Here is a 57,671-nt window from a genome sequence, read left to right on the forward strand (position 1 = left end):
AAGCAATAGCTTCCGGCAAGGGGTATTTTACAGGAAAATGATAAGTCATTGAAAGTAAACACATTATTCTTTCAGTGAGAAATACAAGAAAAAAGAGATTTGTTTTTCTCAAATAAGATTCCCAATTTTGCAATCGTAGAAGTTTTGCTTAATTAATAAATGTATTACAGCCGCTATGAGTGAATCGAGTCATGTCGGCCTATGGAACCGCTGTCTTGAAATTATAAGAGACAATGTTCCTGAGTCGACATACAAAACATGGTTTGTTCCCATTGTTCCTTTAAAATATGAGGACAAAACGTTAATCGTACAAGTTCCCAGCCAGTTTTTCTATGAATTTCTGGAAGATAAATTTGTGGACTTGCTACGTAAGACGTTATATAAGGTTATAGGAGACGGCACTAAGTTGATGTACAATGTGCTGGTAGACAAAAGTTCAGGGACAACCGTGAACCAGGAGTCTACTACCCGCTCTACGGCTATCCCTCAGTCCGGACTCCCCCGGGTTGACGAAAGGAAAGCTCCGGGGTTATTGCGTGCTCCGGCTGTCCAAGACCTTGACCCACATCTAAATCCGAACTATAATTTCGAAACCTTTATTGAAGGTTATAGTAATAAACTTTCAAGAAGCGTTGCCGAGGCCGTTGCCGAAAATCCGGCCAAGACGGTCTTTAATCCGTTGTTTCTTCATGGAGCATCGGGAGTAGGAAAAACCCATTTGGCCAACGCCATCGGAACTCGCATAAAAGAGTTGTATCCGGACAAAAGAGTGCTTTACGTTTCAGCACATTTATTTCAGGTACAGTACACCGATTCTGTGCGCAATAATACAACGAATGATTTTATCAACTTCTACCAGACAATCGATGTACTGATCATTGATGATATTCAAGAATTTGCCGGTGTCACCAAAACACAAAATACTTTCTTCCATATCTTCAATCACCTACACCAAAACGGCAAACAGTTGATATTGACTTCCGACCGTGCTCCCGTATTACTGCAAGGCATGGAAGAGCGTCTGTTAACCCGCTTCAAATGGGGTATGGTAGCCGAACTGGAAAAACCGACTGTAGAACTCAGAAAGAACATTTTAAGAAATAAGATTCATAGGGATGGGTTACAGTTCCCTTCTGAAGTAATAGACTACATTGCCGAGAATGTAAACGAAAGCGTGCGTGATTTGGAAGGCATTGTTATTTCTATCATGGCCCACTCGACTATTTACAATAAAGAAATCGATTTGGATCTGGCACAACGCATTGTCCGCAAAGTAGTCCGCAGTGAAACGAAAGCTGTGACCATCGATGATATTATTAATGTGGTCTGCAAACATTTCGACTTGGAATCATCAGCCATCCACACCAAATCAAGAAAAAGAGAAGTGGTACAGGCACGTCAGGTTGCCATGTATTTGGCCAAGACACATACAGACTTCTCTACTTCCAAAATCGGAAAATTCATAGGCAATAAAGATCATGCCACCGTATTACATGCATGCAAAACAGTAAAAGGCCAGTGCGAAGTTGATAAAAGCTTCCGGTCCGATCTGGAAAACATAGAAACTTTACTAAAGAAAAGAAATATAAACAGTGAACGATAAACAGTGAACGATGAACATTTGCAACCAATCATGCAAGCTGTTCATCGTTCGCTGTTTATTAATCACCGCCAGTTATTGCCCATCATTCATAAAGCCTTGTTGGCGAAGTACTTTCAACAGATTTTCAGACATAAATTCATTATCCTTCTTTGTATAACGAACATCTGTAAACACTTGAGCCAAAGTCTCCTTATGATTCTCCTCTATAAACTGCTTATTCTCAGGTAAGGACTCCTTATAAGCATACAGCCGGTTTATATCTTCGGCTGTATAATCGTGATAACTCTCTTCATGTATGATACCTTCTATAGGCAGACGATCTACTTGTTTAGGAGATTCCGCCGGATATCCCACTGTTACAGTAGTAATGGGAAATACCAGTTCCGGCAAGTGTAAAGCATCAATTATCATTTGAGGATTGTAAGTAGTAGTACCCAAATAACAAATACCCAATCCGGCCTCTTCGGCAAGCGTACAAAAGGTTTGTGCAACCAATAAAGTATCCATAGCCGCATTCAAAAAAGACATTAAATTATCATATCCCGGTTTCGCATTCCTTTCCTGACAATATTTGCAGAAACGGCGGAAATCTGCGCAAAATGTCAACACCACCGGCGCAGATTTTATCATCGGCTGATTAAAATGTGCCGGAGAAAGTATTTCTTTTTTCTCGGCATCACGAGTGACAACTACACTATAAAGCTGCATTCCGCCCATCGTAGAAGCACGAAATGAAGTTTCAAGCAAATCATTTAACAAATCCGACGTAATATCTTTTTGCTGATATTTGCGGATAGTTCTTCTGTTCTTAACTGTATCCATCATATCTTTTTTCTGCAAAGATATAAAAAGAATAATCATTCTATCTCATTTCCAATTTAGATTAATTTTCTTTTTGGAAAACTTCAGGCGCTGAACAAAACCATCATTCATTTGTTTATCAATTGCTTATCATTTATAAACGGATAACTTAGTACCGGTTAATAAATTATCTCGTTTTTATTTTGATATACCAAAAAACATTCATAGCTTTGCAGGCACGTTTGTTAATGATAAGTAAGCTTCTACATATTTACTTATTAATAATGATATCTAAGACACATTGCATCGTGGAAAAGCAAATTTACTCTTACGAGGAAGCCTACGAAGAATCTTTACGATATTTTCAGGGCGATGAACTTGCTGCGCGAGTTTGGGTAAACAAATACGCAGTAAAAGACTCTTTCGGAAATATTTACGAGAAATCACCGAAGGACATGCATTGGAGACTTGCTAACGAAGTGGCCCGCATCGAGGCAAAGTACCCAAACGCACTAAGCTCCGAACAGCTGTTTGAGCTTTTTGACCATTTTAAGTATATCGTGCCGCAAGGCAGTCCGATGACAGGTATCGGTAACGATTATCAAGTTGCTTCACTTTCCAATTGCTTTGTGATTGGTATTGATGGTTCTGCCGATTCATACGGAGCTATCATCAAAATAGATGAAGAGCAGGTGCAACTAATGAAAAGACGCGGAGGTGTAGGTCATGACCTCTCCCATATCCGTCCCAAAGGTTCTCCTGTGAAAAACTCAGCCCTGACTTCTACCGGGCTGGTCCCATTCATGGAACGTTATTCTAATTCTACACGTGAAGTTGCCCAAGACGGACGCCGCGGTGCGTTGATGCTCAGTGTATCGATCAAGCATCCGGATTCCGAAGCATTCATTGATGCAAAAATGACAGAAGGCAAGGTAACAGGCGCCAATGTTTCAGTAAAGCTGGATGATGCATTCATGGCAGCAGCTGTAGAAGGCAGAAAGTATACCCAACAATACCCCATTGACTCTGACCATCCCACTACGGTGAAAGAGATCGATGCTTCCAACTTGTGGAAGAAGATTGTGCATAATGCATGGAAATCGGCTGAACCGGGCGTATTGTTCTGGGATACCATTATCCGTGAATCAGTGCCCGACTGTTATGCAGATTTGGGATATAAAACAGTTTCGACAAACCCTTGTGGAGAAATTCCTTTGTGCCCTTATGATTCTTGCCGCCTGTTGGCCATCAATCTGTATTCATATGTAGTCAACCCATTCACTAAAGATGCCTACTTTGACTTTGAGCTCTTCCATAAACATGTAGCACTGGCTCAGCGCATCATGGATGATATCATCGACCTGGAATTGGAAAAGATAGAACGCATCATGGAGAAGATAGATCTGGATCCGGAAAACGAAGAAGTGAAACACACTGAACGCGGCTTGTGGGAAAAGATTTATAAGAAGAGCGGTCAGGGAAGACGTACCGGTGTCGGTATCACTGCCGAAGGCGATATGCTCGCCGCACTCGGAATGCGTTATGGAACAGAAGAAGCGACTGACTTCTCTGAGAAAGTACACAAAGCCGTAGCACTGGGTGCTTACCGTTCATCGGTGGATATGGCCAAAGAGCGTGGTGCATTCGATGTATACGATACGGAAAGAGAAAAGAACAACCCGTTCATCAACCGTTTGCGCGAAGCTGATCCGGCATTGTACGAAGACATGAAGAAATATGGTCGCCGTAACATTGCGTGTCTGACCATCGCTCCTACCGGAACAACCAGTCTGATGACTCAGACAACCTCAGGTATCGAGCCTGTATTCCTCCCGGTATATAAACGCAGAAGAAAAGTGAACCCGAATGACACCAACGTACGCGTTGACTTTGTAGACGAGACCGGAGACGCTTTTGAAGAATACATCGTGTTCCACCACAAATTCGTGACCTGGATGGAAGCGAACGGTTACGATCCCGCCAAACGATATACTCAGGAAGAGGTGGACGAACTGGTAGCCAAGTCACCTTATTATAAAGCAACTTCAAACGACGTAGACTGGTTGATGAAAGTCCGTATGCAAGGCAAAATCCAGAAATGGGTAGACCACTCCATCAGTGTGACCATTAACCTGCCGAACGATGTAGACGAAGAACTGGTGAACCGCCTGTATGTCGAAGCATGGAAGTCCGGTTGTAAAGGCTGTACGGTTTACCGTGACGGTTCCCGTTCAGGAGTGCTTATCTCTGCGAAGTCCGACAAAGACAAGAAAGAAGAGCTTCCTCCTTGCAAGCCGCCAACGGTAGTTGAAGTACGTCCGCCGGTACTTGAAGCTGATGTTGTGCGTTTCCAGAACAATAAAGAGAAATGGGTAGCTTTGGTCGGCCTGCTCGACGGCAGACCTTACGAAATATTCACCGGTCTGCAAGACGATGACGAAGGAATCATTATTCCGAAAAGTGTAAATACCGGACGCATCATCAAGAATGTCGATGAGAACGGAAACAAACGTTACGACTTCCAGTTTGAAAACAAACGCGGATACAAAATGACAATCGAAGGTCTGTCCGAGAAGTTCAACAAAGAATATTGGAACTATGCCAAACTGATCTCAGGTGTGCTCCGCTGGAGAATGCCGATCGAACAAGTCATCAAACTGGTAGGTTCGCTACAATTGGACAGCGAAAACATCAATACCTGGAAGAATGGTGTAGAACGTGCGCTGAAGAAATATGTGCAGGACGGAACGGAAGCTAAAGGCAAAAAATGTCCGAACTGCGGAAATGAGACATTGGTTTATCAGGAAGGTTGCCTCATCTGTACCACTTGCGGTGCATCCAGGTGCGGATAAAAAACAAACCTGTAAATGATTAATATATAAGCAAAAGCGTTGAAAGGAGCCTCTTGGCTCCTTTCAATGTTTAATAACATAAACAACACAAACGTTTGCATACTATTTTAAAGTAGTTCGATGAAAGTAAAGATACGACATACGTAGAATATTTCTATACTTGCAAAATCATTAGTCAAAAATTAAATCTAATATATATGATAGTATCATTTCATATTGAGTATCGCACAAGTTGGGGAGAAGAAGTCAGAATATTAGGTTCTGTACCCGAACTTGGAAACAATGATCCGGATAAAGCTATCTCCCTCACCACAGTAGACGGTATCCATTGGAGCAGTGAAATAGCTCTTCAATCACCGGCAGAAGGAGTTATAGAATACAGTTATCACATTTATCGCGACAATAAGAACATCCGTACTGAATGGAACTCTTTCCCCCGGCGTGCCTACCTGCCTGCGGATGACAAAAAAAGTCTGCGCATCAATGATTGCTGGAAGAACCTTCCGGAGCAGCAGTATTTCTACAGTTCGGCATTCACCGAATCGCTTCTGGCACACCGTGACCGGAGTGTAACCCCCAAAAGTTACAAAAAAGGATTGATGATCAAGGCTTATGCTCCACGCATCAACGGCAACTACTGTTTGGCCATCTGTGGCAATCAGAAAGTCCTTGGCAACTGGAATCCGGACAAAGCATGGCCTATGAGCGACATCAACTTTCCGGAATGGCAAGCCGAATTGGATGCATCTAAACTGGAATTTCCATTAGAGTACAAATTTGTATTATATAATAAGGAAGAGAAGAAAGCTGAAGCTTGGGAAAACAATCCTAACCGTTACATGGCTGCCCCCGAGATCAAAGCAAACGAAACACTGGTTATTTCCGACCGATATGTCTACTTTGACGTTCCGGCCTGGAAAGGTGCAGGAGTGGCCGTCCCCGTATTTTCACTCAAATCGGAGAAAAGCTTCGGTGTAGGAGACTTCGGAGACCTGAAACGAATGGTAGACTGGGCAGTCAGTACCAACCAGAAAGTGGTACAGATCCTACCGATCAATGACACCACCATGACCCATACATGGACAGATTCCTACCCTTACAATAGTATTTCCATCTATGCTTTCCACCCGATGTATGCCGACCTTAAACAGATGGGTACCCTGAAAGATAAAGAAGTCGCTACCGCTTTCAACCAAAAACAGAAAGAGTTGAATTCACTTTCTGCCATCGACTACGAAGCAGTGAACCGGGGAAAATGGGAATATTTCCATCAGCTATTCAAGCAAGAAGGAGAAAAAATATTGGCTTCGAAAGCCTTCCGTGATTTCTTTGAGGCCAACAAAGAATGGCTGCAACCCTATGCTGCCTTCAGTTATCTGCGTGACGTATACCGGACACCAAACTTCCGCGAATGGCCTAAATATTCGGAATATAATGCACAAGAGATTGAAGAGCTTTGCCGTCCCGGTACGAAAGTCTACCCCAATATCGCCATCTATTTCTATATACAGTTCAACCTCCACTTACAACTGCTGGAAGCAACCACTTATGCCCGCGAGCACGGAGTGGTACTAAAGGGAGATATCCCTATCGGCATCAGCCGCAACAGTGTGGAAGCCTGGACAGAGCCCTATTATTTCAATCTCAACGGACAGGCCGGTGCCCCACCCGATGATTTTTCTGTCAACGGGCAGAACTGGGGTTTCCCCACCTACAATTGGGACGTAATGGAAAAGGATGGCTATAAATGGTGGATGAAACGTTTCCAAAAGATGGCCGAGTATTTCGACGCTTACCGCATCGACCATATTCTGGGATTTTTCCGCATTTGGGAAATCCCGATGAATGCCGTGCATGGATTACTGGGACAGTTTGTTCCCGCACTGCCCATGAGCCGTGAAGAAATAGAAAGCTACGGATTACCTTTCCGCGAAGAATTCCTGACGCCTTATATCCACGAGTACTTCCTCGGACAGGTGTTTGGTCCCCACACCGACTACGTCAAACAAACCTTTATTGAGCCGACCGACACGTACGAAGTGTACCGCATGCGTCCAGAGTTCGACACTCAACGCAAAGTGGAAGCTTTCTTTGCCGGCAAGAACGATGAAGACAGCATATGGATCAGAGACGGATTGTACGCCTTGATAAGTGACGTACTGTTTGTGCCCGACCGTAAGGACACGAACCTCTTTCATCCGCGTATCGGAGTACAGCACGACTTCATCTACCGTGCCCTGAACGATTGGGAGAAAGCAGCATTCAACCGGCTTTACGATCAGTATTATTATCATCGCCATAATGACTTCTGGCAACAACAAGCCATGAAGAAACTGCCACAACTGACTCAGTCGACCCGCATGCTGGTATGTGGTGAAGATTTGGGAATGATACCGGATTGCGTGGCATGGGTGATGAACGACCTACGCATTCTGAGTCTCGAAATCCAGCGGATGCCCAAGAACCCGGCTGAAGAGTTCGGTCGCCTGAACGAATACCCGTATCGCTCGGTTTGCACATTCTCTACCCATGACATGTCGACTTTACGCGGATGGTGGGAAGAGGATTATCAACAGACTCAACGTTACTACAATCAGATGCTGGGGCATTATGGTGCCGCCCCTGCCGTAGCAACACCGGAACTGTGTGAAGAAGTGGTCCGCAACCACCTCTACAGTAACTCCATCCTTTGCATTCTGTCACTACAAGATTGGTTGTCGATGGACGGAAGATGGCGCAACCCGAACGTGCAGGAAGAACGGATCAATGTCCCTGCCAATCCCCGTCACTACTGGCGTTACCGGATGCATCTGACACTGGAACAGCTCATGAAAGCCGAAAGCCTGAATGAGAAAATCAGAGAACTGGTTAAGCAAACCGGCAGAAATCCGGAAAAATAATATCCGTCAGTTTCCCAAGAAAGAAAAAGAACAAAGAGAGAAGAGCGAACCGGTGTGTTTTTCGCTCTTCTCTCTTGCTTTTCAGTAATATTCAGTATCTTTGCTGCACCAATGCACAAACAGTCAGAATGGGAGACGACAAAAACAAACGAATTGATTTTGTAGACTTGACGAAAGGAGTCTGCATCATCCTGGTGGTGATGGCACACATAGGTGGAGCTTTCGAAAAGCTCGATTACCATTCGATGATCGCCAGTTTTCGTATGCCCCTTTATTTCTTTATCTCAGGTATCTTCTTCAAGTCGTACGAGGGGCTTTTCGGATTCTTCATCCGGAAGATAAACAAATTGATCGTCCCCTTCCTCTTTTTCTATCTCAGCGCATTCCTCCTGAAGTATATTGTATGGAAAATTGCTCCGGGTGTATTTCAACTCCCGGTCAGTTGGACAGAGCTTTTAGTTGTGTTTCATGATCATGCCCTGATCAAGTTCAACCCTCCTATCTGGTTTTTGCTGGCACTTTTCAATTGCAATATCCTGTTCTATCTGGTCCACAGCCTGCGCGACCGGAAGTTAGGTTTGATGTTTGCCCTCACCCTCCTGATCGGAATCGCCGGATTCTATATGGGTAAACACCAGATCGAACTGCCCTTGTACATAGACATAGCCATGACCGCCCTGCCCTTCTATGTGGCCGGATTCTGGATTCGCCGTTACAACTTTTTCCTCTTTCCCCACCGTTTCGACAAACTGATTCCGCTATGTATCCTGGCAGCCTTGGTTGTGATGTACTTCACCGCCACGTTTGTCGGTATGCGTACCAACAATTATGCAGGCAACATTTTCCAGTTCTGGGCCTCAGCGTTTGCCGGCATCTTTATGATTATGCTTTTCTGCAAAAAGTTTAAAAAGCTCCCTGTCATCTCTTATCTGGGACGTTACTCGGTCATTACATTGGGAATACATGCCCCCCTTTTACATTTCGAATATCCGGTTGTCAGCCGGTTTATCCATAATGAATGGGGACAAGCCATTGTCTTGCTATTGCTCACCCTGACAATCTGCATTGCCGCAACTCCCATATTTCTGAAACTGATTCCGCAGGCTGTGGCGCAAAAAGACTTTATCAAAACCAAGCAATCGCAACAACAGGAATCATAATTGCATTTATTATCTTATCTTTGCCAGAAGACAATATCAATCTTTATATTTATGACTACCCACTATTATATCTTTTTGGAAAACGTCCGTTTCTACAGTTATCATGGAGTAGCTCCACAAGAGACTGCGATTGGCAACGAGTTCATCATCAACCTGAGGTTGAAAACCGACTTTGGCAAAGCCACCGAAACGGATGAAGTAGAAGATACCGTCAGCTATGCAGACATACACGCCGCGCTGAAAGAAGAAATGGATATTCCCTCTAAACTGCTGGAACACGCCTGCGGACGAATCGTGAAAAGGCTCTTCCGGGACTTCCCGAAAATCAGTGAGATAGAAATCAAACTGTCGAAAAGGAATCCGCCCATGGGAGCAGACATCGACTCTGCCGGAGTAGAGATGCATTGCACGAGAGACTGAATCAACATTAATATACTAATACGATGAAAAACCTTTTATTGATCCTCCTGTTGTTGCTAACGGGAGAAATCAGCGCACAACAAACTGTGACAATTGTAGTCAAGACCACCCCGGACAACGAAATCGCTTACTGGCCTACAGGAAAAGATCACCTGTTCTTCATTACCTTGGGCACTAAGGCACAAGCTGACCCTCAGGGGCAGTTCGTTCATGAATTCAGCGTGAGCCGTCCCACTACGATTCATGTATGGGCCAAAGGGAATAATTCTTTCACGCTCTACCTGACACCGGGAAGCAAAGATACTATCGCTGTGGCCAAAGACACGATCAACTTCAGTGGCACCAACCGGGTCTACAACCGATGTCTGAAAGCGGTGGACGACTATCAGCAATATAGCGACAATCTGATATACATGCAGCCTCACGAACTCGAAGGGGTGACTTCATTGGAACAATATCATCAGTTGGCAGATGCCAGGATGAAACAGGCACTCGACTCTGTAAATGCCTCCGGACTTGATAAAGAGTTTCTCGCAGAGCAGCGTGCACACATTGATTACACCTATCGGTCTATCTTTCTGCACGTCGCAATGTATCTGGTGAAAAATGAGAACTTTACTGAAAATTGGCGCAAAGAACTTGCAGAAATCATCAATCAACCCGTAGACAGTGATTATCTGCGTTCCTACCGCGGAATCGGACTCTTTATAAACGACTTGATCGGCGCACAATTCATAAAACTGGAAAACGGCAAACCCGAAGAGATAAAGGACTATTGCTCCTTTCGCTTCGACCGTTACCGGAAATTCTTCAAAGGCGACAATCTGCAATATGCACAAGCGCTACTTATCTACGAAGACGAATTTCAAACAAGAAACACTCCCTCAATCCCCCAACTATACGAAAGATATAAGGCCGAATTCCCCAACAGCCCCTTTCTATCTGTTCTTGAACCGGGCGTTAATAAAAACCTCCGCTTCCAAAACAGCCGCATCGACGACAAGGACTATCACATTCTGCCTTGCGACTCCACAGTTGAAAATCTGGAAGATGCGGTAAAACCTTTCAAAGGCAAAGTGGTCTATATCGACGTATGGGCTACCTGGTGCGGCCCATGCATCAAAAAGTTCCAATACCTGCCCGCCCTCAAAGAAAAAACACATAACATGGACATTGTGTACCTATACATCTCGATAGACCGCCCTCAGGACAAGGAGAAATGGGAGAAAACCATCGGATATCACCAACTGAAAGGCTATCACTTATTGGTAAACGAAAAGTTAGGAAAATCGTTGTATGCCGAACTTGGAAACGAACGGCAAATACTGAGTATCCCCTGCTTTGTAGTTATTGATAAAACAGGAAAAATAGCTATCCGACACGCAGCCGCCCCGGACGAACCGGAAAAGGTAATAGAACAGTTGAGCACCTATTATAATGAGTGAAAACATATTCCCGGCCGGATCATTGGAAAAATAAAAACAGGCAAAAGCTTGACTTCTGCAAGAAAACAGAGTATCTTTGCCTATGTAATCATAAAGTATATTCGAATTAAAATACGGTAATAGGGAGGAATAAATGTTTCTCCCTATTTTTTTGTACCTGCATCAAAAAATTCCGGAAGAGCGTTGGTTTGAAACCTGCAGAGCCGGTGTTCCCCCCATTTAGAGCCTGAGTTTTACTCATTCAGACGGTTGCTTCCGATACTTTTTCCGGTATGTCGGGACACATTTCCCGGCATGAAAATGTTTTTTCATCAGAAGATAATCTTTTTTCTCCTATTGATAATCAACGGCGGGAAAGATGAAGGCTTGGAAGTTAACAATACATAAATCTGCTCTTGACAAAAACAGAAAGATAAACGACAGGCAAAACCGATACGCCACAAAGTAGATGTACCACCGAACGCACAGAGGGCGCGGAGTTATTATATAGTAATTCTATATAATTAAAGCTCCGTGCCCTCTGTGTACTCTGTAGTGAAATATACTTGCAGCCGAATAGGCTCTTATTTCTTTCTCTTTCTTTTCTTTACCGATTCTACCGCTTCGGTAACTACCGGTTTGTTTTCGAAACGTTTCGTATAGCCGGAGTAGTCCGGATGTGTCCGTTCGTAATCCGGATCAACAAAGAGCGGACTCGAAATAATATGATCGGCAGTGGAACGGTTGCAGCAGAAAACAATGTTCTCTACACTTGCCAGACGTGTCAGTGCCTTTACATCCGTATCGTGCGGTTGCAGGGTCATCGGGTCAGTGAAGAAGAAAAGATAATCGATCTCTCCGTCCACAATACGCGATCCCATCTGCTGGTCACCCCCCAAAGGACCTGACTTCAGAATGGTAAAATCCCATTCCACATCGGGATGTTTCTCTTTCAATGCTTCCAGTATCAGCGTACCGGTGGTACCTGTACAATAAAACTTATGTCCCATCAATAACTCCGAGTTCCAAAGAACCCATTCAATCAGGTCTTTTTTCATAGCATCGTGTGCTACCAGCCCGATTCTTCGAATTAGTTTTTCCATAACGTTATCCTTTAAAATCTGGTAATTGCGAAAAGAACTTCCGCCCTTTCACATAGAACTGCACTAAGATACTACTTTTTATCCGTTCGGGAATAAAGTGTGAGGAAGTTTTTCTGAGATTCTCCATTCTTGCATCCCGGAAGCTATCGCGCAATTGTTTAAATTCACGACGGGCATGGAGAACGGCCTTTGCGTTGGGCAGCTGTCCTTTAAGAACAAACGTAGCTGCCGCAATGTAATCGAGCCAGCAACGTACCCGCATCACTCCGGGCAGCTCTTCATCCGGAAGGTTCTTATAGAGCATGACAAGATTATTACGAAAGTTGAGGAAGGTTTTATGCGGATTCTCTTTTTTCAATGTGGCCCCTCCTACATGATACACCATACTTTGAGGAATGCAAACGATCCCCCGTCCACGGGCACGAAGCCTCCAGCAAAGGTCTATCTCTTCCATATGGGCAAAGAAACGCCCGTCAAGCCCGCCTGCCTCACGATAATCTGCCAAACGAATGAACAGGGCGGCACCGGTAGCCCAGAACACGGGGAATACTGTATCATATTGTCCTTTATCCGCCTCGACCACTCCCATCACCCGTCCCCGGCAAAACGGATAACCATAACGGTCAATGAATCCGCCGGAAGCGCCGGCATATTCAAACAGGTCCTTTTGTCGCCAACTGAGTATCTTAGGCTGGCAGGCAGCAACCTCCGGATGGGTATCCAAATAATCAGCCATCGGTTGCAGCCAGTGCTCTGTTACTTCTACATCAGAATTCAGCAGAACTACATATTCGGCTTCCACCTGTTGGAGGGCAAAGTTATAACCGTCGGCAAAACCATGATTTTCATCCAGCAGAATCTGGCGAACCGAAGGGAACTCGTGCCGCAGCATCTCTACCGACTGATCTGTAGAACCATTATCAGCCACACAAACTTCCACACCTTCCGCCTCGGAATGCCGGAGTACGGAGGGAAGAAACGAACGGAGCATTTCGCAACCGTTCCAGTTCAATATAACGACAGATATCTTATTCATCTTTCTTTTCGGGGCGTTTCAGCTTCCAGCGCTTATGTGACCAAAGCCAGTAAGCAGGTTCCTTCCGGATGGTCTGCTCCAATCTGCGGGCAAAGATTTCGGTAATCTCACCATCGGCGGTTTCTTTCGGACGATCGGTGACCAGATCGAACTCTACGCGGCAATACCCTCTCCGCTCCTTGCGCAACTCACAATAGAAAACCGGAAAGTCCATCATCTTGGCAATGCGCTCGGCACCATCCATGAACACCGTGTCCTGATTCAAAAAAGTAGTCCAATGGTGCGCCTCGTTCGTATTGGGCGATTGGTCGGTAATCAGTCCGATAGCCATCTTCTTGCCATCACGTCTCAGCCTGATCACTTCGCGGGCGGTGGAGTGCTTCGGCACATTGTACCCTCCGAAGCGGCTGCGGATGTACTTGAAAAGACCATCCAGATAAACATCTTTCAAAGGTTTGTATACCTGTACAGGTACATCGCCGGGACGCATAATCATTCCCATCCCCGTAATCCATTCAAAATTAGCATAGTGGGGGATCAGCAGGACAATCCCGCCCCGTTCGTCAATCATCCGGAGATAAGCTTCCTTGTTTTCGTAAGTCATACGTTTGCAAAGCTCTTTCTCGGACATGCGCAACATTTTCACATCTTCGAGCATATAGTCGCAAAGGTAATGATAGAACTTACGTTCAATGGCCTTCAATTCTGCTGCCGACTTCTCCGGAAAAGAGTTCTTCAGATTGGTACCCACCACCTTTCTCCGGTAACCGATCACGTGGTACAACCAGAAGTAAATAAAATCGGACAGGGCATACAACACCGGAAACGGAAGAATAGCCAAAAGCCACATCCCCACATAGGTTAACAAATAAAGAAGTTTCGATTTCATGTTTATTGTGTTATAGTTCCTTTCAGTGCAGTGCCATCTTCGTTAAAATCTCCCAAGAGAACATTTACTACTTGATTATCCAATGCCGGGTCACTTTCCACCTCTACACGAATGTAGTTTGCCGTAAAGCCGTGCATAGGCGCTCCTGCCTTAGGCTTCTCCATCAGGACAGGCATAGTCTGGCCGATATGACGGGCATAGAAGTCCTTCGTTTTCCCATCCGACAACGCAAGCAAACGCTGGCTTCGCTGATGCTTCGCCTCAGGAGTCACCACATGGTCTATCTTCAGTGCCTGGGTACCGGGACGTTCCGAATAACTGAACACATGCAATTGCGTGATATCCAGTCCGGAAATAAATTCATAGGCTTTCTCAAAATACTCGTCGGTTTCGCCACGTGTACCCACAATTACGTCCACGCCGATAAACGCATCAGGCATCACCTCTTTTATCTTTGCAATCTTCGAAGCAAAAAGTTCCGTTCCATACCGACGGCGCATCAACTGGAGCACTTCATCGCAACCGGACTGCAAAGGGATATGGAAATGAGGCATGAAGCTACGGGAGGTGGACACATATTCTATAATCTCGTCCGTCAGCAGATTGGGTTCAATGGAAGAAATGCGATAACGCTCAATGCCTTCTACCTGATCGAGTGCTTTCACCAAATCGAAGAAAGTCTCACCGGTGGACTTTCCGAAATCTCCGATATTGACTCCCGTCAGCACAATCTCTTTCCCACCTTCGGCAGCAGCCTGCCGTGCCTGCTCCACCAAAGATGCGACAGTCCCGTTGCGACTCCGTCCACGGGCAAAAGGAATGGTACAGTAAGAACAAAAGTAATCGCACCCATCCTGTACTTTCAGGAAAAAGCGGGTACGGTCACCTCTTGAACAAGACGGGGCAAAGGAACGGATATCTTTCGTTGCGGTTGTATAAGCCTCTCCTCCTTCGTGTTTATGCAAGTCGCCCAGGTATTGAAGCAGGTCTTTCTTTTGTTCCGCACCAAGCACAACGTCCACTCCCTCTATCTTTGCCACATCACCGGGTTTCAGCTGGGCATAGCAACCTGTCACCACCACAAACGCACCGGGATGTTGTTTCACCAGGCGGTGAATAGCCTGACGGCACTTCTTGTCCGCCATCTCGGTCACCGAACAGGTATTGACAATGCAAAGGTCAGCCTTTTCACCTTTCCGGGCCGTACGCACACCTGCCTCACGCAGGATTTTACCAATCGTCGAAGTCTCTGAGAAATTCAGCTTGCAGCCTAAAGTATAGTAAACGGCTGTCTTATCTTGAAATACAGTGGTATCTATCATAATCTGTAAAAACGCATATTCGGTACAAAGTTACACATTATTATTAGGAGTAAAGATGCAGAAGGAGTTAAAAGGAGTTAGAGGTTTTCTATTCTGAAAGTTTATACCTACTTTTGCACAAATCTTCAAAAAACGTGCAATGATAAAAGAAAACTTTATAAAACTCTACGAAAATAGTTTCCGTGAAAACTGGGATTTGCCCTGCTACACCAATTATGGTGAACCGGAAAGTTATACTTACGGTGAAGTAGCCGAAGAAATAGCCAAACTTCATTTGCTTTTCAAGCACTGTAGTTTGCGCCGGGGAGATAAAATCTCAGTCATCGGAAAAAATAATGCCCGTTGGTGCATCGCCTACATGGCGACCATTACCTACGGGGCCATCGTAGTACCTATCTTGCAAGACTTCAATCCGAATGATGTACACCATATCGTAAATCATTCTGAATCTGTCTTCCTTTTCACCAGCGACACCATCTGGGAAACTTTGGAAGAAGAACGACTGACCGGCATCCGTGCCGTCTTTTCACTGACAGACTTCCGTTGCCTGCACCAACGCGACGGCGAAACGGTTCAGAAATTCCTGAAACACATCAATCAGTGCATGGAAGAAACTTACCCGAAAGGATTCCAAAAAGAAGATGTCCTTTACACCACCTTGTCCAACGACAAGGTTATGTTACTGAATTATACCTCCGGCACTACCGGATTCAGTAAAGGGGTAATGCTGACCGGCAACAACCTGGCCGGTAATGTGACTTTCGGTATCCGAACGGAATTGCTAAAAAAAGGTGATAAAGTGCTCTCTTTCCTCCCACTTGCCCATGCTTACGGATGTGCTTTCGACTTTCTGACAGCTACGGCAGTTGGCACGCACGTAACCCTGCTTGGCAAAGTTCCCTCCCCCAAAATCATAATGAAAGCTTTCGAAGAGGTCAAACCCAACCTGATTATCACAGTACCGCTTGTCATCGAGAAGATCTATAAAAATGTAATCCAACCCATCATCAGCAAGAAAGGCATGAAATGGGCGTTGAGCATCCCCCTTCTCGACAGCCAGATATACGGACAGATTCGCAAGAAGCTGATCGATGCCCTTGGAGGACGTTTCAAGGAAATTATTATCGGCGGAGCCGCTATGAACCCGGAAGTAGAAGAGTTTTTCCATAAAATCAAGTTCCCTTTCACCATTGGCTACGGCATGACGGAATGTGGGCCGCTCATCAGTTATGCTCCCTGGGATAAATTCGTCCCTTCCTCATCAGGTAAAATACTCGATATCATGGAAGCCCGTATTTATAAGGAGAATCCGGAAGCCGGTACCGGAGAAATACAAGTGCGTGGAGAAAACGTAATGACGGGATATTATAAAAATCCGGAAGCCACCCGCGAAGTTTTCACTAAAGACGGTTGGTTGCGCACCGGGGACTTAGGCACTATGGACGATGAAGGTAATATTTTCATCCGTGGCCGCCTGAAGACGATGATACTCAGTTCGAGCGGACAGAACATCTTCCCCGAAGAAATTGAGGCTAAACTTAATAATCTGCCTTTCATTCTCGAAAGTCTTATCATAGAACGAAACAAGAAACTGGTTGCCTTGGTATATGCCGATTATGAAGCGCTGGATTCTTTAGGACTCAACCACGAAGATAACCTGAAAACGATTATGGACGAAAACCTGAAGAATTTGAATAATAGCGTGGCAGCCTACGAAAAAGTAAGCCAGATTCAACTCTACCCCACTGAGTTTGAGAAGACTCCGAAAAGAAGTATCAAACGCTATCTATATAACAGTATAGCAGAAGATTAGATATGTTTTAAAACATACAAAAAAACATAATGAAACATTCTTCTAAAAAAAAAATAAAAAAAAGTTGGGTTTAGGAGTACAACATATGCAAAAAGTACATACCTTTGCATCGTTTTAATAAGCAATTGATTGTATTACAGATTTAAAAAGCAAAGAAAATGAAAAAATTAGTTTTGATGTTCGTAGCTATCGCAGCAGTATCATTCGCATCTTGTGGTAACAAAGCAGCTGACGCTGAAAAAGCAACTGCAGATTCTATCCGTATCGCTGACTCTATCGCAGCAGTTGAAGCAGCTGCAGCTGAAGCAGCAGCTCAGGTAGCTGATACTACAGCAACTGACTCTACTGCAACTGAAGCAGTTGTAGCTGAATAATCTCGAACAACATTAGAGAGAATTGAAAGTCTGCCGTGCAAAAGCACGTACAGACTTTTTTTATATCCGTACCTTTCCATTACGGAAGTCGTTTCCTCCACATCTCCCCTTCTTCAACACTGGGCACCTCTGCCGGGTATCTCTTTATTTATAAACAAAGACACTCTCCCAATAATCTCTCAAAAAAAAGGACATCCCGTTTTGGAATGTCCCTTCTCAATGTCATATGATAGGCTTATTCAGCTACTACTTCAAAAGGAATTTCTACAGAAACTTCTTTGTGCAGTTTAACGATAGCTTTATAAGAACCAACTTCTTTTACAGCGTCTTTTACAACGATGATCTTTCTGTCGATTTCGTGACCCAACTTAGCCAATTCCTCAGCGATCTGGATGTTACCAACAGAACCGAAGATAGTACCGGTTGAGCTAACCTTTGTAGCGATAGTCAAAGATACACCTTCCAACTTAGCAGCCAGTGCTTCAGCATCTTTCTTGATTTTCTCAAGTTTGTGAGCACGCTGTTTCAGTTCTTCAGCCAACATTTTCTTTGCAGAAGGAGAAGCAATAACAGCTTTTCCGGTGGGGATCAAGTAATTACGACCATAACCAGACTTAACAGTTACGATGTCATTCTTATAACCCAAGTTTACTACGTCTTCTTTCAATATAATTTCCATACTTTTCCTCCTTATTTCATCATGTCAGTTACAAATGGAAGTAACGCCAGGTGACGTGCTCTCTTCACAGCCTGCGCAATACGACGCTGGAACTTCAAAGAAGTACCGGTGATACGGCGCGGAAGGATCTTACCCTGCTCATTCAAGAATTTCTTCAAGAATTCAGGATCTTTGTAGTCGATATACCTAATACCACTCTTTTTGAAACGGCAGTATTTTTTCTTCTTAACGTCTACTGAAGGCGGAGTTAAATATCTGATTTCTGATTGAACTTGTTGTGCCATGATTAATCCTCCTTTTTGTTTGATTTAACACTTCTTCTCTTTGCAGCATATTCTGCAGCGTATTTATCCATTCTGAAAGTCAGGAAACGGATTACGCGTTCATCACGACGGAAATTTAATTCCAACTTGTCAATAACAGTAGGTTCTGCATTGAACTCAATCAGCTGATAGAATCCTGTAGACTTCTTCTGGATTGGATAAGCCAGTTTCTTAAGTCCCCAGTTTTCTTCATTGATAATCTCAGCACCTTCAGCCTGAAGAATGCCTTTGAATTTTTCTACCGCTTCCTTCATCTGAACATCAGACAAAACGGGAGTTAAAATGAAAACGGTTTCGTATTGATTCATACTCGTTTTAATTAAATAAATAAATTATTTGATTTTAAAAATGCGGTGCAAAGGTAGGCATTTTATTTTGAACTGCAAACATTTAATCTTTTTTTATGCCACGGGATAGGATTTGTCGAAGAAGACATTTATCTTTGCAAAGTTGCTTAAACAATAATTTCATGATCGAACAATTTAATTTTGATATCAGACTAATCTTTGCTATCCTGAATGGCAAAGTTTCTGCCGCCATCAACCGTAAGCTATACCGTAACTTCAGACAGAACGGTCTGGAGATCAGCCCGGAACAATGGACGGTTCTTATTTTTCTCTGGGAAAAAGACGGAGTGACCCAACAAGAGTTGTGCAATGCAACTTTTAAAGATAAACCGAGTATGACCCGCTTAATCGACAATATGGAACGCCAGCATCTGGTTGTCCGTATCTCCGACAAAAAGGACCGTCGTACCAATCTGATCCACCTGACCAAAACAGGAAAAGAACTGGAAGAAAAAGCCCGTGTTATAGCCAACCGGACACTGAAAGAGGCGTTGCACGGCATCACAGTCGAAGAATTAAGCGTAAGCCAGGAAGTATTGAGAAAGATATTTTTCAATACCAAAGATTAATCAATACGGAGAAGTGAAAGCAACCAAATCAACTATTTATGGCTAATTAATGGTTTTTTTGCGAAAATAATTTCGCTCGTTAAAGAATTATGCGTTAATTTGTGACTGGAATATAATAATCTATTAAAATACACACACATGAAAGGCTTATTAAAGAATTTAGGATTGATATTAATCTTAGTCGGAATAATCATTCTGATTGTTTGTTCTCTGACCGGAGACGTGAACAACAACGCTATCCTGGGAGGCTCGATAGTATTGGTGGTACTCGGACTCATTTCTTACATTGCGATCAATAAAAGAATTGCGGATTAATATTTTCAACAGAAATAAAAAAGCCGGAAAACGAATGTTTTCCGGCTTTTTTATTTCTGTATATCCCCCTCTCCATTATGATTCCGGTTCGGGGGTAATCAACTTGTAACCTTTTCCGTGGATGTTGATAATCTCAATCGAATCATCATCTTTCAGGTGCTTACGCAGTTTGGTGATATATACGTCCATACTACGGGCATTGAAATAGTTATCATCAATCCAGATAGTCTTCAAAGCAAAGTCACGCTGCAAAATCTCGTTGGCATGTGCACACAACAATCCCAGCAATTCCGATTCCTTGGTAGTCAGCTTAGTTTGTTTGTCACCGATAGCCAGAATCTGCTTTTGTGTATCAAACGTAAACTTACCGATCTTATAGATATTGCTTTCTTTGTTCTTCTTTCCACGAACACGTCTCAGGATCGCTTCAATTCTGAAAGTAAGTTCTTCCATACTGAAAGGTTTGGTGATGTAATCATCCGCACCAATCTTAAATCCTTCCAGAATATCCTCCTTGAGTGTCTTTGCAGTCAGGAAGATAATCGGAATTTCAGCGTTGGCCGCACGAACCTCCTGTGCCAGCGTGAAACCATCTTTCTTAGGCATCATCACGTCGAACACGCACAAGTCATATTTATTCTTCAGGAAAGCCTTAAATCCGGCTTCTCCATCAGGATACAACTCAGCAGAGTAACCTTTCGCCTGTAAATATTCTCTTAAAAGCATGCCAAGATTTTCATCATCCTCGCATAATAAAATACGCAGTTTCTCGTCCATATCAATCATTTTTTAATAAAGGTAATGCAATAATAAATTTAGTTCCTACATTCAGTTCACTCTCCGCCCGGATGGTTCCCTTATGATCCTGAATAATCTTTTTCACATAAGCCAGTCCCAGACCGAAACCTTTTACATCGTGCAGATTACCTGTATGCACGCGATAGAACTTATCAAACACCTTCTTCAGGTTTTCTTTTTTAATACCAATACCGTTGTCCTGTATCGAAATCATCAGTTTACCGGGTTCGTTCCAAGTTCTCACGTCGAGCACCAGGTCTTCTTCGGGCTTCTTGTATTTCACCGCGTTATCCATCAGGTTGAATATCACATTGGTGATATGCATTTCGTCCGCAAATATAACAGGATTGGTAGCCTCAAGGTTCGATGTAATCTTACCATTATAGCGTTCCACCTTCAGAGCGAACGTATTGATAACCCCGGTAATCAACTCATTGGCATCGAGTTCTTTCATCTTCAGTGTTGCTTTCTGTCTGTCGAACATAGACATCTGAAGAACTTTCTCCACCTGGAATCTCAACCGCTTCGTTTCATCATTAATGACTCCCGATATATGCTGGAACATCTGCGGTGATTTCCCGACTGCGGGATCTTTCAGCATCTGCGCGGCAAGCGAGATGGTAGATATCGGTGTCTTGAACTCGTGTGTCATATTGTTGATAAAGTCATTCTTCATTTCTGTCAGCTTCTTCTGGCGGAAGACGATGTAGATAGTGAAGATGAATGTAATCAACAGTACGAAAGTGAATATCATCGAAGGGATCATAAAACTAACCGAGTCGAAGATATAATCTTTCTTTCCCGGAAAGTGCACCTTCACAATACTCATCTTCGCAGGCGGATCATTTTGGAACAGAGGTTGGGTATAAGAATCCTCACTTCCTCCCTCTTCGTAATCCGAACAGCGATATACCTCACGTCCATCTTTATCGATTACCGAAAAATGATATAGCAGCTCTATACCATTATTAATAAAGTTAGACTTCAGATAATTATCCAGCTTCTTAAAGTTCACCCGTTCGCCAATCGACTTATCGCTTGCTTTGTAAATCATCCGCAAGGCTACATCGTCGAGCAGGAAACGCTGATACATATACCTATTTTTAATAGCGTCGGTCAAGCTTCGCGATGTCTGCGGAATGGTATTCCGGCCATGTCTCTCCGAAATCATGGCTTTTGGCACCTTCGACGGCTCGGTGGTAATCATCTTTAGTTCAAACTCCGAATACAGGGTTCCGTCCGGTGACTTGAACCTATAACGCTCCGATTGCTGAATCAAACCATTTTTCTGTTCGGTAGTAGAAGAAGACTGAGCCAGTGCTCTACGTTCCGCTTCAGTAATGTCTTCTAACAGCCAACGTTGCGTTTCATCATACTCCACATCCTTTGAAACCTGAAACAAAGCATTTCGCACGGATGTATTAAATTGTTCTTTACGCATCTTCACCATTTCTTCGATGTAGCTCACTTGTAAATAGAGCAAACTCAGAAAGGAAAGACCCATAATAATGCCTAATATCCAGATTGTTGACTTTTTCATAGCAACAAAATTAACACTCCCTAATTAACACTCCTAACAGCTTAACCTGTTTTAACAGGATGTTCTCTATAATTAACCGAAAGACGTTTTTTAGGTCGTATTCTGACCACTATAACAAAACGTACATGCCTTTGGTTTGCAAATTTAATAAAAAATTAAAGATTTCTCTTCAGAAAATCTACTTTCTTTAATCATTGTTAATGAGTAAGCAGGTTTCAAGAGGCGACCGACGAACTGTCAATGGCATGTAACGGCAGCTACAACCACAAGCAGAATGCCTTAAAAGAATAAAGCTACGAGCAGTTGCACATACATTGTACACTCCTCGTAGCTTTATAACTCAGCAGTTCAGCCATTTGCAGCCCGCAGTCCGGCAGGCTGTAACCACATTATTCTTCTGTTTGCTTGGATTCGAAGTCTTTTATTAATTTATCCTGCACATCACTCGGAACAAGTTCGTAACTTGCAAATTTCATAATGAACGAAGCACGACCTCCGGTAAGCGAGCTGAGCGCTGTCGAATAAGAAGACATCTCTTTTAAAGGCACTTTAGCGACCAGCTTTTCATAACCGTTTTCGCTGCTCATGCCCATGATCATGGCACGACGTCCCTGAAGATCTCCCATCACATCACCCATCTTATCGGAAGGCACAAAGACTTCTACATCATAAATAGGTTCGAGAATCTTCGGTCCCGCATTCTTAAATGCTTCGCTGAAAGCATTGCGTCCGGCCAGCATGAACGAGATTTCATTAGAATCTACCGGGTGCATCTTTCCGTCATATACGATGACACGTACATCGCGGGCGTACGAACCGGTGAGAGGTCCCTGCTCCATACGGGACATGATACCTTTAAGGATAGCAGGCAGGAAGCGGGCATCGATAGAACCACCGACAATACTGTTAACAAATACCAATTTTCCGCCCCATTCCAATGGAACTTCTTCGGTACCTTTCACATTAATCTTAAATTCCTGTCCACCGAACTTATACGTATCGGGCACCGGCATTCCTTCATAATATGGTTCTACAATCAAGTGCACTTCACCAAACTGTCCGGCACCACCCGATTGTTTTTTATGACGATAGTCGGCACGGGCCGCCTTAGTGATGGTCTCACGATAAGGAATCTTCGGTTCCTCGAATTTCACCTGAAGTTTTTCATTATTCTCCAGACGCCACTTTAAAGTACGGAGGTGGAATTCACCCTGACCATGTACGATGGTCTGTTTCAATTCTTTCGATTGTTCGATGACCCAAGTCGGATCTTCCTCGCGCATACGGTTCAAGATAACCATCATCTTCTCTGTATCGGCTTCGTTCACCGGTTTGATGGCGCGTGAATATTTAGAATTCGGATATTTAATAAAATTAAACCGGTTTTCGGCACCTTTACCATTTAGCGTGTTTCCGGTATGAACATCTTTCAGCTTCACCGTACAGCCGATATCACCGGCCACCATCTCTTCTACTTTGATACGGTTGGCACCGGCACAAGCATAAATCTGTGCCACACGTTCTTTCGAACCGCGGTCGGCATTCGTAAAGTCATCTCCTTCGTGCACTTTTCCGCTCATCACCTTGAAGTATTGAACGTCGCCAATATGCGGCTCCACACCTGTTTTGAAGAAATAGAGTGAAGTAGGCCCATCGGGATCGGGTTCCACCACTTCACCACGGGTATTATGCACTTTCGGCATTTCGGATACACCGGGCACTACATTACCCAGAAACTCCATCAGACGACGTACACCCATATCTTTGCCTGCACAGACACAGAATACGGGGAACATGCCACGTGCAGCCAATCCTTTGCGGATACCTTCACGCATTTCGTCTTCTGTCAGTGAATCCTGTTCGAAGAATTTTTCCATCAAGCCTTCATCATTCTCAGCAGCGGCTTCTACCAGGGCTTTGTGCATTTCCATAGCCTTGTCCATCTCTTCGGCCGGGATCTCTTCAATAGTGGGTGCTCCACCTTCGGGTCCCCAAGAGTATTTCTTCATCAGCAGCACGTCGATCAGTGAGTTGAAATTCGGGCCTGTAGCCAAAGGATACTGGACGGGAACCACTTTCGGTCCGTAAATGGACTTCAGTTGTTCAAGCACCATATCATAATCGCACTTCTCGTTATCAAGTTGATTCACCAGGAAGATTACCGGTTTACCCAGTTTTTCGGTATAGCGGAAATGATTTTGTGTTCCCACTTCCGGTCCATATTGTCCGTTCAGCAGCAAAATAGCTGTATCGGTTACGTTGAGTGCCGTCATGGCAGCACCTACAAAGTCATCGCTGCCCGGACAGTCTATGATGTTCAGTTTCTTTCCATTCCATTCCACATGAAAAATAGTTGAAAAGACGGAATATCCATATTCCTGTTCCACCGGAAAGTAATCGCTTACGGTATTCTTGGCAGTAATCCTGCCGCGACGTTTTATAATACCACTCTCATAGAGCAACGCTTCTGTGAGAGTGGTTTTTCCTGAGCCGTCATTGCCAAGAAGGGCAATGTTCTTAATTTCGTTAGTCTGATATACTTTCATGATATATAAGATTTAAATGAATGATTCAGTATGTGTTTTTCGCATACCCTTTTTTTACTGAGGCGCAAATTAGGCATTAATCAAATGAAAAGCAATAAAACTGACAGTGTTACTAAACAATGTTATGTAACATACAGGATCTGTTTATTAAGCAGATATCACAGTGTCACAAACTCTTGGCACTCTCTAAACGAAGTTGAATTAGGATAACAACTTTCCGTATTATCGAACTTGGTAACACCAATATAATATACCTCTTGGCTTATGCTTCCTTATAAAACAGATTCTATAAATGGAACAACTTCTCTATCATCTGATGTATTAGGGAATATATAGTCTTTTATACAGTTTGAAGAATCCAATAAAAGCATTATAGGTGTTGGAACATATTTCAATTCTTTTCTTATCAGATCTTTTGAGTCAAGATATATATACTCATAATATTTATTACGTTTCTGGAAAGATGAAGGGCTTCCCATAGTTGAAATAATAGCTACTTTATTATTTCTATAAAGAGAATCTATTTTTTTTGTAATAGAGAATCCTAAATCTATACAACTCCCACAATCATAATAGTTAAATAGAAAAATAACTCTACAAGTCTTATTTGACACAATAGAATCAATGGAGGTTACCCTTTTCCCTATTAAGTTATAAACATCCTTTTGGGGAGTTTTAGTAACATCATTTTCTTTTTTTTGATTATTGCTACATCCCCATATAATGCAAAGCAATATAAATAAGGTAAAGAATTTATTTTTTCGCATCACCTATTTTTATTTTTTCAATGGTTACTCCTGCCACTTCTTGTGAAGCAAATAGATATGTGTCTGAAACACAAAAAGAAGAATATATATCATGTGGAAGAATGTAGGTAGAGATATGCTTCATTTCGTCATTGATTGATAATTTCAAAATAGTATTTACACGATAATCGCCTGATGAGCTCCGTGATGAACACAGTATATATATATGGTCATTTGCAAGATAAGCATCACGTATGTATATATAGACAGATTTCTCTTTATTAGAATTCTTTTTAGCAATTTCTGTTGCTTCTTTTATTATAGGAATTGAAGAGATATCAAATGTTTTAATATATTCTCCATGAATATTATATTGCTCTATATAAGGGTAGCAATTTGAAATCGAAAATATTCCTTTGCCTTGATCATAAAGAATATGTTTCTTGTTAGATATAATGGTTTTAAAAGGAGTTTTTTCTCGTACAACCTTTCCCATTGGGATTTGTTTGTTTGGGTGATATTTATCAATCATTAGAAAACTTGTCGAATCCGTATTCGCAGATAAAAAGATTAAAGAATCATTGAGACTAAATCTGTTTTCATTTGCATTTGAAAGTGAAAAATCACCATAGAAAACTCCTCCATGAAATTTTTTCATTGACTTTGTTCCAAAATCAACAACATATACCGTGTCATTCAGTACATTAAAGGTAAATGGCCATGTTGTTTCATAAGGGGCTTCACCATGTTTGCTAACATATTCCATCTCTTTTAAGTTATCACTTAACGCCACAATGTCTCCCCGTTTTTTATCCAAAACATATATCTTATTCTTATAATAAGTCATACACGTAATGTTGGAGAAGAAACTAGAATCAGGATATTCTTCTATCTTAATTTCCGACTGACAATACATTAAGTTACGATTTTTCTCCTTGTTGTTACAAGAAGAAAAACATAAAATTGCGATAATAAGAATCAATATTCTATTCATTACCCTTTAGCAATAAGTCTTATTTCCATCACATTCAACATAGGCACCATTTAACCAATCAAGCCCTCTACTACATTTTTTACCACTACAAGATACTGAACCAGATAGAGGAAATCCACATTCTACAGTTACTGTACATGAATAGTTGCCTCCTCCTCCTTCTCCGGTATCAGTACCTTCTCCCATTGCAAGACACTCTAAAGTAAGCATCTTCATATTCGCTTTTTTATCTTTGTTTTTCAACGCAGACAAACAGACATTAACAGAAACAAATAAAAAGAAAGTCACTCCTAAACAAATTCTTAAGGTCTTTTTCATGATATATAAGATTTAAATGAATGATTCAGTATGTGTTTTTCGCATACCCTTTTTTTACTGAGGCGCAAATTAGGCATTAATCAAATGAAAAGCAATAAAACTGACAGTGTTACTAAACAATGTTATGTAACATGTTGATACAAACGGGAAGAGAATAAACCGTTTGTCAGAATGAAAGTCTTTTCCTTTATTATCTATTAAAAAGCATTATCCACCTCACATCTGCTTACACTGCCTTCTGCCAAACTGAATGAAATAGGATTCAGTAACGGGGTTTTCGGCGCAAAACGGGAGTATTTGAGGCAAAAGACAGCGGTTTTTCAGCACAAAGACGGTGTATTTCCGGAAAAAGAAGTAAGTATTCGGACCCAAAGAAGTAAGCACTTTCCGGAAATGCTTACTTCTTTTCCGAAAATCTCCTCATGTTTTGCCACATTACATATATTGTTATAACAAAAAGGCCGTATGGATGCCTCTTTCTCCTCCGGTTGTTCTGTAAAGCCAGTCAAACCATATATAACAGAATCACCGGAGGAAGAGGAAAATAAAAGAAAAAGGGCAGGATTCCGCCGCACAGCTATCTATTGGAGAACAGATATCACAGATCTGCGACACAGTGGGAAAATCCTACCGGCAAATGCAGGCGTTTTTTTCTCCAACCTTCAGAGCGGCACGAAACGAAAGCATTCTGAGATCATCGGATAATCAGATTGTCAAATGGTTAAAAAGGAACTTTCCTCCCGTTAAATAAGAAAGAATATATGCCCTGCAAAGTTGTTTACTAAAACGAAAACCTTACTTTTGCAATTTAAAACGCAAAAATAACTCAGACTATCATGGCAGGCATATACATACATGTCCCCTTCTGTAAGACACGCTGTATTTATTGCGATTTTTACTCCACCACGCGAAGCGAACGGAAAGGACACTACATCGAAGCCCTCTGCAAGGAGCTGGAAATGAGATATACTTACCTGAAAGGAGAGCCCATAGAAACGCTCTACTTTGGTGGAGGTACTCCTTCGCAACTTGATGAAGAGGACTTCCGGAAAGTGTTCGACACCGTCCGGCGTGTATACGGAATGGAAAATTGCCATGAAATAACGCTTGAAGCCAATCCGGATGACCTCTGTCCGGAATATGTGCAAATGCTCTCCCGCTTGCCATTCAACCGCATCAGTATGGGTATCCAGACTTTTGATGATGCCACGCTTACGTTATTGAAGCGACGCCACAATGCCACTCAAGCCATTCGTGCAGTAGAATTATGCCGTACCTACGGGTTCCGCAACATCAGCATCGACTTGATTTACGGACTTCCCGGTGAGACAGCAGAGCGTTGGGAAAAGGACCTGCAACAGGCCATTGCCCTCAATGTGGAGCATGTTTCGGCCTACCACCTGATTTATGAAGAAGGTACTCCTATTTATAGAATGTTGCAAAAACACCAGGTTGAAGAAGTGGACGAAGACAGCAGTGTCCGGTTCTTCACCTTATTGATAGACCGGCTGCAGGAAGCAGGATATGAGCACTACGAAATATCCAACTTTTGCAAGCCGGGAATGTATTCACGCCATAACACTTCGTACTGGCAAGGGGCCAGTTACCTCGGTTGTGGTCCGTCGGCACACTCTTTCGACGGAGCAACACGCGAATGGAACTGTTCGTCGATAGAGAAATACATAGCAGGCATCGAAAGCGGCAAACGGGACTTTGAACGGGAAGAACGGGATTTAACTACCCGGTACAATGAATTTGTCATTACCTCCGTCCGCACTCAATGGGGAATTTCACTCGAACGCCTCCGCAACGATTATGGAACCGAACTGGAACAATACTGCCTCAAGATGGCACGTCCTTCTTTAGAAAACGGCAAATTAGAAATACACGAAGGTGCTCTGCGCCTCACCCGAGAAGGAATTTTTATTTCCGACAGCATCATGAGCGATCTTCTCCGGGTGGACAACTAAAATTATAAAGTCATGACCGAATCAGAGGTTCGAAAACTATTAAGACGAATGAAGGAGCTGGACTCGCAAACGGCGTTCCGATCCTTCTACGATATGACGTACGACCGGCTTTACCGCATTGCCTACTATTACGTAAAGCGGGAAGAATGGTCGCAGGAGATCGTACTTGATGTATTCTTGAAACTCTGGGAACAACGCAGTTCGTTGCCCCAAGTCAAAAGCATTGAGGACTATTGCTTCATACTGGTGAAAAACGCCTCACTCAACTATCTGGAAAAAGAGAACAGGCGCACAACCGTATCCACCGAAGTATTGCCGGAACCGGAAGCACAAAGCGATTCGCCCGAGGAATCGATGATCAGTGAAGAGCTATTCGCCATCTATGTGAAGGCGCTCGACCGCCTGCCTGAACGTTGCAGAGAAGTGTTCATCCGCATCCGCGAAGAAAAACAAAGCTATGCACAGGTGGCCGAAGAATTGGGCATCAGCACAAAGACCGTAGACGCCCAACTCCAGAAAGCAACAATCCGACTGAAAGAAGCGATATTGACGATGAACGATAAACAATGAACCACCGACCGGAAACGATGGACAAGGTTTAACTTTTATTTGCACATCCCCGATAGGGAGATCCTTCGAACGCTCTGTCTTTATCAGTGAAATTCATTTTAATCAAAACACAAAGACTTAGCTTATGAAGAAGTTATTAAGACCTACAACCTTTGCATTGCTTACGATGGCACTGTGTTTCACTGCATGCGAAAACGGCAACAACTCCTATCCCAAGGAATATCTGGGATTCGAAAAGAAAGCGCAGGACTTCTCTTACCAAAAGAATACTGCGGAAGCCGAATTCCAAGTAAAGATCATTGCGGTTGATAAAACGAAAGAAGACCGGATTGTCTTCATCGAATCACCCTCACGTCCGACGAAGCCCGGAAGCCCTTCGGCACAGTTTTTTAAGATTAAAGATAATAAAGTCACCATCAAGGGAGGCAGTAAATCGGCCAAAGCCACTATTCTGGTCTATCCCCAGAAAGTGGGAACGAATGAATACATTCAGCTTGTCTGCCGGCCTCAGAACGGCAAGTCGGAAACGACCCAAATGTCTATCCGGCTGGTGAAAAAATAACGAAATAAAAAATGAAGTATACCGACCAGGAACTTAACCGATTATTGGAGAAACTCATAGCCTCCACCCGCTCGCCCAGAGGAAGATTCTCGGCAGCGGCAAGCTATCAGATATTAGAGAAGCGATTGCCACGTCCGGCACACCGGCTTTTCTCTATACGCATTTTCTCGGCAGTAGCCGCCATCGCTTTGTTCTGCTACATCGGATGGAGCACTTATTGCTATCTGAAACCTGCCGCGTTGCAAACCGTTTCTACACTGGCCGACACACGGACTATAAAGTTACCCGATGGAACGGAAGTGACACTGAACCATTTCTCTTCTCTCACCTATCCCGAGAAATTCAAGGGGAAACACAGGGAAGTGGACTTGAAAGGAGAAGCGTATTTCGAAGTGACGAAGAATCGGGAACACCCTTTCATCGTACAGACAGAGTCGGTCAATGTAGAGGTACTGGGAACTCACTTCAACGTAGAGTCCTATCCGGACGATCCGGAAGTGAAAACCACCCTACTCGAAGGTTCCGTGGTGGTGAGCAATAAAGCCAATTCTGTGCGCATGGTTCTGAAGCCAAACGAAAGTGCTATATATAATAAGGTGAAAAAGAGCATGACCCTTGAAGTTTCAGATCGCGCTGCCGAAGAGATAGCCTGGCGGAATGGCGAATTAGTCTTCACCAACCTTCCCCTGCAGGAGATCGCCCGACAGTTGTCCAACACGTTTGGTGTAAACATCTCCATAGCAGACAAAGCATTGCAGAACTACCGGATCACGGCACGATTCTCCGACGGAGAAGGACTCGATCAGATTCTCGATCTGCTGCATACAGTCGGTAAATTCAACTATTCACACAACAATGAAGAAATAACGATTACTACTAAACTTAACTAAACATGAGAAAATCCAATCCGGATTTCCACCACATCAGAAGTTACATTCTGATGTGTGTGGTTTCCATATTCTTTTCGACTATCAACGCGCAGACACCGGAGCCCAGGATCACCCTCAAGCTGCAAAACACCAGCCTCTCAGAGATTATCCGGCATATAGAACAAGCCACCGGTTTCTCTTTCATCTACGGTGAAGAGGTGAAACTCGACCATAAAGTCAGCCTCAACGTACAGAAGAAACCTCTCGGAGAAGTTCTGAACCAGTTGTTTGCCAACGAACCGATAAGCTATAAAATAACAGGAAAGCACATCCTGTTACAAAAAATACCTCCCAAACCCGTAAGCCGCAGGTTTACTATCAGTGGATACGTAACCGACGGGGCGTCTGCCGAAACGCTGATTGGTGCCAATATTCTTGAGAGTCGTCATCATCAAGGAACCACCACCAATCCTTACGGTTTCTACAGCATTACGCTGCCAGAAGGAGAAGCTCAGTTGAGCTTCTCCTATTTGGGTTACACCAGCCAGCAACACGTACTGACCCTGACCCGTGACACCCTGCTGAACATCCGGATGAAAGACAGCAACATGCTGCAAGAAGTGGTCATCGTATCGGACAAGGCCGAATCGGGGATCATGGCCACTCAAATGGGGGCCAGCGAGATACCGATGACACAAATAAAAAACACTCCCAGCATATTGGGAGAAGCAGATGTAATGAAAGCCATCCAGTTGATGCCGGGCGTACAGGCCGGAATGGAAGGATCTGCCGGATTGTATGTACGTGGCGGCGGCCCCGACCAAAACCTGATCTTGCTGGACGGTGTACCGGTGTACAACGTAGACCATTTATTAGGATTCTTCTCTGTCTTCACTCCCGAAGCCGTAAAGAAAGTAACCCTCTTCAAAAGTTCTTTCCCCGCCCGCTTCGGCGGACGCCTCTCCTCGGTAATCGACGTACGCACCAACGATGGCGACATGAAGAACTATCATGGCGTAGTCAGTATAGGACTCCTGACCAGCAAACTCAATTTCGAAGGGCCGATCATCAAGGACCGGACCTCTTTCAACATTTCTGCCCGCCGCTCCTACATCGACCTGTTGGCCAAACCCTTCATGCCGAAAGAGGAAAAGTACAGTTATTACTTTTATGACATTAATGCCAAAATCAACCATAAGTTCTCCGACCGGAGCCGCCTCTTCCTCAGTGCATACAATGGCAAAGACCATTTCATGACAAAGTATGACGACACTTACTACGGTGACGAAGACAAGTACAGGGATGGCGGAAAGATGAACTGGGGAAATACCATCGTTTCGGGACGCTGGAATTACATCTTTAACAACAAGCTGTTCAGCAATACCACAGTCGCTTTCAATAACTATAAGTTTGACGTCAGCACGTTCACCAAGAACGAGATACATACAAACAACCAAATAACCTGGAACCGCTATAAAGCCGACTATAAATCGGGAATCCGGGACTGGAGTGCTCAGATAGATTTTGACTATAATCCTATCCCCGCACACCATGTCAAGTTCGGAATGCAATACCTGCACCATAGTTTCCGTCCGGAAGTATCCACCTCAAAGATATTCGACAAGACCGGAGAAACCATCGAGCGGGATACGACGTATTATACCGCCTCTAACAGCGAAATCCTTGCCCACGAAGCATCTGCCTACCTTGAAGATAACTTCAATCTGAGCAGTCGCCTGCGTATGAACCTGGGCCTGCACTTCTCGACCTTCCAAGTGCAAAAGAAGAACTATTTCTCCATACAACCCCGCATCTCCGCACGCTATCAGCTCAACAAGGACATCGTAATCAAAGCTTCTTACACCAAAATGAGCCAGTATGTACACTTGATTTCATCCATGCCGTTCGCTATGCCCACCGACCTGTGGGTGCCGGTGACCAGTAAAATCAAGCCTATGCAAGCGCATCAGGTATCATTGGGTGGCTATTACACTGGAATCGACGGATGGGAATTCTCGGTGGAAGGCTACTATAAAGGAATGAGAAATGTGCTTGAATACAAAGACGGAGTCAGTTTCCTCGGATCTTCCACCGGATGGGAAGACAAAGTGGAGATGGGACGCGGACGCTCCATGGGTATAGAATTCATGGCACAGAGAACCATCGGGAAGACAACCGGATGGCTCGCATATACATTGGCCAAGAGTGACCGTAAATTTGCCAAAGGAGGGATAAACAATGGGGCACGCTTTCCGTATAAATATGACCGGAGGCACAATATAGACCTGACCCTCAACCATCGGTTCAATGAACGAATCGACGTAAGTGCCTCATGGATACTTACCACCGGAGGTACAACCACAATCCCCACTGAACTGACAGCTATCATCCGTCCGGGCGATAACAATTCATCGATACAAGAAGGAGATTATGTCAAGCACCGCAACAACTATCGCCTTCCCGCCACGCACCGGCTCAATGTCGGTGTTAATTTCAGCAAGAAAACACGACATGGCATGCGTATCTGGAACGTCAGTATATATAATGTATACAATGCCATGAACCCTACCTTGGTATATCGCACCTACAAAAAGACCGAATATACTCAAGGCGAACAAGCACAAGGCAACCGCATACCGGTCATCCGGAAATTCACCTTGTTGCCTTGTATTCCTTCATTCAGTTATACATATAAATTCTAAGTATTTATGAAACGATCCATTCACGACATACTCCTGTTCCTGCTGGTTATTATATCTGCCACAGCCTGCAACCACGATCTCCCTTTCGATCTGAAGGAGAATCCTCCTAAACTGGTGATGAACGCCATCATCAACGCCGATAGCACTTACAACGAACTGTTCCTGAACTTTACCGGCAGAAACCAAATCGGACAAATCAACGGAGCCACTGTGGAAGTACGCATTAACGGTTCTCTCAGCGAAACGCTGCGCCCCGATCCGTACAGCAGCGATAAAGGACGTTTTTATATCAACAGCACTTTCCATCCGGGCGATGTAGTCCGCATAGACGCCATGACAGATGACGGTGCATATCACGCATGGGCAGAAGTCACCGTCCCCCAACCTGTCGGGAAGATAGAAAAGGTAGATACAGTCTCTATCATGAGAATACCAAGTAACTATGGTTACGGGACTCCCCCGAGAAGACATCTCCGTTATCAAATCCAAATAAACGACCGTCCGGGAGAGAAGAATTTCTATCGGATCATTGTGGAACAGCGGAAATACTGGAAATACTATTGGCAACAAGGTGAGCAGATTAACTGGGGATCGGCCATGTTGAAAAGTTTTAAGTTGCAGACAAACGAAGACGTGGTATTGACCGACGGCAAGCCGAGTACGGAAGAAGATGACGAAAACGGCCTGTTCGGCAGTGTCACTAACAAGTATGCCGTATTTGACGACTCACGTTTCGCGGACGGAAGTTATACAATGACTGTCTATAACGATATTTACGGATGGGGATTCTGGGGAAGTGAATATACATGGATAAAAACAGATGTCTATATCCGCATACTCAGCATCACCGAAAAAGAATATTATTATCTGAGAGCACTGAACCTGCTCGACTCAGATGCCTATGACAATACCTTAAGTGAGCCCATTGCTTTCCCCAGCAATGTGAACGGCGGTACCGGAATGGTTGGATTCAGCGCAGAAACCAACTACATGCTGACGGTTAAAAACCACGCAGTTCCCCCAACGATGCCGGATTTATAAAGAAACCACTATCTTTGTGCCCTAAAAGCACATTTATATGTTTATAATAATCGGAATCATGCTTACAGGTATGCTGCTTGGCTACCTGTTACGGAGCAAAAGACTCACATGGATACATAAAGTCATCACATTATTAATATGGCTGTTGCTCTTCCTCCTCGGCATCGACGTAGGAGGCAACGAAGCCATCGTGAAAGGACTGCACGCCATCGGGCTGGAAGCCTTCATCATCACCACAGCAGCCGTAGCCGGAAGCACACTGGCTGCATGGGGACTATGGTATCTGCTTTATGCACGTTATCAGAAAAAGGAGGTGAAGCCATGAAAGGCAGCCTTATTATCGTCTCTTTTTTTATCGTCGGCACCCTGTGCGGACTTTTTCATCTGATTCCATATGATTTCAGCCAAAGCAAACTCAGTTTTTATGCTTTATGCGGGCTGATGTTTTGTGTCGGTATCAGTATAGGCAATGATCCGCAAACATTGAAAAGTTTCCGGTCACTGAATCCGCGCTTACTCTTCCTGCCCGTAATGACCATTCTGGGTACACTGGCAGGATGTGCCGTAGTCAGTCTCTTTCTATCGCATCGCTCACCGGCCGATTGCATGGCAGTGGGTTCCGGATTCGGGTATTATTCACTCTCAAGCATTTTCATCACCGAATACAAGGGAGCCGAACTGGGAACCATCGCACTGCTCTCAAATATCATGCGCGAAATCATCGCCTTGCTTTGCGCTCCTTTATTGGTAAAGTTCTTCGGAAAACTGGCCCCCATTTCTGTCGGAGGAGCTACCACTATGGATACGACTCTTCCCATTATCACCCGCTGTTCAGGGCAGGAATTCGTCATAGTCTCTATCTTTCATGGTTTCATTGTGGACTTTAGCGTGCCGTTTCTGGTGACACTATTCTGTTCCATATAGGCATCTTATTACAAAACTGTTTCAATTTTCGTAATAAGATTATCTTTTTCACACTTCTTTCTTGATATACATCAAGAAATGACACCTTATTGCCTACTTCCCTTCCCTATCCCTTTTATGTTGAACAACATATTTGTATATTTGCATAGGTAAAAAGAAAAAGCTAAGAGCTTAACAATTGTTTTTAATAGGTATTAGGGGTCCTTATGATAAGGATAAGGACAAAGATTAGTTTTCAGGAATAACAATTAAAAAAGTAGGTATTATGAAAAGATTAGGATTAACATTAGTAGCAGCACTCTGCCTTGCTGCCACCACATTTGCAGCAGAAAATCAACCTACAGTTGCAAAATGGGAAGGTAACATCAATGTGAATAAATTGGGTAAATACCTGAATTTATCTTCTGTACAGGCAGAAGAAGTAGCCAACATTTGTAACTACTTTGACGAGCAGATGGGAAGAGCCACTACGTCAAAAAAGAATAAAGACACCCTGGTTCGTAACGCTGTCTACGGAAATCTGAAGTTGATGAAAAAAACGTTGACGGATGCTCAGTACACGAAGTATACTACAATATTGAATATGACTTTGAAAAACAAGGGCATCGAAGTAAAGTAGAAACTTGATTGATGAATAAAAGGATAAAAGACCGGTGTCGTCGAATGAACTGACACCGGTCTTTTATTTTTATACCAATCACCGACAGCCGCGAAGAGGGTTAGCACTGATGTTTCCGGTTTTCCGGAAGACGAAAAAATATTTCTTGAAAAGTAAAGTCTTATGTAGCAATTATATTGTTTAGCACCAGATTTATCATAGGATCAAGTTTTCTGTTTCGACAACGCTATCACAAAAAGAACGAGGAGAAACGTATCCTCTAACTACCAAAGGATTAATTACGGCCATAACTAAAATTATTATATTTATAATTATCTTTTAGGTAAAAGATGCAAGTGAAAATATTTGCGCATAAAAACAATATATATTCCACTCAGCAAGAGGATACAGCCCAATAAATACCAATAACCATAATCCCGGTAATATAAATATCCGATGATAATTACAATTTGCACAATCATATATACCAAAGATACCACCACGTGCGGTATTCTCAATTCATTAACCATGATCTGATACAAATGCTTCCGGTGAGGCAAACCAATATTTTCATGTAGCAACAACCGATGTACGATTGTCAACACACTATCCACTCCATATACAGTAAGCACCACAAGCCAGCTGAAATCCTTAGTTTGAAGAATCAAACTCCCGATCAGGAACAAGACTACAAAAGCTATACTGACCGAACCCACATCACCGGCAAAGCATTTCGCTCTCTTACGGAAATTAAAGAAATCAAACACCAATACAGAACAAATCATCATATAAATAAAACTCTGTTCTGTGAAAGAGATCACTTCCGCATTCACATATGCCAAAGAAATCAGGATAACCAATGAATATCCGCCGGTAATGCCGTTAATGCCATCCATAAAGTTATAAGCATTGATAATCCCCGTACAGACGATCAGAGCGACAAGCAACGTCCACCAAGGTAAGCTAAACAATCCCCATTGATAGAACATCAAGGTCATTGCCGTAAAATGGAAGACTAAACGCAAACCCTGCGAAGTAGAACGGATATCATCTACAAAACTGATAAAAGTGATCAAAGTCAAAGCCAGTATAAACCAAGGATACTCAAACTGATTCGTCAGGAAAAAAGCCAATGCACCCAAATAAAAAATGATTCCTCCACCTCTCAGAGTAATACGGGTATGCGAACTCCGTTCATTCGGCTTGTCGATAATATTACATTTATCAGCAATACGGAAATAAAAAAGTTCTACTAAGAATAGCAGAACTAAGATTAGCAGATAATACATAAACTATTCGTTCTTTTTAATGAAATAAAACAAGAATTGAAGTCCTAAAAAGGCAAAAAAAAGAATCCCTATTAGGATTCCTATAATCCAAAGAAAAATTTCCATTTAGAGCACCTCCTTATTCTATCTGAAAATTCCTCAAAACATTCATAGGCTTCCATCCAAGCTCCCGCATTGCCTTTTCATTACTAAAAGTCAAAGAGTGCGTGATCTTACGAAGTTTTAAACTGTTTATTGGAGTCTTTTCCCCGAGACAATCACCAAAAACGGCCATACTCTTAGCAAACCAATAAGGAATAGACAAAGGTAACTTCTTATTCAATTGTTTGCATATCACCATCTCCAGCTCACGAAAACTCGGCTGGTAACTGTCACAAACATTATATATCCCTCCCTTTTCAATCAATAGAGGAACAAGGTTAGCTATATCCTGAACCATCAGAACACTCTTTTTGGCTTTTCCTCCGGCAATACTCAAATACTTGCCACTCTTAATCCCATGGATCATTGCTCCTAAATTTCCCGGAGGGTTAGGACCGGCAATTAAAGAAGGACGAAGTATACTCAATTTCACATTATACATGGCACACCATTCTTCCAAATATTTCTCAGCCTTGATTTTACTTAAAGCATAAGGAGTTGTTCCATTCAAAGGATATTCTTCCGTGATATTCTCACCCGAATCACAGCCATAAACAGCAACAGTACTAATAAAAATGAATGACTTCGGAATGCCACTTCGTTCCAAAGCGGTACACAAATTCTTAGTACCTTGAAGGTTCACATCAAAAAAGGCCTGTTTCTCTTCTTCTGTTTTAGGCACAGAATGCGCTTTTCCTGCGGCATGAAAAACAATATCAAATGATTCTTTAAAAGCTGGAATATTCCGAGCTATATCTACCTTATAATCATCTTTGGGAGTGAGTCCGACTGTTGAAATAACATATTTTCTTTCTAAAAGTGAAAGTATATGGCTTCCTAAGAAACCAGAAGCACCAGTAAATAAAAAACTCATAAGATTTGTCAAATTATACACTAAAACAACCTATATATTATTTCAATCCAAAATTAGATTTCCGAAACTTATCTTATTACTTATATAAAAAACAATTTAATATACTATACTACAAATGATTACCAATCATCTAAGCCACCGAACTCCCTCTTTAAGTATTCTACCATTATCACCATATATTACATTACTTTTTGAAACATTGCAAGATATCGTAGAACATGCAGCGATAATGGTATTATCCGCAATATCAACACCTTTTAAAATAGTAGTTCGACAGCCTATCCAAACATGTGTTCCTATGTGTATTGGTTTAGGCAGATTTATAATCTCATCCTCTTGATTCAAAATCTCATGAAAATCTGTATCCATTATAAGAATATCCCATGATAACAAACAATGCTCTCCAAACGATATAGCTTTTTGGCAAATAATACTACTCCGTCCCGTCATTAGAAAATCATCCCCCAATGTTAAAACAGCATTTGTAGCTATACTAATTTTACTTCCAGAACCTATTGATGCCTTACCCATAACCATTAATGTTCCTGAGATTTCTAACATCGTACGAGATTTTTTTAAATCAATAGTACCCACTCCATGTCTTCCAATTTGTAATAAACCAACTTTAATAGGAGAACAAAAAACAATTCCCCCTCTCCGTATCTCACATATATTCACATTCTTATAAATGATAATTGGAAATTTATAAGCAATAGAAAAAGGAAGTATCAAAAAGTTTATCCATATTGTTTTCAGCCAATGGATAGAGTATATTTTCAATAAGTATTTCATAAACAAACACTATAACAAGAATATCAAATATATTTGATTCAAATAAAATATTTTACAATTACAAACACAACCTCCACTTTAGGACATTTTACAGATTTAAATCAAGATAAATTTCACAATTTAATAATAGGCACCTTAGTCCAATCTATAACATGGGTTGCTTTTTCGACATTTATCCATTCAAAGTCCTCAATCAGATGTTGAAACTTTGAATAAGCGTTTTTAAGTCCATAATATGATTTGAATGTTCTTTCTAAAGTAAAATAATGAAATCTAGGTTGTTGATAATCAAAATCTCTCATATGAAGATATGTCATCGCATAGTCGGCTCTTGAAAGTAATAGCTTAATAAGCCAATAAGGAAATAGCCTAAAATACCCTCCTCCAGAATAAACGAAATATTGTCCCATAAGTCTACTTGTATTAATAGGAAACTCTCTAATATTAATACCATTATATGAAATTATACTAGGCATGGCCCTTTTAAAAGAAGGAAATCCGCCATAACTTCTAGATGCAGGAAAAATAGAACAATCATTTTCTATTCCAAATTCAGAAAGTACTTCAAAGGCCCATTTAGAACTTTCTGTTATAGTAAAAGCGGGTGCTCGAAAAGATTTTACTTTTTTACCAGTTATATTTTCAAGAGAATTTATTGCTATTTTTAAATCATCTCTAAATATTTCAGGTGTCATATTACAAACAAATAGATGCTTATCCGTATGACAAGCTATTTCATGACCTCTATCACAAATCTCCCTCACCACATTAGGGTATATTCTCGCAATCCATCCTAAACAGAAGAAAGTTGCTTTTATACCCTTTTCATCTAAGGAATCAAGAACTTGAGGAAGATATAAATTAATTCTCGGAGGATAATCAAGCCATGTTTTTTCTTTAGAAAAGATATCAAAATGATACCACTCTTCGATATCAAACGTAAGTATATTCATATATATAAAAAATATGAGAAGTCACAATTATATTTCCAACCTCAATCCCTAAAAATCAAAAACAACGCATGTCATGAACAAAATTTCGATCTCAGATACTTAATATTAAATATTCTTCTCAATCCTGTTATAAGACCAATCAAAAGAAGTAACGGATCTTTTAGGCTTGCATCCTGATAATAAAGATCTTTGTCTATAAAGTGAAAAAAAGAAGGACGAAAGCTAAACCGCTTAGGAGAAGTAACAAACCACATAAAATCCAATACTAAAAAACGAAGCATTTTACCAGGAGTATACGTATACTGTTTGAGTTCTAAACCCAATAAATCACTAACTATCAATTCTGGAAAGTTTATACCAGAAACAAATGCAGCTTCAATACTAGCAGGAATTCTCGGATTTATTTCTAAAATCCGATATTCACCTGTATCATCATCTTGCATGACGTCAAAATCAGCAAATCCCTCCCAATGCAATACTTCCAAAGTCTCTGAACAGATTTTTAATAAATCCTGATTTTCAATTGTGACACAAAAACAACTGGATCCACCTTTTATTGGGAAAAACCTCTTTATTTCGATTATTGTATATGCTTTTACAGTCCCTTCTCTTGTCCTATAAAGCATAACGTTATAATATGATCCCGAACTTTTTACAAATTCCTGCAAAGTAGAATTACCGTATTCCAATAGTATCGTCTCATATTTTTTTTGCAATTCTGAAACATTTCTCACCATAGTTATCCCTCTTGCTCCAACAGAAAAATTAGGCTTAATCAATGCTGGAAAACCTACATAATCTACAGCAGCACTTATATTCTCTTGAGAAAGTTTCATTGTCCTAGGATGAGGAAGTCCATGTATTTTACAAACTTCCATTAGCTTTTCTTTATTATGAGCTTTCTCAAATACATCCCATGGCATCACCGCCAAAGCAACACCATATTTTTTTAACTCAACATAATGTTTACTTAGATATTCAGCTCCTTCATTACATAATGGGATAATAACATCATAATGTTCTTTTTCCAATAATTTAATGAGAAAAGAATTAAATTTCACATCATCAGATTTAGGAGATAAAATCCTTTTATGTGGATATCTGCTAAAAAAACCATACGAAACTACTTCAGAAGTAAGTAAAGTTACTTCAAATCCAGATAACCGCAAACTCTTAGAAACAGAATATGCTTGAACAAAATACCCGTCCAGCAGTAGTATCCTTTTCATATTCAATGTTTTAATATATTAAATGAATCAACTAATATCTTATATGTTTCCTTCTCATAAATAGGTGTTTTTTCATTTTTTGAAGTAAATAAAATGGCATATAGAAAAATGAAAAAAGAAAAAAACTTTTAAACAAAGAGAAGCCTTCTATTTCTCTATATACTTGCCAGTTATACTTCACCAAGTCTATCTTTTTAGAAGACACCGAATTGGGTGTCATACGATAAACCAGGAGTGGTTCATGTAAACAATGAGCTAGTTTTGATTTTTTTATTATCTGCAGCCATAAAGCCCAATCTTGCCTTTTCCTTATAAGAGGCATATAAAATTTTCCTAAAGATTCAGCATCATATATCACTGAAGAGCAAACTATCTCGGACCTTATCAACAAATCATTATAAGAGACATGGCTTTTACACTTCCGATACCCCCTAATCTGTCCATCATAACTACAATACAGTAAATCCGTATGTGTAAAACTATAGTTATTTATTTTCATAAAGTCTATTTGCTGTTTCAGTTTTGTTTCACCCCACAAATCATCACTATCACAAAAAGCAATATATTTTCCTTGAGCTTGTTTTATGGATTCATTCCTAGCAATCGCAGGTCCGGAATTTTCACTCAATACAAATAATTTTATTCTTAAATCCTTATTTGCATATTTTCGTATAATAAAAACAGTATCATCGATGGAGCAATCATCAGTAATCAATAATTCCCAATTCAAATATGTTTGTGCCACAATAGCTTCTAAAGTCTTCTCTATGAACAAACTTGAATTATATGTTGGCATAATAATAGAGACCAAATCCTGCTTCTCCATATCATCCAATCTTCAAATAATTAATGCCCTCTAAATCAGAACCGCTATAAACATTTCTGCCGTCTATCAAAACTGGGTTTGCCCTCATCGCCTTCTTTATCACCTTCCAACTTGGCATTCTAAACTCTTTCCATTCTGTAACATGAAAAATCACTTCCGCATCAATTACAGCATCATACATATTCGCAGAATACTCTACAACACCTCCTATCCTACGTCTACACTCTTCCATCGCAACAGGATCATAAACCCGAACTACACAACCTGCATTTAACAAACTTTCAATTAAGACTAAGGCTGGAGATTCTCGCATATCATCTGTTTCCGGCTTAAATGCTAATCCCCAAATCGCTATTTTCTTCCCCTTTATATTGCCACTGAAATAAGTGTCAAATTTCTTAAAAAGGACATGTTTTTGCGCTTCATTAACTTCTTCAACAGCATTTAATACCTTCATATCATACCCAACAGCCAATCCTGTTTTAATCAAGGCCTTAACATCTTTTGGAAAACAAGAACCTCCATATCCACAACCTGAATAAAGAAACTTGCTACCAATACGGCTATCAGATCCAATGCCCTTGCGCACCATGTTCACATCAGCACCGACCAACCCACATAAATTGGCTATATCATTCATAAAACTTATTCTCGTTGCTAACATTGAATTAGCAGCATACTTTGTCATCTCAGCAGAAGGAATATCCATAAATATTACACGAAAATTATTCAGAAACATTGGTTGATATAATCGTGTCATTAACATTTTAGCCTTTTCTGAATCTATACCTATCACAACCCGGTCTGGTTTCATAAAATCCTCAATAGCATTCCCTTCTTTTAAAAATTCAGGATTAGAGGCTACATCAAAACTAACATCCACTTTTCGTTTATCCAATTCTTTCTGAATAGTCGCTTTTATCAATTGTGCAGTACCCACAGGAACCGTACTTTTAGTCACTACGAGCAAATATTTTTTCATATTTTCTCCTATGGTTTTAGCCACATTAAGCACATAACGTAAATCTGCACTACCGTCTTCATCTGGAGGAGTTCCAACAGCACTAAATACAATTTCAACCTCATCAAGAACAGAAACTAAATCAGTAGTAAAATGCAAACGTCCGGCCTTCATGTTACGTAGCACCATGGTCTCTAAACCTGGTTCATAAATAGGTATTTTCCCATTTATCAGATTATCAACCTTTCTAACATCCACATCCACACACACGACGTTGGCTCCCAACTCAGCAAAACAAGTTCCAGAAACCAAACCAACATATCCAGTTCCAACTATCGCTATATTCATAACTTATAATATTTTTTCAACTAATTAATCCAACGTGTACGTACTATTGTAGCAGCAATTCTTGACAATAGCAATGTAAAATTATACTTAAAAGGATTTTGCAGATATGTGAAAATGTTGGCATTGGTACTCAATAAGGCATTCCTTAGCTTTTCAAATAATCCCTGTTTTCTTCTACTGGCAGAGCTAGGACGAATTCTCCTATAATAAATGGTATCTACATCTGCTAACACAATCCTAGAAATACGATCGCTGATCTTATACATAAATACAGAATCCTCACTATTTTTCAACTTTAAACAGAATCTTCTATCCGCAATCATTTTACGGTGAATCAATTTCCCGCAAGAAGACGACAAAAAACTTCGCCTAGCAAAAATGTTATCTTCCCGAGTCTCTCTAAAGGCCTTTGATAAATAATCATATCCAAGATTTTCTAATCCATTCGTAAACGTACGAACATCAGATACAACCAACGATTGCTCATCCGCTTTTGCCAATAAATTAGCCAAGTAATTAGGACTAACAAGATCATCATCATCAACAAAACAGCAGTAACTTCCAGCAGAAGAATCAATTCCAATATTCCTAGCGTTAGACACCCCCATCAACTCCGTATAAATAATCGAACATTTTAGATCTACTGCATTGCTGTTTACAAATTCTACAATAGATTGATAATATGGCTCTTTTTCACCATTCAACACCAAAATGACTTCATAATATTCCTTTGCCAAACTCTGCTTATAAAGTGCTTCCAAACACTCCCACAAATAATCTTGAGGCATATAAGTTGGAATAATAACACTAATAATAGTTTGAATATTTTTCATGATAAAACACTGTTTGATAAGGTAACATATTCATTCTTTCTGTATGCCCCTTAAGATATCCAGATATGTTAATATAAAAAGAAACACTTAATACGCTCAAGAAAAACATGATAATCATAGCTTGTACTATTTTTTTATATCTTTTCTCAAACACAAGCATATAGTCTGGAAATAGCAGAATTATAAATAATAAAAAATAGTTAGACAATCTATAACTCAATGTATCATCTAAAATAAACAAGAAAAAGAAACAAAGACCTACACTGATTAAATTCAATATATAAACATTTTCACTTCTGACTTTCACCAATCTATCCCAATAGATAAAATTAATGCCCCCTATTAGTAGAACTAAATATTTCATTGAGCCAACTTCTTTAGCTTGATTTATATATCCCACCAAGGCATTCAGGAAAGCAGAAGATGGAAAAATGCTAATGATGGTATCCACATAACCTCCTATAAAATAGCATAAAACACAAAAAAGAAGATTGCACATCTTACCTCTAGAAAAAATATATATAGGAAAAAGAATAAAACTTATATAACCAGAGTTATGACACAAACCCGCAAACACACAAAATATAAAATACCACAGAAACTTTTTCCTGATGAGATAATGATAAGCAACAAAAACCATAGAAAAAGCAAGAGCATTTCTAATAATCCCCATTGAATCAATAAAGAAACTAGGAAAAAGCAAATAGATGAATAATGACAACGAAGGGGAAGACGAATTTCTTTTTACAACATAATATATAGGATACAATATTAAAATGGAATACAAAAAGAAATACAAATTTGAAGAATCAAAGAATTTAGATACATTAATAAGCAAACGACTAAATGGCTCTAACCTCTCATATACATATTGCGGCTGATCGAAATCAATACTTCCTTTGTATGAAAAATAGTCATATCCTATACCATATCTTATAGAAGCAAAGAACAGTAAACTACAATATATAACATAGGCATTTGATATATTTTTTATTCTTTTAGACACCACAAGCAAATAGCAGAATAGTATCAAAAAAATATAAGGCAATAAATCAAAAACAGAAAATATATACATCTAACTAAAAGTTCCCTCCAATTGCCGAGATAAATGAATCTACATTATTTTCTTTCAAATAAAGATCAGAAACGGTAAATCGATCTTTTTTATCATCGTTAATAAAATTAGCAATTCCCAAAGCATCTACATCAGAAAGAGCATATCCCAATTTATATTTAGTTATTAGTTTTCCAATTAATCCTTTATTAGGTCCAATTAAAGGTATTTTAAAAAGAGAAGCATATCCGGCCATTCCACTGCTTTGACCCACAAACTTATAAGGAATTAATAAATAATCCGATATTAAACACAATGATGCAAAAAAAGCGTATTCACAAAATTGATCATAAACTATAATATGGACATCACTCTTACATTCATCATATTTTTTATAAAAATCACTCTTTATTTCATCAGATATTCTACCAGCAAAAATAAAGCATGTATTTACTGGCACATTATGATCTAAATATTTAATCGAATCTAAGATTTCAAGTGTCCCTTTTCTCCTTCTCATATCTCCAATATGCAAATAAACAGCTTCACTTTTGTTTATCCCCAACATTGATCTATCTATTTTATCAATTCCCTCATAAGTAATAGGCACAAAAGGATCTGGAAGGTATTTAAACTTGTCAGTAGAATATATCCTATTAAGCAATTTACAAGATAAATGATCATTTAAAATATAAACAGCCTTAAAACATTTAAATTTTGACAGAATAATGTATTTTACAACATCCAATATTCTTTGGTAACAAGTGCTAATGCTCCACCTATACAAATAAATTTGATAAATAATGCCATGTATTTTTGTACCATACAAGACAAAAGGAATAAAAGGTAGAAATCCAATTAAAGATATTAAGAATACATCAGTTGCCCTTACTTTTTTTACTTTCTCTCTTAACAGTACACTTTTTCTAAAAGAAGAGATCAGCATATTATTTCTACATCTATTTATCTCTTGCTCTGTTAAGAAAACAAATGATATATTTTCTTTTATCTCCCAATTAAGATAATTCTTAATCTGTTTTATTTTATCTGGGACACAGAAGACATAACAGTCTTTAGATCTAAGCGCAAGTAAGTATAAATGATGAATATACTCCAAATGATGGCCAGAAAGCTCTGTATCAAAGATTAATATCCTTTTCATATTCATAAGTGCCTTATTCTATAATAAATATCAATACATATTTGAGGTCATAAAAAGATAAAATATTATCAATTAACACATGTTGCATTTCGCACATGTATTTCTCAACAAACATTATTTAGTTTCATAGAAAACAGAAAAAAATTAGAAACTAATCATCAAAACGGCACTAGCTATCTAGCTATACAAAAGGCATCTACTTTTTTCCTATATTTATTTATATCCATGCCTATTTATATATAAATCTTCCGTATAGATATTGCTCTTATATAAGATGGATTTCACTATTTCTAAAACACACCATGACACAGGATGCCTTTTTCTTGAACTTATCAATATTTGAGGGTAATTTGATTCATCGTGTGATAACGGACAGTAAAATCTTTTATGACCCATATATTCCCATGGACGTTCACCATACTGTGTTGGCTCTCTAAAAGAAGGCAACTCATAACTATGTGCCAAAAGAGATAACAATGACTGATCTTCACGATGTGATAAAAAAGAATCACACTGTTTCATTTTCCCATCATCATAAAGCAAATCAATATTTTGGCACAAGTGTAACCATTCATTAATAAATTGCAATGTAAAATCCGTTTTTTTCACAAGTATATATCCTGCCATAATTTGATTCTTTAGCCCGTCAGAATTAAAGAAATCCAAAACATTTTTTTTAGTAAACTGTACTTCAAGCAATGGAATATCAAACAACAATATATCCAAATTCCGTTCATTCATGAATTCTACTAAATGTGATATTTTACGAATAAAAACGGCACCTGAATCACAATATACCAACACATCATCATCGCCAATCGTTTTCAACGTTTTTAATATAATATAAGGCTTCCAAAGCCACAATCCTCCGCCTCGTTTAATATTAAAAATTTCACTATTTGACTGCTTAAATTTTTCATCAACATCCCTATTAGATGCTAAGCAAAATTTATCAAATCCTCCAAATAATTTAGCAGATTTAAAATTATATTTTTGCTGTAGAGCAAAATTTTCATCCGCATAATTCAATAATACAATTTTACTCATCAAACAACTATAGAACTAATATAAATACTCATGATATAACTATAGCACCTTTAATTACACTATATCCTAGATTGAGTTACATCTTCAATTAACGACCAAATGGTACATAACATTCATTAACAAAACAATTATTGTATAGCATATTTCGGCTAGAGACTTGTAACAAGATATTGTTGAAAATCAGAAGTTATTTTATCCCAAGAATACACTTTCCGCAAATTAAACATCTTCAGAGAAAGAGAGTTATACAAATTATCATCGCATATGAGTTTTTCAAGTGCAACTTTGATAGCCTCAGAATTACATTTTTCAATAAACACTGCACTATCATTTTGAAACTGTTCTCTCAAAGCCCCAACATCAGTAGTTATTGTAGGTATTAAATAATTAATAGCCAAAGTGGCAATTCCTGACTGTGTAGCTTCGACATAAGGCATTATTAGGATATCATAATCCAATAATAGCTCTACAATTTCACATTCAGTCAACCACTTATCTTCTATCCGAACCTTAGGATTATTACATTCTATTTTGTAGTTACCAATAGTTTTACCAACAATCAATAAATCATTATACAAAGAGGGATTTAGTTTATTTATACCTTCTAATAAATACTCAAGTCCTTTATATTCAGACAATCTACCAAAATATAAAAGTTTAGGTAAACGTCTTTTCCGTTTTATATCCAAGGGAATCTTCCCATAATCTATTAAACCATGGGGAGCTATAAAAGAATCACGAACAATTCCCAAATCATTTTCCACGATTTTTTTCACATAATCACTCAAATAAACAATATTCGTGACATATTTTAAAGTAGTTAAAATTTTATTCTGGGTTCGAGCATCTTCTCCAAGATGTACTTTTCCATCATGCAATATATAAAATATTTTCTTTCCAGTTAAAGAGAAAGTTCTAGCAATATAAGGATCCCATGTTGTAAGCCCCATTAATAATAGTGCATCATAGTGTTTAGTAATTCCACCAAAAAATATTTTCGTACAAAACCAAAAAAGTTCCCAATATCGGGTTAAAGTACTAAATCCATAACATTTAAGTGTTTTGTACTCTTTGAGACTATTATTTTCTTCTATAATTTCATTCAGATATACAGATTTATTTATTTTAATCCTTTTAATAATTTCAGATGAATACTGATAACACCCTCCACGAGGATGCAATGATACAATTAATAATTTAGACATATTTCGATTTTATATAATTAATACTCCATATAGGACTACCCACCGATTCAAAGTATTTAACATACCCAAATTGACTTATCATTTCTCAGAGAAAGGTTCAAAAGTTTTTCACTCAACCAATATAACTTATCGAAGTACAATATTCTAAGCTTCACTACAAACTTTAAAAATTCCAATAAAAGTTCGCCAAAAGAATCCCACGTGGACATATTTTACAACTTAACTATGCTGATCGCACTAGGGATTCACTACTGCTATCTACGCTTTGGTATCGCCGAAAAATAGATTATATTTTTACATTTTCTCAAATAAGATAGATATTCCTTTCTACCAGATTACTTGAGCTGGGACAGCGGCTTTATAGGAAAACTATAATTTCTCAAAATCACTGCCACCATGCATATAAATCAATATTTTATTGGATTTATAAAGCGGAGGTTATCTGATAACGAACAACCACCAAGATGTCACTTCTAAACACTTACAAATAAATCTCTTTCAGTAAAATCAACTTTTCATGATTTTACTGAAACAAAAGCTATGATCCTTCTCATATAAGAACGTGAGCTAGCATCCACAGCCATAAACAATATGAGGCTAATAATTGCATATAACAAAATAAGTTCAAAAGCATAGCATAACCATTCCCAGTATGAAGAAACAGATTCCGAAAACAAATTATCAGATAAAAAAGATACAACTACAAATATGACAAACAATAGCCCCAAATATTTAACATATCGTAGAATATATTCCAAAATTCTCTCTTTAAATCCACAACAATAAAGGAAATAGGGTTTCCAACCACAAACAATTAACAACAGACTAATAACAACACCCGCAAGAATACCTGTTAAACCATAGAAATAACCTAAAAAAATAGACAATCCCAAATTTAGTATAGCCTCCACTACCGGAGCCCAAGTATCTTGAAACAAACCATACGCAGCTATAAACGCATCATTCGTCCTTGTTAAGCCAATGAAAGTTATTAATATTAAAATTATAAATGCTGACTGATCTAACACATACTCTTTCCCTACCCAAAGAGTTATAAAAGAATGTCCCAATTTATAAATACCAAAACACACTATAGAAGCTAGCCAAACTCTCAAAGAGGTTAACTCCCAAAAGACTGCTTTAATACGTTTTTTATCTCCTTCAGCTACCAAATTACCTATACCAGCACCAACGCTATTCAACAAAGAATTCATAAATAAAGTAACACCTGTAACAATAAGCATATAGTTTCCATATACAGCAACTAAGGTCAGTGAGGTATAAGCATATATTACTAATGGACTCGCCTGCGTTAACACAAATCCTGATATCTTATGGAAAAAGATCTGCTTTACCTTTATTATTATTTCAGAATACTTATTTTTTAGCTCTTTCCCCTGCATCGGTGTAGACTTCAACCATGGATATTCATGATTCAAAACTTTATTTAAGACAATCGCAGCTATCGCTGAAAAAAATAATTCCAAAATCATCCAATATACATAACCATTTGTTAAATATTGAATAGCAAATATTTGACAAATCACTTTTAATATTTTAAAGCCTTGTATATTTAACGTTATCTTATATTCTTTTTGGTCAGCAGTCAAAACAATCTGACGATAGTTAATAAAATAACTAAAAAGTGCGCCAGCTAACAACACGATAAACGAACCATAAGTATACCATAAAGGAACTTTAGCTTTTTCAAAAATCAGTGGAAAAAAACACATCAAAACACATGATCCAGCAATAACAATACAAGCAACCTTACGATAAAGCCAACCTTGTAAAGAAACAATCTCATTAATAACTTTAATATTTCTATCGTAAAGAGGTCTATAAAGAGTATAAGCTACAGCCCCTCCAATACCTAGTTCTGCCAAATTCAGAAAATTCAGTAAATTTTGAACCGTAGTATTCAATCCTAATACTTCTGTTCCCAAACAATTTAAAAAAACTTTTCTAGAGAAGAACTGAAGAACTAAGTTTATAAAATAAAAGAACAGAGCTACCTTAGCATTTTTGACACTTTTGGCAGTGCGGGATTCAACAACAGCCATATCACTCCACCTCGCTCCAAGGATACGGATTCTCTTGCACATCCTTCAGGCGTTCCATCACCTCACGCTCGTCTTCTGACAACTCTCTGTCCTGCCATGTATCGATGATGGCCTGAGCTTCCCGGGCCAATTCCTCGTCGAAAACTTCTCCGTAACAATAAACTAACAGTTGGACTTTCAACAGGGAGGCAGGCAGATGTTCCAATACATCCCAGCAACGATCCAGAATATGCTGAATGCGTTCCTCCTTGTCACCGTTATTATAGAGAGTCGCATTATATCCCATCAGGAGCGACAGACACAACCGGGCCTCTTCTTCATGACTATCACCATGCTTGTCGTACAAAGCATTAGCCTGAGAAAAAACATCACGATTCAGACGGGTGAATTGATCACTGTAGATCGGCCGACCGTCCATGCCTAAGTAGCAAAGTTCATGGGCAGAAGCATAAAGAGCGGAGATTTCTGATTCTAAATAGTTCATATCTTGTTATGTTATTTTTCGATGACAGGTTCGACCAATGAAGGATGGACAAAAGTGGTGGCGACAGCCATAACTCCTTCAATGGTGACTACGACACGACGGTCATTGCGGACACGGACAAACTCACCCTCCACCCCCTCGAAAAGCCCCCCGGTGATACGCACACGGGTACCCTTGCGGATGTTCAACTCAGAAGGTTCGAAATAAAGCAGGGATTCATCATAATTCGAAGAGACCGCCATGAAATTACGCATTTGAGAATCAGGAACGATGATGGGACGATGGTATTCACGGTCCATAATGTAACGGATAGGAAGCGTGGTGCCCTTGCTCTCTTTGATGGCATCGATACAACTGCGCGAGGAACGGACAAAAACCAGATTATGAACCGCAGGAACAAGCTTACGGACCCGACGCTCGTTTTTAATAGTATATTCGTAGTGCATGGGGATGAAATTCTCGATCCCCTCCGAATTGAGGTACTCCTGCAAGGCCAGTTCACGCCCGTAAGTGATACGCAAGGCATACCAGTTCAAAGCGGAAGAAGACAGGAGGGATTGAGAACGCTCCATCGAAGATTCGATAGATGCGGATGTTGTCATGTCGTTCACGTCAGGATGTTCTTTGGGGACACCGGAGTAGCGAAGCATACCTCCCGGTCAAGTTATGTAATGCGGATTTTAATGAAAAATTCAGTGCATCCATGTTATTTAATGACCCTCCACTATCACAGAAGGAGAGGCAGAAAATAGTTATTTATTATAATAGCTTTTAAACGAGGGTATTGAAAACAAAAAGTGTTTCAATAGACGTTCGTTTAAAAACACATGATTTTTGTATATAAATCAGAAGAGAACAGAAAACAAAATCAGACAGATAATAAGCCGTTTTTTATTAATTCATAAACACCTATTGTTTAGCATATTAAGACAACGACCAAAAGAGTAAAATCATTTTTTTTATTAAACATTTTGTAGTTCTAAAAATACCCTCTATCTTTGCGTTCAATTAAACGAACGTCTATTGAAACACTCACTTTTTCAATTAATATCATACTATATACCAAATAGTTATCTAATCAGAAGGTTCATTTTCTCTTTAATTCCATCTTTACTTGCCTACCGATAGATTCCTTTCTATCTTTGCAACAAATTAACAACATTTAGTTATTAACAAAATAAAAGAAATTATGGACAAAGAAAAAGGATTATTTCAAGCCGTAGACAAAAGTGTAAAAAAACGCTATTAGCAAAACGCAATCAACTATTACAGAATCAGTTAAAGAAACAAGAGGCAGAAAGAAAGGAATACCGATACGTGGAATAATTTCGCATAAAGGAGAACTTATCAAAGCGTTGATAGAATCCTACATAGAGGATGCGAACATACAAAATATCAATACATGTCAGGCTTCACTCGCACGCTACATCTACGAAAAAGGACTAATCGGAAATATTAAAAACGGAGTATTTAAACCATTATCCATCAGTTCAATATTGGTCTACATCAGCAGCATTTGGGAAGAAGTGGAAAAAGACAAACCGCACAAAGCCATCATCCACAAAAATACGCACAATGAATTATGATAATCCGCCTTACATGAAACGTCCCCTATCTTCGTGGCGATAACATTTTATCAACTTAAAAAATATACGTATGAAACGGAAAAAAAGACCGGCATCACAAAGTGAAGCCATGAAACTGAGATGGAAGAGAAGGATTGTCTTTGAAAAAGGATATACCGAGCAGTGTGCCGAATGGATGGCAGAACGCCTGGAAGAGTTAACAGACCACTTGCAATACGGGCACGCAGCTATTGCTTATCAGAAGCAGAACGGAGATTTCAAGCTGGTGAAAGCGACACTGATCTACTATGAAGCGGAATTCCACAAGAAGTATGATCCCACAAAAATAGAAGGCGCAGTAGTCTACTGGAATGTGGACGAACAGCGATGGACAACATTCCAGGTGGAGAACTTCATGGAGTGGAGACCGATCGTATAGGGCGGGCACCACAAATTACACGGGATTTTCACAGATGAATGATTTCTATTTTGAGGAATCAAGTGAAAACGTCTTTGGGAATCCGGTGTAATTCGGTATAAAAGTATTACGAATAAAAAAACAACTAATCTAAAAAAACAATGGCAATAGCATATGACGGGATCAACTATTTCCCGATAGGCGTAAACTTCATGGAAGAGAACGCAATGGAAGTGATAGAGGCAAAATACGGAATAAAGGGGTCGGCAATCGTACTGAAGCTGCTTTGTAAAATATACAAGGAGGGATACTTCATCCGTTGGGATGAGGAGCAGTGCCTGATCTTTGCCAACAAGGCAGGAAGGGAAGTGCAGGCCGCTGAGGTACAGGGGATCATCGAAATTCTCTTCATCAAAGGGATACTGGACAGAAACAGTTATCTGGAAAACGGAATACTGACTTCGGAAAGCATACAGAAGGTATGGCTGGAAGCTACGAAGCGGAGAAAGCGAGAGCTGTCGGAGCTCCCCTACCTGATGGTGAGACCGGAAAAGGAAAACGGCAAACCGGACAATGCATCCACACAACAGGAAATTGAGCAACTCAAGCCGCTTAAAGAAGGGAAAGCATCTGCCGACACAGGAAATGTAGTACATCATGTAGCCGTTAACGCAAAAAATGCATGCAATTCCGGACAAAGTAAAGTAAAAGAAAATAAAGCAGAGGAAAATAAAGAATTCCCCCCCTCAGCTCCCCCCAAGGGGAAGGAGGAAGAAAGGAAGGAGGATTCCGCTTCTCTTCCGATACCGGGATACGCCTTCAATACGATGACACACAATTATCCGGGACTGACGGATACACTAAAAAGATTGGGGATTAACGAAGTGAGCGAAATAAATGCCATTCTCAGGCTGTCGGACTATGGAAGAAAGGGAACGACGGTGTGGCGGCTGATTGCCAACACTTGCTGGAGTGACATAGGGTCAAAAGGAAGGTATCTGATAGCGGCACTGAACAAGGCAAAAAGGAAATAAACGGATAGTGCAAGTCCTCCGTGTATAGTTGACAAAAAAGCAAGTATATCGGATTTCCTCCGGAAAAGGCTTCGGTGAGACAGGAAAACGAGAAAGGAGATTAACCAACTGAAAAACAGACCTTTCAAAGCAGTAAGGTTCTGCCGGAAAAAGCTTTGTTTTAACGCGATGTTAAAGCTTGTTCTATAGATGCAAATAACAAGTGTTTTAAATGCAAAAGGCTTGTTATTTGCACACAAGAATAAGACAAACCGGGAAATGGCATTAACAATGTTAACCATCAAATGACTTACACTAAAAATAGTTGTCACTGCATTGAGGTTAGTTACTAAATAAGTTGTCACATTCTATTGTTTCTTCCTAAAAAGGTTGTTAGTTTACCCCGGTTGTTCCTAATAGAGTTATTCCTTATGAAAACAATGGACAACTCTGAGTGCACTCCCGTTCTCGGTGCAATAAATCGTCCTGACTCTGCTCTTGTTGTTCCTGCTTTTTCTTAGCCATAAATTTAAAAATTAAGTGATACAATAAATTAAATTACCGGGTAAACTTTAGCCCGTCGGTGCGAATGTATAGGGTTAACTAATAAGACATTATACTTCCAATGATGTCGGAAGAGAATGGCGGAATTTGGTGAGTATTGGCGATCTTTTTCTTTTATCTTTATTATTTAGACTATCCTCTTTGGGGAAAATCACAGACTTCAATATCCGATTCTTCATTTATTCTTTTGTGTTTCTGTGTATTTTATATATTTTTGCTCAAAATCCATGCTTATGCCCGAATTCGTACAGCTTGACGTTAAGGTTTTTGATAAATTTATCAAAAAGTTTTCAGAACGATACATTTTGCAACGTTCTGAAACAAACGTAGATATAGATTCATTAGACAGCTCTCAATTAAATGATTGCGGCTTTAATGTGGAAAAGCTAAAGCAAGTAATAAGGAAAAATGCTGTAGCCGTAGATTTAAAACGTGAACAGGGATTGACACCCGCTATTTTAAACGACATTTATAGAAGTGATTTAGGTGAACTGTTGATGACTTACTACTTTGAAGAGAAAATAGGTGAAGATAAACGCTATGTTATCCCTTTGAAAAACATTTCATCAAGAGAGCTTGCTCAATTGCCGGGACGTAGTTTGGATGCTATTGGTTATCGCATAGATAATGGATTATTTAATATTTTATTAGGAGAAGCTAAAGTTTCGGAACAAAAAAAGACTCCACCAGATGTTGTACATGTTACGGAGGACTCAATTTATAAATCTCAAAAGAAGCATCATGATGACTTACCAATGGTAATACAAAAATTATCTGATTATTGTCGTAAATTAGGTGCTGAAGATCTTATGACTTTTGCCTGTGCTGTACTTTGTATGGAAACAGGACAAACCGATAAATATACTTTAACTTTTGGTTGTACATTAATACGGGATTTTACTTGTTGTGGTGAAAAAGATTATGGTAAAATGCAAACTAACGTCTCTGATTTTAATCCAAATGACGTTCATTTTGTTGTTTTATCATTCACGCAAAAAACAATTAGCGAAACTGTTGATTTATTTTACAAAGAAGTACAAAAGACTATTAAACAATGAACCGTCAGATTTTAGATAGCTTAATACAAGATGAATCAATACGCTCTTTATTGGAAAAGAGTGCGGATGCGTATTGGCTTTCTGAAATATATGATTATAATCTTGGCATATCAGATAACGAACAAGAAATTCTTGTTCGCTTAGCTGTTCTTTATACAACTTTATCTTTATCTGAGGAGGGTAAAGATACCAAAAATTTGGAATATGCTTATAAGTTACTGCTTGCCATAAAAATAGAAGATTCGAATTATCTTTCATTATTTGAAAAAATAGCAGGTATAGATGAAGTCGATAGCACACTTTTATATTATTTTCTATTATCCAGTATTGCATTAAAAGATGACAACACAATATCTGCGCGTATAAATCTTAAACAATTTTATTCAGACAATATTATTATTACAGAAGATTGGAAAGGTCGAGTCCTTTCCAAGATTTTATATGCACTTATTCTTCTTATAAGAAAAGATAATGGTTTTGTAGATGTTAAGCAAGCATTACAAGCTATTACGGAATTACAATCAGAGCAAGAAAAATTCGAGGAAAATTATCTTCAAAATTTTCAATATAAAGAAGAAGTAAAGGAAGCCTTGTCTCTTTTAGCATTGTATCATACTTCAAAAGCAGTTGTGGAAACAGCACACTATCTGATAGACGGCTATTCGTATCCTAAACGTATTGAGAATGTCATTCGAGTCCATATAGACATGGCAGATAAACTTTTAGGGAATACACAAAATCGTTTAAAAGATATTATTAAAATCATCTCTAACGATTTGAAGGCCATTTGTCTGAATTCAATTTGGTCTCATACAGCATTCCAAGATAAGATTAGATTATTATGTGAGAAAAAAAGCCAAAGTGGAATTCTTGAACTGCTTCCTTCTCAACGTAATGCACTTGCTCAAAAGTTGTTAGATGTATATGCTAATGCTACAATACTTCAAATGCCTACAAGTGCCGGTAAAACATTATTGGCAGAATTTAATATTATCGTAACAAAATCCTTGCGATCAGACGCAAAGATTATATATGTAGTACCTTCTCATGCATTAGTCAATCAAGTCTATTATGATTTAAAATCAGATTTATCAGATTTAGGTATTTGTGTCGAAAAGACATCTTCTGCCATAGAAATAGACCCTACGGAAAATGAGTTTCTAACTTGTGACAAAATAGATATTTTAGTATCTACTCCTGAAAAGCTTGATTTACTAATCAGGAGAAAACATCCTTCCGTTAATGATATTTCTTTATTTATCATAGATGAGGCACATACTATTGGAAATGGTCAACGTGGTGCAAGATTAGAGTTGCTAATGGCTCTCCTGAAACGAGAAAGACCTAATGCCAAATTTATGTTGCTTTCTCCTTTTCTGCATGGTAAAAAAAATGTCATGGCTGAATGGTTGGGGGGGGCAATACTATTCAAATAGACTGGAAACCTGCAGAGAAGTTACTTATTGGTTTAAAAAATCATAAGACTGAACATATTGATGAAATAAAATATGAATTATTGGCATCAGCTTATGATACATCTTTTAAAAGTGAGACAAAAGGGGCTTTTAATAATCCGTATAAATTGCAAAGTAGTTCGGAAAAGGACCGCATTCTTGAATTTGCCACTAAGCATTTTGCGGAAACAGGAAAAACACAACTAATTCTTTGTTATGGTAGAGGTACA

General features: G+C 40.0%; 54 protein-coding genes (1 of these 54 running past the window's edge). 25 read left to right on the plus strand and 29 right to left on the minus strand.

Annotation, left to right across the window (positions count from 1 at the left end):
* Positions 1-175: 175 nt before the first annotated feature.
* A complete protein-coding gene (gene dnaA / locus G7Y45_RS00005) occupies positions 176-1,603 on the plus strand; it encodes a chromosomal replication initiator protein DnaA (RefSeq protein ID WP_005781424.1) in 1,428 nt (475 codons plus the stop codon).
* Positions 1,604-1,675: 72 nt separating this feature from the next.
* Here the strand turns inward: dnaA and G7Y45_RS00010 are convergent, their stop codons facing one another.
* Positions 1,676-2,464: an NADPH-dependent oxidoreductase gene (locus G7Y45_RS00010; protein WP_171810381.1), complete on the minus strand. Its 789-nt coding sequence runs from the start codon at positions 2,462-2,464 to the stop codon at positions 1,676-1,678.
* Between the two features lie 248 nt (positions 2,465-2,712).
* On the opposite strand from G7Y45_RS00010, the gene G7Y45_RS00015 reads away from it, so the two are divergent.
* From G7Y45_RS00015 to G7Y45_RS00035, 5 genes are all read left to right on the plus strand, one after another.
* A complete protein-coding gene (locus G7Y45_RS00015) occupies positions 2,713-5,256 on the plus strand; it encodes an adenosylcobalamin-dependent ribonucleoside-diphosphate reductase (protein WP_005781427.1) in 2,544 nt (847 codons plus the stop codon).
* Between the two features lie 197 nt (positions 5,257-5,453).
* Complete coding sequence (locus G7Y45_RS00020; protein WP_165016211.1) at positions 5,454-8,156, plus strand: 4-alpha-glucanotransferase; 2,703 nt, start codon at positions 5,454-5,456, stop codon at positions 8,154-8,156.
* Positions 8,157-8,284: 128 nt separating this feature from the next.
* Complete coding sequence (locus G7Y45_RS00025; RefSeq protein ID WP_005781433.1) at positions 8,285-9,316, plus strand: acyltransferase family protein; 1,032 nt, start codon at positions 8,285-8,287, stop codon at positions 9,314-9,316.
* Between the two features lie 51 nt (positions 9,317-9,367).
* Positions 9,368-9,736 (plus strand): dihydroneopterin aldolase, encoded by a 369-nt coding sequence (folB, locus tag G7Y45_RS00030; protein WP_005781435.1) that lies wholly within the window; start codon positions 9,368-9,370, stop codon positions 9,734-9,736.
* 23 nt (positions 9,737-9,759) lie between these two features.
* On the plus strand, positions 9,760-11,181 hold the full coding sequence (locus G7Y45_RS00035; RefSeq protein ID WP_165016213.1) for a TlpA disulfide reductase family protein: 1,422 nt from the start codon (positions 9,760-9,762) through the stop codon (positions 11,179-11,181).
* 563 nt (positions 11,182-11,744) lie between these two features.
* On the opposite strand, the gene G7Y45_RS00040 is transcribed toward G7Y45_RS00035, so the two are convergent.
* The 4 genes from G7Y45_RS00040 to mtaB are packed head-to-tail and all read right to left on the minus strand — an operon-like array spanning position 11,745 to position 15,510.
* Positions 11,745-12,263, minus strand: coding sequence for a methylglyoxal synthase (locus G7Y45_RS00040; RefSeq protein WP_005781440.1), 519 nt, complete (start codon positions 12,261-12,263; stop codon positions 11,745-11,747).
* A gap of 4 nt (positions 12,264-12,267) precedes the next feature.
* A complete protein-coding gene (locus G7Y45_RS00045) occupies positions 12,268-13,299 on the minus strand; it encodes a glycosyltransferase family 2 protein (protein ID WP_044299478.1) in 1,032 nt (343 codons plus the stop codon).
* Entirely contained in the window at positions 13,292-14,188 is an 897-nt protein-coding gene (locus G7Y45_RS00050) for a lysophospholipid acyltransferase family protein (protein WP_032537576.1), read from the minus strand. Before G7Y45_RS00050 ends, G7Y45_RS00045 begins: the two co-directional genes overlap by 8 nt.
* A gap of 2 nt (positions 14,189-14,190) precedes the next feature.
* A complete protein-coding gene (gene mtaB / locus G7Y45_RS00055; protein ID WP_005808470.1) occupies positions 14,191-15,510 on the minus strand; it encodes a tRNA (N(6)-L-threonylcarbamoyladenosine(37)-C(2))-methylthiotransferase MtaB in 1,320 nt (439 codons plus the stop codon).
* Between the two features lie 139 nt (positions 15,511-15,649).
* Between mtaB and G7Y45_RS00060 the strand changes: the two genes are divergently transcribed.
* On the plus strand, positions 15,650-17,323 hold the full coding sequence (locus G7Y45_RS00060) for a long-chain fatty acid--CoA ligase (protein WP_044299480.1): 1,674 nt from the start codon (positions 15,650-15,652) through the stop codon (positions 17,321-17,323).
* A gap of 158 nt (positions 17,324-17,481) precedes the next feature.
* Complete coding sequence (locus G7Y45_RS00065; protein WP_005808476.1) at positions 17,482-17,697, plus strand: hypothetical protein; 216 nt, start codon at positions 17,482-17,484, stop codon at positions 17,695-17,697.
* 235 nt (positions 17,698-17,932) lie between these two features.
* Here G7Y45_RS00065 and rplI read toward each other — a convergent pair whose 3' ends face one another.
* From rplI to rpsF, 3 genes are read right to left on the minus strand one after another with little or no spacing between them, the layout of a single operon-like run.
* The gene (gene rplI / locus G7Y45_RS00070; protein WP_005781448.1) at positions 17,933-18,376 is read right to left on the minus strand and encodes a 50S ribosomal protein L9; all 444 of its coding nucleotides are present in this window, start codon (positions 18,374-18,376) and stop codon (positions 17,933-17,935) included.
* Between the two features lie 11 nt (positions 18,377-18,387).
* Positions 18,388-18,660 carry a 30S ribosomal protein S18 gene (gene rpsR / locus G7Y45_RS00075; RefSeq protein WP_005781450.1) on the minus strand — a complete coding sequence of 91 codons (273 nt, stop codon included), beginning with the start codon at positions 18,658-18,660 and terminating at the stop codon, positions 18,388-18,390.
* Between the two features lie 2 nt (positions 18,661-18,662).
* Entirely contained in the window at positions 18,663-19,007 is a 345-nt protein-coding gene (gene rpsF / locus G7Y45_RS00080) for a 30S ribosomal protein S6 (RefSeq protein WP_005781453.1), read from the minus strand.
* 161 nt (positions 19,008-19,168) lie between these two features.
* Here rpsF and G7Y45_RS00085 point away from each other — a divergent pair, with 161 nt between their 5' ends.
* The gene (locus G7Y45_RS00085; RefSeq protein WP_005781455.1) at positions 19,169-19,615 is read left to right on the plus strand and encodes a MarR family winged helix-turn-helix transcriptional regulator; all 447 of its coding nucleotides are present in this window, start codon (positions 19,169-19,171) and stop codon (positions 19,613-19,615) included.
* Between the two features lie 138 nt (positions 19,616-19,753).
* Entirely contained in the window at positions 19,754-19,930 is a 177-nt protein-coding gene (locus G7Y45_RS00090; RefSeq protein ID WP_005781456.1) for a hypothetical protein, read from the plus strand.
* 75 nt (positions 19,931-20,005) lie between these two features.
* Here the strand turns inward: G7Y45_RS00090 and G7Y45_RS00095 are convergent, their stop codons facing one another.
* From G7Y45_RS00095 to G7Y45_RS00120, 6 genes are all read right to left on the minus strand, one after another.
* Positions 20,006-20,707, minus strand: coding sequence for a response regulator transcription factor (locus G7Y45_RS00095; protein WP_005781457.1), 702 nt, complete (start codon positions 20,705-20,707; stop codon positions 20,006-20,008).
* A 1-nt stretch (position 20,708) separates the two neighbouring features.
* Complete coding sequence (locus G7Y45_RS00100; RefSeq protein WP_005781458.1) at positions 20,709-22,268, minus strand: sensor histidine kinase KdpD; 1,560 nt, start codon at positions 22,266-22,268, stop codon at positions 20,709-20,711.
* A gap of 389 nt (positions 22,269-22,657) precedes the next feature.
* Positions 22,658-24,814: a translation factor GTPase family protein gene (locus G7Y45_RS00105; protein WP_032532016.1), complete on the minus strand. Its 2,157-nt coding sequence runs from the start codon at positions 24,812-24,814 to the stop codon at positions 22,658-22,660.
* Between the two features lie 272 nt (positions 24,815-25,086).
* A complete protein-coding gene (locus G7Y45_RS00110) occupies positions 25,087-25,581 on the minus strand; it encodes a hypothetical protein (protein ID WP_005781462.1) in 495 nt (164 codons plus the stop codon).
* Positions 25,568-26,554 carry a hypothetical protein gene (locus tag G7Y45_RS00115; protein WP_005781464.1) on the minus strand — a complete coding sequence of 329 codons (987 nt, stop codon included), beginning with the start codon at positions 26,552-26,554 and terminating at the stop codon, positions 25,568-25,570. Before G7Y45_RS00115 ends, G7Y45_RS00110 begins: the two co-directional genes overlap by 14 nt.
* A gap of 6 nt (positions 26,555-26,560) precedes the next feature.
* On the minus strand, positions 26,561-26,872 hold the full coding sequence (locus tag G7Y45_RS00120) for a hypothetical protein (protein WP_005808483.1): 312 nt from the start codon (positions 26,870-26,872) through the stop codon (positions 26,561-26,563).
* An 836-nt stretch (positions 26,873-27,708) separates the two neighbouring features.
* Between G7Y45_RS00120 and hemW the strand changes: the two genes are divergently transcribed.
* The 9 genes from hemW (at position 27,709) to G7Y45_RS00165 (ending at position 36,129) form a co-directional block, all read left to right on the plus strand.
* Complete coding sequence (gene hemW / locus G7Y45_RS00125) at positions 27,709-28,842, plus strand: radical SAM family heme chaperone HemW (RefSeq protein WP_165016215.1); 1,134 nt, start codon at positions 27,709-27,711, stop codon at positions 28,840-28,842.
* 12 nt (positions 28,843-28,854) lie between these two features.
* On the plus strand, positions 28,855-29,412 hold the full coding sequence (locus G7Y45_RS00130; protein WP_005781468.1) for an RNA polymerase sigma-70 factor: 558 nt from the start codon (positions 28,855-28,857) through the stop codon (positions 29,410-29,412).
* 124 nt (positions 29,413-29,536) lie between these two features.
* Positions 29,537-29,974, plus strand: a complete 438-nt coding sequence (locus tag G7Y45_RS00135; protein WP_032532018.1) for a hypothetical protein — start codon at positions 29,537-29,539, stop codon at positions 29,972-29,974.
* Between the two features lie 11 nt (positions 29,975-29,985).
* Positions 29,986-30,864 carry a FecR family protein gene (locus tag G7Y45_RS00140; protein WP_005821859.1) on the plus strand — a complete coding sequence of 293 codons (879 nt, stop codon included), beginning with the start codon at positions 29,986-29,988 and terminating at the stop codon, positions 30,862-30,864.
* Positions 30,865-30,866: 2 nt separating this feature from the next.
* The gene (locus G7Y45_RS00145; RefSeq protein ID WP_165016217.1) at positions 30,867-33,545 is read left to right on the plus strand and encodes a TonB-dependent receptor; all 2,679 of its coding nucleotides are present in this window, start codon (positions 30,867-30,869) and stop codon (positions 33,543-33,545) included.
* A gap of 6 nt (positions 33,546-33,551) precedes the next feature.
* Positions 33,552-34,586: a DUF4249 domain-containing protein gene (locus G7Y45_RS00150; RefSeq protein WP_165016219.1), complete on the plus strand. Its 1,035-nt coding sequence runs from the start codon at positions 33,552-33,554 to the stop codon at positions 34,584-34,586.
* A 37-nt stretch (positions 34,587-34,623) separates the two neighbouring features.
* Entirely contained in the window at positions 34,624-34,911 is a 288-nt protein-coding gene (locus tag G7Y45_RS00155; protein ID WP_005808502.1) for a LysO family transporter, read from the plus strand.
* Positions 34,908-35,510: a lysine exporter LysO family protein gene (locus G7Y45_RS00160; RefSeq protein WP_005808504.1), complete on the plus strand. Its 603-nt coding sequence runs from the start codon at positions 34,908-34,910 to the stop codon at positions 35,508-35,510. Before G7Y45_RS00155 ends, G7Y45_RS00160 begins: the two co-directional genes overlap by 4 nt.
* 265 nt (positions 35,511-35,775) lie before the next feature.
* The gene (locus G7Y45_RS00165; protein ID WP_005808506.1) at positions 35,776-36,129 is read left to right on the plus strand and encodes a hypothetical protein; all 354 of its coding nucleotides are present in this window, start codon (positions 35,776-35,778) and stop codon (positions 36,127-36,129) included.
* 311 nt (positions 36,130-36,440) lie between these two features.
* Here G7Y45_RS00165 and G7Y45_RS00170 read toward each other — a convergent pair whose 3' ends face one another.
* The 15 genes from G7Y45_RS00170 to upfY form a co-directional block, all read right to left on the minus strand.
* Entirely contained in the window at positions 36,441-37,397 is a 957-nt protein-coding gene (locus G7Y45_RS00170; protein WP_165016221.1) for a glycosyltransferase family 4 protein, read from the minus strand.
* Positions 37,398-37,515: 118 nt separating this feature from the next.
* Positions 37,516-38,412 carry an NAD(P)-dependent oxidoreductase gene (locus G7Y45_RS00175; protein ID WP_165016223.1) on the minus strand — a complete coding sequence of 299 codons (897 nt, stop codon included), beginning with the start codon at positions 38,410-38,412 and terminating at the stop codon, positions 37,516-37,518.
* A gap of 126 nt (positions 38,413-38,538) precedes the next feature.
* Positions 38,539-39,204 carry an acyltransferase gene (locus tag G7Y45_RS00180; protein WP_122330463.1) on the minus strand — a complete coding sequence of 222 codons (666 nt, stop codon included), beginning with the start codon at positions 39,202-39,204 and terminating at the stop codon, positions 38,539-38,541.
* A gap of 113 nt (positions 39,205-39,317) precedes the next feature.
* Positions 39,318-40,157: a polysaccharide deacetylase family protein gene (locus G7Y45_RS00185; RefSeq protein ID WP_122330462.1), complete on the minus strand. Its 840-nt coding sequence runs from the start codon at positions 40,155-40,157 to the stop codon at positions 39,318-39,320.
* A gap of 71 nt (positions 40,158-40,228) precedes the next feature.
* Positions 40,229-41,386, minus strand: a complete 1,158-nt coding sequence (locus tag G7Y45_RS00190; protein WP_165016225.1) for an ATP-grasp domain-containing protein — start codon at positions 41,384-41,386, stop codon at positions 40,229-40,231.
* Positions 41,387-41,417: 31 nt separating this feature from the next.
* A complete protein-coding gene (locus G7Y45_RS00195; RefSeq protein ID WP_044299276.1) occupies positions 41,418-42,212 on the minus strand; it encodes a glycosyltransferase family 2 protein in 795 nt (264 codons plus the stop codon).
* A 1-nt stretch (position 42,213) separates the two neighbouring features.
* Positions 42,214-43,521, minus strand: coding sequence for a UDP-glucose/GDP-mannose dehydrogenase family protein (locus G7Y45_RS00200; RefSeq protein ID WP_044299278.1), 1,308 nt, complete (start codon positions 43,519-43,521; stop codon positions 42,214-42,216).
* A 20-nt stretch (positions 43,522-43,541) separates the two neighbouring features.
* The gene (locus G7Y45_RS00205) at positions 43,542-44,354 is read right to left on the minus strand and encodes a glycosyltransferase family A protein (protein ID WP_122330458.1); all 813 of its coding nucleotides are present in this window, start codon (positions 44,352-44,354) and stop codon (positions 43,542-43,544) included.
* Complete coding sequence (locus G7Y45_RS00210; protein WP_165016227.1) at positions 44,329-45,429, minus strand: EpsG family protein; 1,101 nt, start codon at positions 45,427-45,429, stop codon at positions 44,329-44,331. The genes G7Y45_RS00205 and G7Y45_RS00210 overlap by 26 nt, the downstream gene beginning before the upstream one ends.
* 4 nt (positions 45,430-45,433) lie before the next feature.
* On the minus strand, positions 45,434-46,570 hold the full coding sequence (locus G7Y45_RS00215; RefSeq protein ID WP_165016229.1) for a glycosyltransferase: 1,137 nt from the start codon (positions 46,568-46,570) through the stop codon (positions 45,434-45,436).
* 213 nt (positions 46,571-46,783) lie between these two features.
* Positions 46,784-47,617, minus strand: a complete 834-nt coding sequence (locus tag G7Y45_RS00220; protein ID WP_165016231.1) for a hypothetical protein — start codon at positions 47,615-47,617, stop codon at positions 46,784-46,786.
* Positions 47,618-47,766: 149 nt separating this feature from the next.
* Entirely contained in the window at positions 47,767-48,822 is a 1,056-nt protein-coding gene (locus G7Y45_RS00225; protein WP_165016233.1) for a glycosyltransferase family 4 protein, read from the minus strand.
* A 515-nt stretch (positions 48,823-49,337) separates the two neighbouring features.
* Positions 49,338-50,885 (minus strand): lipopolysaccharide biosynthesis protein, encoded by a 1,548-nt coding sequence (locus tag G7Y45_RS00230; RefSeq protein ID WP_165016236.1) that lies wholly within the window; start codon positions 50,883-50,885, stop codon positions 49,338-49,340.
* 1 nt (position 50,886) lies between these two features.
* Positions 50,887-51,369 carry a UpxZ family transcription anti-terminator antagonist gene (locus tag G7Y45_RS00235; RefSeq protein ID WP_165016239.1) on the minus strand — a complete coding sequence of 161 codons (483 nt, stop codon included), beginning with the start codon at positions 51,367-51,369 and terminating at the stop codon, positions 50,887-50,889.
* Positions 51,370-51,380: 11 nt separating this feature from the next.
* Positions 51,381-51,941, minus strand: coding sequence for a capsular polysaccharide transcription antiterminator UpfY (upfY, locus tag G7Y45_RS00240; RefSeq protein ID WP_137572340.1), 561 nt, complete (start codon positions 51,939-51,941; stop codon positions 51,381-51,383).
* Between the two features lie 783 nt (positions 51,942-52,724).
* Here upfY and G7Y45_RS00245 point away from each other — a divergent pair.
* The 6 genes from G7Y45_RS00245 to G7Y45_RS00270 all read left to right on the plus strand — a co-directional run.
* Positions 52,725-52,955 carry a hypothetical protein gene (locus G7Y45_RS00245; RefSeq protein ID WP_032542225.1) on the plus strand — a complete coding sequence of 77 codons (231 nt, stop codon included), beginning with the start codon at positions 52,725-52,727 and terminating at the stop codon, positions 52,953-52,955.
* Positions 52,956-53,025: 70 nt separating this feature from the next.
* Positions 53,026-53,373 (plus strand): SH3 beta-barrel fold-containing protein, encoded by a 348-nt coding sequence (locus G7Y45_RS00250; protein WP_044301806.1) that lies wholly within the window; start codon positions 53,026-53,028, stop codon positions 53,371-53,373.
* A 140-nt stretch (positions 53,374-53,513) separates the two neighbouring features.
* Complete coding sequence (locus G7Y45_RS00255; protein WP_209377338.1) at positions 53,514-54,386, plus strand: DUF4373 domain-containing protein; 873 nt, start codon at positions 53,514-53,516, stop codon at positions 54,384-54,386.
* 776 nt (positions 54,387-55,162) lie between these two features.
* Positions 55,163-55,987, plus strand: a complete 825-nt coding sequence (locus G7Y45_RS00260; RefSeq protein ID WP_137569207.1) for a hypothetical protein — start codon at positions 55,163-55,165, stop codon at positions 55,985-55,987.
* Positions 55,984-57,423, plus strand: a complete 1,440-nt coding sequence (locus G7Y45_RS00265; protein WP_165017462.1) for a DEAD/DEAH box helicase — start codon at positions 55,984-55,986, stop codon at positions 57,421-57,423. Before G7Y45_RS00260 ends, G7Y45_RS00265 begins: the two co-directional genes overlap by 4 nt.
* A protein-coding gene (locus tag G7Y45_RS00270) for a helicase-related protein (RefSeq protein WP_165017465.1) crosses the window boundary here: on the plus strand, positions 57,393-57,671 show its beginning. Its footprint extends 1,428 nt past the window's final position; the window shows 279 of its 1,707 coding nt (coding positions 1-279); its start codon is at positions 57,393-57,395; its stop codon lies beyond the right edge, outside the window. The genes G7Y45_RS00265 and G7Y45_RS00270 overlap by 31 nt, the downstream gene beginning before the upstream one ends.

The sequence above is a fragment of the Bacteroides sp. ZJ-18 genome (assembly GCF_011038705.2).
Lineage (GTDB): Bacteria > Bacteroidota > Bacteroidia > Bacteroidales > Bacteroidaceae > Bacteroides > Bacteroides hominis.

Coding starts and splice junctions, on each gene's coding strand:
- dnaA (WP_005781424.1), top strand. CDS start 176: ATGAGTGAATCGAGTCATGTCGGCCTATGGAACCGCTGTCTTGAAATT.
- G7Y45_RS00010 (WP_171810381.1), bottom strand. CDS start 2,464: ATGATTATTCTTTTTATATCTTTGCAGAAAAAAGATATGATGGATACA.
- G7Y45_RS00020 (WP_165016211.1), top strand. CDS start 5,454: ATGATAGTATCATTTCATATTGAGTATCGCACAAGTTGGGGAGAAGAA.
- G7Y45_RS00025 (WP_005781433.1), top strand. CDS start 8,285: ATGGGAGACGACAAAAACAAACGAATTGATTTTGTAGACTTGACGAAA.
- folB (WP_005781435.1), top strand. CDS start 9,368: ATGACTACCCACTATTATATCTTTTTGGAAAACGTCCGTTTCTACAGT.
- G7Y45_RS00035 (WP_165016213.1), top strand. CDS start 9,760: ATGAAAAACCTTTTATTGATCCTCCTGTTGTTGCTAACGGGAGAAATC.
- G7Y45_RS00040 (WP_005781440.1), bottom strand. CDS start 12,263: ATGGAAAAACTAATTCGAAGAATCGGGCTGGTAGCACACGATGCTATG.
- G7Y45_RS00045 (WP_044299478.1), bottom strand. CDS start 13,299: ATGAATAAGATATCTGTCGTTATATTGAACTGGAACGGTTGCGAAATG.
- G7Y45_RS00050 (WP_032537576.1), bottom strand. CDS start 14,188: ATGAAATCGAAACTTCTTTATTTGTTAACCTATGTGGGGATGTGGCTT.
- mtaB (WP_005808470.1), bottom strand. CDS start 15,510: ATGATAGATACCACTGTATTTCAAGATAAGACAGCCGTTTACTATACT.
- G7Y45_RS00060 (WP_044299480.1), top strand. CDS start 15,650: ATGATAAAAGAAAACTTTATAAAACTCTACGAAAATAGTTTCCGTGAA.
- G7Y45_RS00065 (WP_005808476.1), top strand. CDS start 17,482: ATGAAAAAATTAGTTTTGATGTTCGTAGCTATCGCAGCAGTATCATTC.
- rplI (WP_005781448.1), bottom strand. CDS start 18,376: ATGGAAATTATATTGAAAGAAGACGTAGTAAACTTGGGTTATAAGAAT.
- rpsR (WP_005781450.1), bottom strand. CDS start 18,660: ATGGCACAACAAGTTCAATCAGAAATCAGATATTTAACTCCGCCTTCA.
- rpsF (WP_005781453.1), bottom strand. CDS start 19,007: ATGAATCAATACGAAACCGTTTTCATTTTAACTCCCGTTTTGTCTGAT.
- G7Y45_RS00085 (WP_005781455.1), top strand. CDS start 19,169: ATGATCGAACAATTTAATTTTGATATCAGACTAATCTTTGCTATCCTG.
- G7Y45_RS00090 (WP_005781456.1), top strand. CDS start 19,754: ATGAAAGGCTTATTAAAGAATTTAGGATTGATATTAATCTTAGTCGGA.
- G7Y45_RS00095 (WP_005781457.1), bottom strand. CDS start 20,707: ATGGACGAGAAACTGCGTATTTTATTATGCGAGGATGATGAAAATCTT.
- G7Y45_RS00100 (WP_005781458.1), bottom strand. CDS start 22,268: ATGAAAAAGTCAACAATCTGGATATTAGGCATTATTATGGGTCTTTCC.
- G7Y45_RS00105 (WP_032532016.1), bottom strand. CDS start 24,814: ATGAAAGTATATCAGACTAACGAAATTAAGAACATTGCCCTTCTTGGC.
- G7Y45_RS00110 (WP_005781462.1), bottom strand. CDS start 25,581: ATGCGAAAAAATAAATTCTTTACCTTATTTATATTGCTTTGCATTATA.
- G7Y45_RS00115 (WP_005781464.1), bottom strand. CDS start 26,554: ATGAATAGAATATTGATTCTTATTATCGCAATTTTATGTTTTTCTTCT.
- G7Y45_RS00120 (WP_005808483.1), bottom strand. CDS start 26,872: ATGAAAAAGACCTTAAGAATTTGTTTAGGAGTGACTTTCTTTTTATTT.
- hemW (WP_165016215.1), top strand. CDS start 27,709: ATGGCAGGCATATACATACATGTCCCCTTCTGTAAGACACGCTGTATT.
- G7Y45_RS00130 (WP_005781468.1), top strand. CDS start 28,855: ATGACCGAATCAGAGGTTCGAAAACTATTAAGACGAATGAAGGAGCTG.
- G7Y45_RS00135 (WP_032532018.1), top strand. CDS start 29,537: ATGAAGAAGTTATTAAGACCTACAACCTTTGCATTGCTTACGATGGCA.
- G7Y45_RS00140 (WP_005821859.1), top strand. CDS start 29,986: ATGAAGTATACCGACCAGGAACTTAACCGATTATTGGAGAAACTCATA.
- G7Y45_RS00145 (WP_165016217.1), top strand. CDS start 30,867: ATGAGAAAATCCAATCCGGATTTCCACCACATCAGAAGTTACATTCTG.
- G7Y45_RS00150 (WP_165016219.1), top strand. CDS start 33,552: ATGAAACGATCCATTCACGACATACTCCTGTTCCTGCTGGTTATTATA.
- G7Y45_RS00155 (WP_005808502.1), top strand. CDS start 34,624: ATGTTTATAATAATCGGAATCATGCTTACAGGTATGCTGCTTGGCTAC.
- G7Y45_RS00160 (WP_005808504.1), top strand. CDS start 34,908: ATGAAAGGCAGCCTTATTATCGTCTCTTTTTTTATCGTCGGCACCCTG.
- G7Y45_RS00165 (WP_005808506.1), top strand. CDS start 35,776: ATGAAAAGATTAGGATTAACATTAGTAGCAGCACTCTGCCTTGCTGCC.
- G7Y45_RS00170 (WP_165016221.1), bottom strand. CDS start 37,397: ATGTATTATCTGCTAATCTTAGTTCTGCTATTCTTAGTAGAACTTTTT.
- G7Y45_RS00175 (WP_165016223.1), bottom strand. CDS start 38,412: ATGAGTTTTTTATTTACTGGTGCTTCTGGTTTCTTAGGAAGCCATATA.
- G7Y45_RS00180 (WP_122330463.1), bottom strand. CDS start 39,204: ATGAAATACTTATTGAAAATATACTCTATCCATTGGCTGAAAACAATA.
- G7Y45_RS00185 (WP_122330462.1), bottom strand. CDS start 40,157: ATGAATATACTTACGTTTGATATCGAAGAGTGGTATCATTTTGATATC.
- G7Y45_RS00190 (WP_165016225.1), bottom strand. CDS start 41,386: ATGAAAAGGATACTACTGCTGGACGGGTATTTTGTTCAAGCATATTCT.
- G7Y45_RS00195 (WP_044299276.1), bottom strand. CDS start 42,212: ATGGAGAAGCAGGATTTGGTCTCTATTATTATGCCAACATATAATTCA.
- G7Y45_RS00200 (WP_044299278.1), bottom strand. CDS start 43,521: ATGAATATAGCGATAGTTGGAACTGGATATGTTGGTTTGGTTTCTGGA.
- G7Y45_RS00205 (WP_122330458.1), bottom strand. CDS start 44,354: ATGAAAAATATTCAAACTATTATTAGTGTTATTATTCCAACTTATATG.
- G7Y45_RS00210 (WP_165016227.1), bottom strand. CDS start 45,429: ATGTATATATTTTCTGTTTTTGATTTATTGCCTTATATTTTTTTGATA.
- G7Y45_RS00215 (WP_165016229.1), bottom strand. CDS start 46,570: ATGAAAAGGATATTAATCTTTGATACAGAGCTTTCTGGCCATCATTTG.
- G7Y45_RS00220 (WP_165016231.1), bottom strand. CDS start 47,617: ATGAGTAAAATTGTATTATTGAATTATGCGGATGAAAATTTTGCTCTA.
- G7Y45_RS00225 (WP_165016233.1), bottom strand. CDS start 48,822: ATGTCTAAATTATTAATTGTATCATTGCATCCTCGTGGAGGGTGTTAT.
- G7Y45_RS00230 (WP_165016236.1), bottom strand. CDS start 50,885: ATGGCTGTTGTTGAATCCCGCACTGCCAAAAGTGTCAAAAATGCTAAG.
- G7Y45_RS00235 (WP_165016239.1), bottom strand. CDS start 51,369: ATGAACTATTTAGAATCAGAAATCTCCGCTCTTTATGCTTCTGCCCAT.
- upfY (WP_137572340.1), bottom strand. CDS start 51,941: ATGGAGCGTTCTCAATCCCTCCTGTCTTCTTCCGCTTTGAACTGGTAT.
- G7Y45_RS00250 (WP_044301806.1), top strand. CDS start 53,026: ATGAAACGGAAAAAAAGACCGGCATCACAAAGTGAAGCCATGAAACTG.
- G7Y45_RS00255 (WP_209377338.1), top strand. CDS start 53,514: ATGGCAATAGCATATGACGGGATCAACTATTTCCCGATAGGCGTAAAC.
- G7Y45_RS00260 (WP_137569207.1), top strand. CDS start 55,163: ATGCCCGAATTCGTACAGCTTGACGTTAAGGTTTTTGATAAATTTATC.
- G7Y45_RS00265 (WP_165017462.1), top strand. CDS start 55,984: ATGAACCGTCAGATTTTAGATAGCTTAATACAAGATGAATCAATACGC.